We start from the raw sequence: 57671 nt of genomic DNA on the forward strand, positions 1-57671 counted from the left end.
CTGCCCTGATCGGGGCGAACAACTTGTTGAGCGCTTCTTTTTCCTCCACCGCCATTCGAAAGGGGTGGTAAGGGTCGATTCCGTTAAATTTCAACGCGGCTTCGTCCAGTTCGGAATTTTTAAACGGAATGATGTTGCAATGATGTTTTTCTGTAATCTGCAGCCAGCCTGCTTGATCTTGCTCCACGATCACGGCGGCAATTTCCAGTAGTGGGTTCTTTTTGGCGTTGAAGCCTGCGGTTTCGATATCGACGATAACGGGTAAGTATCCTCTAAAGCGGTTGCCAAGAGGTGTAAAACTGGTTTGCATGGTCTTTGGTGGTTAGAGAAGTCGTTTATATGGTATGTTACGTTAGATTGAATCCGCTATAAACAAGAATTCTGGTGATGAGATGAAATTTATGCAAGGCAGGGCAATTGCTTCCTTGGTTATTGTCGCTACGATGGTTTTGCTGAATGGTTGTGCGACGATCAAAACACCCAACCCCAGCGATCCCTGGGAAAGCTGGAATCGAAGCATGCAATCTTTCAACGATAATCTGGACGACTATCTGATGAAACCGGTCGCCAAGGGTTATCAATGGATAACTCCCGATTTCATTGATCAAGGGGTGACCAACTTTTTCAGCAATATCGATGATATCGGTGTGGTGACCAACGACTTTTTACAAGGTAAGTTTCTGCAATCCACCAAGGACGGCGCACGTTTACTGATCAATACGACCGCGGGTGTGGGGGGATTGGTCGACGTTGGTAGCATGATCGATCTGCCTAAACATAATGAAGATTTCGATCAGACCTTGGGTGTCTGGGGTGTGCCGACAGGGCCTTATCTGGTATTGCCATTTTTTGGTCCTAGCTCGCCGCGTGGCGTCGCGGGGCTGGTCGGCGATGCCGCGATGAATCCCTTTACCTATGTCGGTATTTATTTGAATCCCGAATGGTTAGGCGCCGCGGTATCGGTGGGAACGGGCGCTTTGAAAGTAATCGATGCGCGCGCCAATCTTTTGGGCATGGAAAAGGTGGCCAGCGAGGCGGCACTGGATCGTTATCAGTTTTTTAGGGATGCTTATCTTTCCAATCGCAATTATCTGGTCAACGATGGTAATGTCCCGGAGGACGATGTCCTGAAATTCGAAGAACTTAAGGATGAAGGGTTTGGTCCGCTGAATACCAATCCGTATTAATTCCGTCATTCGTATCAAGGCCGTAAAATTCAGGTTTTGCGGCCTTTTTTGTGCCTGTTGCTCGCCTTCGGGCAGAAAATAACGAGCACAACCATTCGAATCGATTTGAGAAGCTTGTGTTATCGTTAGAAAAATTTTCAACGCCCAATGGACTCGAGGAATATATGCAAATAGGTAATACAGCTAGAGTAGGTCATGTTTTTGCATTGGCCCTTGTTTTGACGGGGTGTGCGACAACCCAGGCGACCGATCCGCTAGATCCTTGGGAAGACTGGAATCGCGGCATGCAGTCGTTCAATGACGGTGTCGACGATTATGTGATGAAGCCGGTGGCCAGGGGCTATCGCTGGATAACTCCGGATTTCGTCGATACCGGAGTGAGCAATTTTTTCAGCAATATCGGCGACATTCGTGTGTTCATCAATGACGCTTTGCAAGGCAAGTTCGCGCAAGGCGCCTCAGACGGCGCGCGTTTGCTTGTCAATACAACCGCGGGAATAGGCGGCCTTTTCGATGTGGCCAGCAGCATCGATTTACCGAAACACAAAGAAGATTTTGATCAGACCTTGGGGGTTTGGGGCGTGCCAACCGGGCCCTATCTGGTGTTGCCATTATTGGGACCGAGTTCGCCGCGCGGCGTGCTCGGCGTGGTGGGAGATGCCGCCTTGAATCCTATCAGTTACACCGGCGTATATTTTGCCTCATCGGCGGTATCGACCGCTGTGTCGGCCGGACTGGGGGCCGTGAACGCCGCCGATTTGCGGGCCGACAATCTGGAAACCGAAAAAGTCGCCAGTGAAGCGGCGCTGGATCGCTATGCCTTTTTCCGTGGTGCTTATTTCTCGCAACGCAATTATTTGGTGCACGACGGTAATGTCCCGCACGAGGATGTGTTGGATTTGGAAGAATTGGATGAAAAATTATCGCCGGTCACGCCTTACTGAGGCGAGAGAAATAGATTTGCCCCATCGCAGGTTGGCGCTTAGGAACGAACATGAAAAAACCTATGCAAATATGCGGGGTAGGTGCGGATTTATCCGCACAGTGAGAATGAATTCGCACCTACCAACCCCGAGATCATTTCTCCCACATGCCTTAGCGTTTTTTCAGGATATTTTTGCTTTCACGAATCCCACTTCTGCTTGTAGCAAGCTTGCCGGCAGAATTCTATTTTCCAAAGCCGTGCCGCTATCCACGTCACACGCAACCCGCAAGTAATTGGGGGTGTAGCCGAAAAAACGGGTCAGGCCGTTTTCCAGTATTTCGCTTTGCCCTTCCCATAACACGGCCGCTTGCGTGCCGATGTTTTCGGCAATGAAAGTTTGTTTCAGGTTTTCCGCCAGTTCATGCAGTGCCCGGCTACGCTGACGCTTGATGTCGTTGCCGATCGGGTTCGGCAGGCCTGCGGCCTTGGTGCCCTCGCGCGGCGAGTAGCTGAAGATGTGAATATGGCCAAAACCTATGTTTTTGATGTAATCATAACTTTCTCGCCACTCTTCCTCGGTCTCGCCGGGAAAGCCTACGATGATGTCGGTCGTGATGTTGAAGTGCGGGATCGTCGCGCGGGCTTTTGCGACCAGTTCGGCGAATTCGGCCGTCTTGCAGCGCCGCGCCATGCGCCTCAGTACGCTGTCGCTGCCGCTTTGTAACGGCAGGTGCAGGTGCGGCATAAGGCGCGGATTTTCGAACAACACGAAGAAGCCTTCCGGCAATTCCCACGGCTCCAACGAACCCATGCGCAGGCGCGGAATTTCGGTCTGGTCCAAAATCGCTTGAATCAGTTCGACCAGGTTGCTGTCGATGTCGCTACCGTAACCGCCCAGGTGCACGCCGGTGATAATGGCTTCTTGTATGCCTTGCGCATGCAAGGCGTTGATTTCGTCGACGACTTCCTGAATCGAGCGGCTGCGTTCCTCGCCGCGCGCCACCGTGACGATGCAAAAGGTGCAGCGGTAACGGCAGCCGTCTTGTACTTTGACGAAGGCGCGCTGGCGGCCGCGGCTGAACAGCGAGACTTCGCCCGGTTCCGTCGACATCGCCGGCATGCTGTCCAGGTTCAACTCGCTCAGCACTTTTTCCACCAATTGGTTTTTATCCTGATTGCCGACGATCAAATCCACGCCCATCAGTTGTTCGGCCTCGGTTTGATTCAAGGTCGCATAGCAGCCGCTGACCACCAGTTTGGCGGCCGGATTGTCGCGATGCACACGGCGTATCAACTGCTTGGATTTTTTTACGGCGTCTTGGGTGACCGCGCAGGAATTCAGCACGACCAGATTGGCGTCGTGCAAGTTGCGCGTGACGGTGTGGCCTTTGGCCTGAAAGGCTTGCGCCCAGGTTTCCAGTTCCGCTTCGTTCAAGCGGCAGCCCAGGGTTTTCAAATGTATTTGCATGTATCTATTAAACCGTAGGGTGCATCAGCGTAGCGTCGTGCACCGTCCCCTAAAAAATTAACCAAAAAACCAATAAGTCATAAAAATTGCGGTAGAAATGCCGGCCAAATCGGCGATCAAGCCGCAGGCGGCGGCATGGCGTATCCGTTTGATGTTGACCGCGCCGAAATAGACCGCCAACACGTAAAACGTGGTTTCGGTGCTGCCTTGCACCACCGAAGCCATCCGGCCGACAAAGGAATCCGCGCCGTGCGTTTGCATCGTGTCTATCATCATGGCCCGTGCGCCGCTGCCGCTGAAAGGTTTCATCAACGCGGTCGGTACGGCGTCGATGAAACGCTTGTCCAAGCCCATTAAATCCGTCAGCAAGCCAATCACGTCCGTCAGTAACGCCAAAGCGCCGCTGGCGCGAAACACCCCAAAGGCCACCAGCATCGCCACCAAATAAGGGATGATGCTGATCGCGGTTTGAAAGCCCTGTTTGGCGCCGTCCACGAATAGTTCATAGGCGTTCAGTTCTTTATGCAGCGCGGCGACGATGAAGGCGACGACGAGCGCGAACAAAACCACATGACTGACCAGCGCCGATTGCCGCATCATTTCCGCTTGCTCCAGGCCGGCGAAATAAGCCAGCATGCCACCGATCAACGCGGTGATGCCACCCAAGTAAGCCAGCACCACCTTATCCCACAGGCGGATTTTTTGCACCCACGCCACCGCCAAAAGACCCGCCAGCGTAGAGGCATAGGTGGCGATCAGAATCGGGATGAATACGTCGGTCGGATTGGCCGCGCCCAATTGGGCCCGGTAAGCAAATATCGTCACCGGAAACAGCGTTACCGACGAGGTGTTCAGCACCAGAAACAAAATCTGCGCATTGCTGGCGCGGTCCGGATGCGGGTTCAGACTTTGCATTTCCTGCATGGCCTTGATGCCCATCGGCGTCGCCGCATTATCCAGGCCCAGCATGTTGGCGGCGATGTTCATCGTCATCGCGCCCAAGGCCGGATGGCTGTGCGGTATCTCCGGCATCAGGTGGCTGAATAACGGATTCAAGGCCCGTGTCAACAGTGCGACAAAGCCGCTGTGTTCGCCGATCTTCATGAGGCCCATCCATAATGCCAGTACTCCGCTCAAGCCCAACGAAATTTCGAACGCAGTCTTGGCCTGCCCGAACATCGCCTCGATGATCGCGGCGAACGCCGTCTGGTCGCCCAAAAACAGTAGTTTGCAGAGGGCGACGGCAAAAGCCGACAGGAAAAACAAAATCCAGACGAAATTTAGCAAGAATCCTGCTCAAGCCGCTTGGTGGGTGGTTTGCAATAAACCTTGCTGGCGCAATTTACGGTGGATATTGCCGGGGCTTAATTCAAGCCCGTTTTTCCAGCACAAGGCGCCTAGCTCCAGGAAAAACTGCCGGAAATAAGCCGCGTCACGCAGCGGCGCGACGAGTTCGCTGCCTCGGTCGAGTAAAGGCTGTAAATCGTAATCGCCGTAAGTCCGATCGGAAAACCACAGACGAATGACGTAGGCTTGAAGATATTCGGCTTTTACTATTTTAATCATTATCCGCTCCGGCAATGCGCTGCAAGGGTTTTAATTCGACCGCTAACTGCCAGTCTTCCTGCAGTTCCCCGCGATGATGTTCCGCCCAGTCTTGTACCAGTTTCAAGGCCTTTCCGGGCAAATGCCCTTCCAGCAGCTTTCCGTCTTCGATGGCGATCAGCGCTTCGTGGCCTTGATATTCGACATGAAAGTGCGGTGGATTGTGATCATCATGATACATCCGGATGTAGATGCCGAAAAAATAGGAGATGACGGGCATTGGCGAACTAGCGGTTTAATCAGGCGATGGCTTTCGCCAGCTGGGCCGCGTAACCGGTGTAGCTGTGCGGTGTCAGTTTCAGGAGTTCGGCCTTGGCTTCCGCCGGAATCTCCAGTTTTTCGACGAAAGCCTGCATGCCTTCGCCGGTGACGCGTTGGCCGCGGGTCAGCTCTTTCAATTTCTCGTAAGGCTTTTCGATGCCGTAGCGGCGCATCACGGTTTGGATGGGCTCGGCCAAGACTTCCCAGTTTTGATCCAGATCCTGATCCAACAGAGAGGGGTTCAACTCCAGTTTTGAGATACCTTTCAGAGTCGATTGAATCGCGATGCTGGTGTGGGCGATGCCGACGCCGATGTTGCGCAGCACGGTCGAGTCGGTCAGGTCGCGCTGCCAGCGTGATACCGGCAGTTTCTCGGCCAGGAAGCCGAAAATCGCATTGGCAAGACCTAAGTTGCCTTCCGAGTTTTCGAAGTCGATCGGATTGACCTTGTGCGGCATGGTCGACGAGCCGACTTCGCCGGCCACGGTTTTTTGCTTGAAGTAGCCCAGCGAGATGTAGCCCCAGACGTCGCGGTCGAAATCCAGCAATATGGTATTGAAGCGCGACAAGGCGTGGAAGAATTCGGCCATGTAGTCGTGAGGTTCGATCTGTATCGTGTAGGAGTTGAAGGTCAATCCGAGCGATTCGACGAAATTTTGCGCGAATTGCGGCCAATGGACGTCCGGGTAAGCGACGCTATGGGCGTTGTAATTGCCGACCGCGCCGTTGATCTTGCCCAAGAGTTCGACCTGGGCCAATTGAGCGCGCTGGCGCTGCAGGCGAGCGACGACATTGGCCATTTCCTTGCCGACCGTGGTTGGCGTGGCCGATTGGCCGTGAGTGCGCGACAGCATCGGCTGCTCGGCGCTGGCCAAAGCCAGTTGCTTGATCGCGGCTATCGTCGCGTCGATCTCGGCCAGGATCAGGCCACGGCCTTCCTTCAGCATCAAGGCGTAAGACAGGTTATTGATGTCTTCCGAGGTGCAGGCGAAATGAAAAAACTCGTTGATCGCCTGCAATTCGGCATTGCCTTTGATCTTTTCTTTCAGGAAATACTCGACCGCCTTGACGTCGTGATTGGTGGTTTTCTCGATGTCTTTGACGGCTTGCGCGTCGGCTGCGGAAAAATCAGAGACGATGCCGTTCAGCACGGCATTAGCCTCGGCTGACAAGGCCGGCACTTCGACGATTTTGGCTTCGGCGGCCAAGGCTTGCAGCCAGCGCACCTCGACTTCGACCCGGTAACGGATCAAGCCGTATTCGCTGAAAATAGGGCGCAAGGCGTCGACTTTATTGGCGTAACGGCCGTCGATGGGGGAGATGGAGGTGAGGGTCATGATGTGTTCCTATCTAAAAATGGTTCGATGGGGTTCATTGAACCCATCGTACTTGGGTTTTTAAGCGTTGTATTTCGATTCGATAATGCCGCCGCCTAGGCAAACTTCGCCCTGATAAAACACCACTGATTGTCCAGGGGTAATCGCGCGTTGCGCTTGGTCGAAGCAGACCTTGACGCGGGTGCCGCCGTCAATAGATTCGACGATGCAAATCTGGTCCGACTGGCGGTAGCGGGTCTTGGCGGCGCAGCGCAGGGTTTGGGTCAAAGGCTGGCTGCCGCACCAGTCGAGTTGCCCGGCTTCCAGGGTGTTGTGCAGCATCAACGGGTGTTCGTGGCCCTGGCCGACTACAAGTACGTTGTTTTCCAGGTCTTTGTCCAATACGAACCAGGGCTCGTCGGGTGCGTCCTTGACGCCGCCTATGCCCAGGCCTTGGCGCTGGCCCAAGGTGTAGTACATCAGGCCGTGGTGTTTGCCTATGTATTTGCCTTCCGGTGTGCGCATCTCGCCGGGTTGGTGGGGCAGGTAGCGTTCCAGGAATTCTCTGAATTTACGTTCGCCGATGAAGCAGATACCGGTGCTGTCCTTCTTGCGGCTGTTCGCAAAGCCGGCTTTGTCGGCCATGGCGCGGATTTCTGTCTTGTGCAGGTGGCCGATCGGGAACAGCGTCTTGGAAAGTGCCTTCTGGCCCATCGCGTATAAAAAGTAGCTTTGTTCCTTGCTCGGGTCCAGGCCTTTCAATAATTCGAATTCGCCGTCGCGTTCGCGCACGCGGGCGTAATGGCCTGTAGCGATGTATTCGGCGCCCAGGTCTTCCAATGCATAGTCCAAAAAGGCTTTGAACTTGACGTGTTTGTTGCACAGGATGTCAGGGTTGGGCGTGCGGCCGGCCTTGAATTCGGACAAAAATACCTCGAAGACTTCGTCCCAGTATTCGGCGGCGAAGTTGACGGTTTTCAGTTCTATGCCCAGCGTGTCGGCGACTTGTTGCGCGTCGGCCAAATCCTGCATCGCGGTGCAATATTCGGTGCCGTCGTCTTCCTCCCAGTTTTTCATGAACAGACCGGTGACCTTGTAGCCTTGTTCCAGCAAGGTCAGTGCGGTCACGGAAGAATCGACGCCGCCGGACATGCCGACGATGATGTGTTTGCTCATGCTAAATCGAGAAAAGACTGTAATAAATCGAGTGGGTAACGCTCTCCCGTCAAATAGGCGTCTACGCTTTTCAATACCAGGGGGCTGCGTAATTGCTCGGCACGGGCGGCTATTTCAGCGCGGCTGAGCCAGTGGGTGGCGATGATGTCGTTATCCAGTTGTCGAGTCATGTCGTGGCTATGTACGTTGCCGGTGAAGCAGAAACGCACAAAGCTGGGAAAATCGGGCCTTCGACGCCAAAGCTGGATAGCCACTAACGCTTCGGGTTCGAAGCACCAGGCCGTTTCTTCCGCCACTTCGCGTTTGATGGCGCTGATCAAATCTTCGCCAGGTTCCAAATGTCCCGCCGGTTGATTGAACGCAAGGCCTGTCTCCGTTGTCTCTTCAACCAGTAAAAAACGGCCTGCTTTTTCAATCACCGCGGCGACGGTTACATGTGGTTTCCAAACCATATCGTTAAAAATACCTTAAAGGTGGCGCATTTTACGCGAAATGTTTTTTGTTTGCGTAAAGATTGAAATTTAAGCATGAAGACGCTATGTTAAAAGGCAGTGATAAATAGGCACGCTTGGACCATGACTGATTTTGATCCCTTGAAAGATTCCGATGGCGATATTGCCGTTCAGCGCGCAAAACCCGAGCTGAAAAGGCCTCCATTGTATAAAGTGATCTTACTGAACGACGACTTTACCCCCATGGATTTTGTCGTTGAAATATTGACTGATTTTTTTAACATGAGCCAAGAACGAGCAACTCAAGTAATGTTGCAAGTGCATACCCAGGGTGTGGGTGTGTGCGGCACCTACACCAAGGATGTGGCCGAAACCAAGGTACATATTGTTAATGAATATTCCAGGGAGCATCATCATCCGTTGATGTGTACCATGGAGGAAGCGTGAGAGGTAAGCCATGCTAAGCAAAGAACTTGAAGTGACATTGAATGCGGCGTTCACCAATGCTCACGCCAAGCGGCACGAATTTATCACCGTCGAGCATTTGTTGTTGGCGTTATTGGATAACGTGACCACGATCCCGATCCTGATTGCCTGTGGCTGTAACGTCAATGCGTTGCGCGGCGAGTTGACGCGATTCATCGATGAAACCATTTCCCTGATTCCAGATGGCATTCAGCGCGAGACGCAGCCGACGCTGGGATTTCAACGGGTGTTGCAGCGCGCGGTGTTTCACGTGCAGGCCTCCGACAAAAAAGAAGTCACGGGGGCCAATCTATTCGTGGCCTTGTTTAGCGAACAGGATTCTCATGCGGTCTATCTGTTGAATAAGCAGGACATCACTCGACTTGACGTCGTCAACTACTTGGCGCATGGCGTCTCGAAAATTGAGCAACAGCAGAAGCATGACACCAACGAAGACAATGAGTCGGAGCGTGGCATGAGTGATGCCGGATCGAGCCCGTTGGAAAAATACGCCACGAATCTTAACGAAGAAGCTTTAAAGGGCAATATCGACCCTTTGATCGGACGCGAGCAAGAGGTGGAAAGAACCATACAGGTGTTGTGCCGCCGGCGTAAAAACAACCCCTTGTTGGTCGGCGAGGCTGGGGTTGGCAAGACGGCTATTGCGGAAGGATTGGCCAAGCGCATCGTCGAAGAGCAAGTGCCCGATGTGTTGTTGAATAGCACCATTTACTCGTTGGATATGGGAGCGCTGGTAGCGGGTACCAAATACCGCGGCGATTTCGAAAAACGCCTGAAAGCCCTGGTTTCTCAGCTCAAAAAAGAGCCCAATTCCATTTTGTTCATCGATGAAATTCATACCATCATCGGTGCGGGCTCGGCTTCCGGTGGTGTGATGGACGCGTCCAATCTGATCAAACCTGTGCTGGCGTCCGGCCAGTTGCGCTGCATTGGTTCCACGACTTATCAAGAATATCGCGGAATTTTCGAAAAAGATCATGCCTTGGCGCGCCGCTTTCAAAAAATCGACGTGGTGGAGCCATCAATCGAAGACACCGTGCAAATTTTGAAAGGCTTGAAAACCCGCTTCGAAGAGCATCATGGTCTGCAATACACCCAGGAAGCCTTGAGGGCCGCTGTGGAATTGTCCGCTCGCTATATTACCGACCGGCATTTGCCAGACAAAGCGATCGATGTGATCGATGAGGCAGGCGCGCGCCAGCGCTTGTTTGTGCTTGGCGAACGAAAAGAGATCATTGATGCGGCGGAAATCGAGGAAATTGTCGCCAAAATGGCCAGGGTGCCCGCGCAATCCGTGTCGGCCAACGACAAAGACAAGCTGGCCAATTTGGAAAAAAACCTGAAAATGCTGGTGTTCGGCCAAGATGAGGCTATTTCTGAACTTGCGGCCGCTATCAAGTTGTCGAGGGCAGGTTTGCGCGATACCAGCAAGACCATTGGTTCCTTCCTGTTTGCCGGGCCGACCGGGGTGGGTAAGACCGAGGTCACGCGGCAGTTGGCGAAAGTGCTGGGCATAGAGCTCATACGCTTTGATATGTCCGAGTACATGGAGCGGCATACCGTGTCGCGTCTGATCGGCGCGCCGCCAGGTTATGTTGGGTTTGATCAGGGGGGATTGCTAACCGAAGCGGTGACCAAGCATCCGCATGCCGTATTGTTGCTGGATGAGCTGGAAAAAGCGCATCCAGATGTGTTCAATTTATTGCTGCAGGTGATGGATCACGGTACCTTGACCGACAACAACGGGCGGAAGGCGGATTTTCGCAATATCATCTTGATCATGACCACCAATGCCGGCGCTGAAGAGGGCGCGCGCGCCTCGATCGGGTTCACTCAGCAAGATCATGCAACCGATAGTATGAAAGTCATCGAGCGTGGCTTTTCTCCGGAATTTAGAAACCGCCTGGATGCCATCGTGCAGTTCAAGTCGTTGGATATCAATGTGGTCGGTAGCGTGGTAGACAAGTTTATTTTCGAGCTGGAAGCTGTATTGGCCGACAAGAATGTGACCTTGGCGCTGGAGCCTGATGCCAGAAACTGGCTGGCCGAACATGGTTACGACGTAAAAATGGGGGCTAGGCCGATGGCGCGTTTGATCCAGGAAAAGGTCAAAAAGCCGTTGGCCGAAGACTTGTTATTTGGTCGCCTGGTGAATGGTGGTCATGTGCGCATCTTCGTCGAAAACGATCAACTCGCTTTTGGTATCGAGGGCAAGCAGTTGCTAGTGTCGGAGATGAATCAGGTGGTATAAACGAATAACGCAATCGCAATCCCGTGCAAGACGGGATTAGCGGTTGCGGAAGGTGATGCGGCCTTTGGTGAGATCATAGGGTGTCATTTCTACCCTGACTTTGTCACCCGTCAGGATACGGATGTAGTGTTTACGCATTTTGCCGGAAATATGGGCGGTCACAATGTGGCCATTTTCCAGTTCGACGCGAAACATCGTGTTGGGCAGGGTGTCGATGACCTTGCCATCCATTTCAATTTGATCTTCTTTTGCCATTGGGTTTACCTAGAAATTAAAACCGGCATGATAACATAAATGCGCTATCGTGACCGTGTCTTTTTTAGGTGATGGCATCAGTCTTATCGTTAGTGTGTTTGCTCAGGCCCGTGACGAAAACTTGCCGGTTTCGGTGTTGACCTTGATCATTTCGCCGGTTTCGATGTATTCGGGTACCTGAACTTCCAGGCCGGTAGTCAGCTTGGCGGGTTTGGTGCGGTTGGTGGCGCTGGCGCCTTTCATCGCAGGCGGGGTTTCCACGACTTGCAGCGTGATCGTGGTTGGCAGTTGTATGCCCAAGGCCGCATCGTCCATCAGCAGCATGATGATACCGTCCAGTCCGTCTGTTAAATAATCGGTTTGACCTTCCAGATCTTCGGCTGACAAACTGTATTGCTCGTAGGTTTCGGTGTTCATGAAGTAATAGGTGTCGCCGTCCTGATACGAATACTGCACGTTGCAGCGTGAGCAATCGGCGGCTTTCAGCATGTCGTCGCTTTTGAATGTTTCATCCAGCTTTTGCCGGGTTTTCATGTGAGTAAAACGGATTTTGTATAACGTGGTGGCGCCGCGCGAAGTCGGGTTGCGCACTTCTATGGTTTTTACCACATACGGTTCGCCGTTGATTTCGATGGCGGTTCCTTGCTTCAATTCATTGGCTTTTGGCACTGGATGATCCTCTTAAATTAAACGAGTGTTTCAAGAAATGGGTTGCCACTGCTGGTCTATCAAGCCTTCCAGCGGTTGGTATTGAATTTTATAACGCATTTTACGACAGTCCTTGATCCAAAATCCCAGATAAACGTAATCCAAGCCCAATTTTTGCGCGGCATCTATTTGCCATAGCACAGCGAACACGCCGGGGCTGAAAGCGTCAAACGCGGGGTCGAAAAAGGTGTAAACAGCCGACAGGGCATTTTCCAGCGCATCGACCACGGCGACCGCCGCCAGTTGTCCTTCGATCAAAAATTCCACGAACCAGGTATCGCTCCAGTTACTGCTCAAAAAATGCAGGTAATCCTCGCGGCTGATGTCGTTTGCTGAATTTTTGTCGTGGCGTGCCAGTTGGTATTGGCGGTATAAATCAAAGTGCCGCTCGTTGAATTCCGGAGGTTTGACGACGACTTCGGTATTCGCATTGCGACGCAGGCAGCGGCGTTGTTTGCGATCCGGTTTGAAGCTTTTTACCGGTACTCGCGTGGGTACGCAGGCCTGGCAGCCCTTGCAATGGGGCTTGTAAACTTGATCGCCGCTCCGGCGGAAGCCTTGCGCTATCAATTGGCTATAAATCACGTCATCTAACGTAAAATCGGGATGAACGACCGCCGATTGCGACAAGCGATCATCAAGGTAGCTGCAAGGGTGCTCAGCGGTGAGCCATAGCGGGACTGAAATCATGGCTGCCAAGCTGCGGGCGTGGGTGATTGTGGGCAAAGCTGGTTCAATAATTCGGCAAACTGCTGGCGCGGAATTTCCTCGGCACCCAGGCTAAACAAATGTTCGCTACTGACTTGGCAGTCTATCAATTGATAGCCCCAGGCGCTTAATTGTGCCACTAGCGCTACGAAGGCTACCTTGGAGGCATCGGTGACTCGATGAAACATGGATTCGCCGAAAAATACCCGACCGATGCCGATGCCATACAAACCGCCGACCAATTGTCCATGCTGCCAGGCCTCGAAGCTATGGGCGATACCGAGGGCGTGTAGTTGGCAATAAGCGTTTTTCATATCCTGGGTAATCCATGTGCCGCCTTGAGCATGGCGTGGCGTGGAACAGGCTTCAATGACGTCGGCGAAGGCGCTGTCGAAGCGAATCTCGAAACGCTGTTTGCGCAGGGTTTTGGTCAAACTGCGCGAGACATAGAGATGTTCGGGAAACAACACCGAGCGTGGGTCGGGTGACCACCACAAAATCGGTTCGCCGGGATTGAACCAGGGGAAGATGCCGGAGCGATAAGCATTGACAATGCGCCGGGGTGACAAACACCCGCCAACGGCGATCAGGCCATTGGGTTCGTCAAGGGCTTGTTCGAGAGGCGGGAAATCCTGATCGGCTCTGAGCGGATCGAGAACGGCGAGTTGCATCGGATGTTCGCGGAAATGGCGTTAGGCCATTTCCGCCATGACTCACGCGGTCAATTCATCCAGGAATTTTTCCGCGTCCAGCGCCGCCATGCAGCCGGCGCCGGCCGAGGTGATGGCTTGCTTGTAGTGAGAGTCCATCACGTCGCCGGCCGCGAAAACGCCCGGTATGCTGGTGGCGGTAGCGTTGCCTTGAATACCGCTTTTGACGACGATATAACCGTGCTGCATTTCCAGTTGACCGGCGAAAATGTCGGTGTTCGGCGTGTGGCCTATGGCAATGAAAACGCCATGTACGTCGATGTCTTTGCTGGAGCCGTCCTGAGTGTTTTTGATCCGAACGCCGGTGACGCCCATCTCGTCACCCAACACTTCGTCCAGGGTGTGATTCCATTCGATGCGGACGTTGCCGGATTTGGATTTTTCGATCAATTTGTCGGACAGAATCTTCTCCGAGCGGAATTTATCCCGTCTGTGTACGACGATCACTTCCGAGGCGATATTGGCCAGATACAGCGCTTCTTCGACTGCGGTATTGCCGCCGCCGATCACCGCCACCGGTTTGTTGCGATAGAAAAAACCGTCGCAGGTAGCGCAGGCCGATACACCTTTGCCTTTGAACGCTTCTTCCGACGGCAAGCCGAGATATTTGGCCGAAGCGCCCGTCGCGATGATCAACGCGTCGCAGGTGTAAACGCCGCTGTCGCCGGTCAGCGTGAAGGGGCGTTTCGACAAATCGGCGGTATGAATATGATCGAAAATTACCTCCGTATTGAAGCGCTCGGCATGGCGCAGCATTCTGTCCATTAGTTCCGGGCCTTGCACGCCGTCCACGTCGCCGGGCCAGTTATCGACCTCGGTTGTCGTGGTCAATTGGCCGCCTTGTTGCATGCCGGTAATCATGACCGGATTCAGGTTGGCGCGAGCAGCATACACGGCCGCGGTGTAACCGGCGGGGCCGGAGCCTAAAATCAAGAGTTTGCAATGTTTTGCGGCAGCCATCGTGGCGTTCTCCAGGTGTTGAATTGAGATTGCAAAATTATACGGGGAATCGACAACCGTTAAAACCGTACCGTTTTTAAGCTTGACGGCACGAGGCGGTTCGGGCGGGCGGTTACTGCTGATTGTAAAGTCTTGACATCTTTACAGGAGGAGCATGACCTCGAAACGTAAATGGTTGTGGCGAGCCTGGCGGGAGCGCTCAACGGTATGAGCCGGCTTCGCGGCGCAAATCTTGCAGTTGTCGTTCGTGATAGTAAAGATCATCGCGCAAGCGTTCCCGTTTTCTGTCCAATTCCCTGAGGTCTTGCCGAATTCTGGCTCGTTCTTTATCGGACAATTTTTTGTCGTAAAGATCGCGTTCCCTGCTGGCGAGTTCGCCATCGAGCCTTTCGAGGTCGGCGCGGTCTTGATGCACCGCAAGGGCGGCAGAATGGTAATGGGCGAATATCCCATCGATGGAGGGTGGACAGACATGCCGGTATTGTTCGCCGTTCAATCCAGTTTTGAACGCGTTATCGAACTGACAGTAATCCCGCAGCCCTTGTTCGCGGCCGGCGAAATAAGCGTCGTTATTGACTGCAATACCATATTCGAAACAGGCTTTATGGTGCTCATCGAGACGATCAATGGCTTGGCCTGTACGGCCGTCGTTCATGCCCAGGCCAAACCAGTCACCACGTAAGCATTCTTCTTGGCTCAGCGTGGCGCAACCCGTAAAGGCGAAAACGCCGAGCCATCCGAGTAAGCGTCGCAAGTCCATTCGCAATAGTTGAATTATGCCTTCAGCGCAACCGTCTCGACGCGATCGGATGAAGCAATGGTTATTTTGTCTTCCTGAGCCAGCCAGCCAATACTGCGTTGAACAATTTTTTCTTCTTCGGTCAGCGCAGCAACCAGTTTGCTGACGGGAGTTTCTCCATGTTCGGACAAGTAATGCCAGATACTGCCGGCAGTCAAACCCACGCGTTCGGCCATCGTCAATTCTGGTGTCGATGCAGCGTTCTTTTTCGCCGGCGTGGATTTGGAAGCGGTTTTTTGGGGGGCTGTTTCCGTAACCGCGCTTGCTTTCACTGGCTCTTGCTGCGCTTGGGGGGCTACTGTTTTCGCCTTTTTTTCAGCAGGCTGAGCCGTAGCGGTTTTTTTAGGCGTGGTCTTGGTGGCTTTGGGCGCGGCGGGCTGTTCGGTTTTGGTCGCCGACGTGGTTTTTTCAGTAGTGACTTGTGGTTTTTTCATAATTAGGCCATCGATAACAAGGGATATGAGGAGCAGTATAATATGTTCTTGGCTAAATCAGTCCACACACGTGACATTTTTCGTAGGCGCCGCCGCAAAATTCCATCCGGCAGGGCTTACGGGACTGGGGCGGCCACGTGAGGATGTCGGCGGCAAACTCCCTTGGCAGGGTTTATGACCTGCCTCGCCCGGGTGTATTCCAGTCCGCGCAAAAGCAAAACCGGAAGACGTTTTTGCTTGAATCCTAACAGATTGGATTATTCTTGTGGAGTTGTCGCGCCATGATTTTCCAAGTCGGCTTAAAAAGCCAGCGCAGCATTCAAGCCAATTCTAGCCCGCGATCAGTACCAGCCATTTTCTATAAGCCCAGCCAGACTGACAGGGGCCTTTATAGGATTGTCTTTTAGGTAAAGGCGAAGCGACGCCGCAATCCTGCTTCGGATCGCCATAAACAATCCCAATCCAGTCGCCACGTTTGTCGCAAAAGTACACGCGATTCCCGTTGTACAAGCGATCAATCATGGGGAACTTGCCGCCAGGGCCGGCGCGAACAGCCAGGAATCCGTCGCCGCGCGGGTTGAGGCCGCGTACCTCGCCGACCCCACCGCAGGCGTCCAGTTCGGCTTCGCCGCCAACCATTACGGGAACGGACTCATCCGCATGCACGGCTGCAGCTTCGAAACTCAAGGCGAGTGTCAGAAATAAGCCGCAAGCAATCCAGCGTAGCCTCGTCATGCCGTTATGCTCATTTCTGATGGAATTGACGGGCGCAAGGTGTTCGGAATGATCTCTGTCCACGCCGAAGTTCGAGGCATGGAACCCATCGTGGGAATACAGACGATGATTTCCTGATTTAAGCTTCATTCGTGGACAAGCCCTCGTTTCTTTTTTTGCTGACCGCGCTGCTTGTTAGTGAGGCGGCGGTGTTGGGCCAGCGCGCGCAGCGAAACCGATCCCTGCTTAGCCAGGTAAGGCATACCTGGTCGGATTGGTTTCCGCCGAGTATTTGGTACGCGCTTTGGTCTTCGCCGACGTAAAAACCAACATGACCTTTCCCGCTTGACAACGATTCCCGCCAGAATACCATCACCGCGCCAAGGCGAGGGTGGGTGTCGTGGCCAAATCGCTCCCATTGGCGGGCACCGAGGGGATTCCCGGGCAATACCTCGGCGGGTAGGGTAGAACCGACACAATGCGCGACGAACAATCCGCACCAGGGGACATCGTCGCCCCGGTAATGTATGTCGAGGTTCGCTGCCCAATCCAGGATGATGGGGTTGCTCCTTGGTCCTAAAATTTCCTTGGTGCCTATCAGATGCTTTGCCTCTTCAAACCAGGGTAGCAACGGGCCGGCGTCGGTGGGTGTCGACTGTGTCCCCGCGAACAGGGCTGCCGTGGTTTGGGGACCAACTATACCGTCGATTTCAAGACCTTGCTGCTGTTGGAATCGCTTGACGGCGGCGATTGTGTTACGCCCCCAGATACCATCGATTACACCAGGATCAAACCCTTTCTCCTTCAAGACTTGCTGGATGCGTTGGATTGCTTGAATACTCATGCTGACCTCCTCAAGAATGAAACGACGGCAACGTTTTCAATGTCGCCGACGGGATCGCAGCCACGACGCCGTGGCGATCTAACAAGGTTGATCGTCCTCGTGAACGGGCGATAAACCGAATTTCACAAACAAAATACTACAACGGTATTGGCTGGTAAGGCGACGCCGATGGAGTGATTGAAGCCATGCAGGGGGCCGCCGTCGGCGAAAACCGATCCGCCGTTGCCCTGGCGCCAGGGATTGACCCAGTGGTCGTAAACGTCGCTGTTGAATGCTTCAAACCAACGGCCGTAACGGGGAACGCCAAGTTGGTAATGGTGCCAGGTATATTCATTGAGATTGACAACGACCAATACATCGCGGCCTTCGCCGGGTATCCAGCGGTGAAACGCCAAAACCCGGTTGAGATCATGCACATGACTGACGCGAAAACCATCGGCCCGTAAAGCAGGTAAGTCGTTACGCAAGCGGATCAGGTCGCGCATGCAGCGGTGAAAGTCGATCATGTGCTTGTCGTTGCCTTCCACGCCAGCCCAGTAAAGTCGCAGGTTTGAGAGGTCGGAAACATTGTCCGACCAGGGTTTGTCTTCCAAGAACTCTTGCCCCATGAACAGAAGGGGAATGCCGGGGGCGGTCAACAAAATGCCGGCGGCGACCCGCGAGCGGCTGCGGGCATACCAGGAGCGGGCGTCGCTACGGTCCGCCAAACGGGCGATGCGCGGCTTGCGCCCTTCTAAAACTTCGTCATGGGTTTCCAGATTCTGCATGAATTTCCAGGATTGACCGAAACCTGCCGGCCACAGCGCGCAAGCGATAGCGCTCATGTCGACGTTGGCGGACGCTCCCGCGCTGGCTTGCTCCAAAGCGCGCCTGACGGCATCGCGCAAGGCATCGTGGTAGCAGGTGTCGAAACCGGCGCCGCCTTGGTGTTTGGCGTTGACGATGGGGGGATTGACGTTCCAATGCTCGGCGTTTTGCCAGCAACTCGGGTCGAGGGCGTGGCAGGTGTCGTTGAGATCCTGCAGAAAACGCCAGCCGGTGCCGTGATTGGCATCAAGCAGAACGCTGACCTGGTCGTGACGTAGGCCGTCGACATGGTATTCCTCTATCAGGAATTTGGCGTTGTCTATCAGGAATTGGCGAACCTCCTGTTTCCATAGCGCAAAGCACAAACCACCGGCATGGCCTATATCGCTGAAATACAAGCTATCGTTGTTGTTACCCTGGTTTTGGCGGTCGAAAAAATACAGGCTTTCGTCATGGAAGTCGCCGCCGGCATGGTTGTAGACCACGTCGAAAATCACGGCTAGTCCATGCAAATGGGCCAGGTCGACCAGGCAGCGCAGTTGGTTGGAGGCGCCATCGAGTGCCTCGGCGGTAAGTGGCGGCTTGCCTTTGGTTGCGAGCAAGGCATTGATCGCGGGCAGGCGTTGGGCGATTTCGTCGGCAGAGCATTCGTAGTCGTTTTCCGGCGAGAAGTAATCGGTGCCGTTGTAACCCAAGCTGAATTGCGTTTGAAATTCGACGATGGGCAGCAGTTGCAGGGCGGTCACGCCCAGATCGCTCAGATAGGGTAGGCGATCGATGACATCGAGGAACTTTCCCGCTTGCCGTCCGCTCTCGGGTGACCAGAAGGCGCCGATATGCAATTGATAAATGATCAGATTATGAAACATCGGTGTGCGGTAGTCATAATCGTGCCACGGGTAGCTATTGGGATCGCGCAAAAGGCAATTGGGATTGGGCCAGGCCGGCTGGTTGCTCAATTCGCGGGCGTAAGGGTCGCGTTTGGGGCCTTCGTTGCCGGTACCGACGACATAGAATTTGTAGCGGGAACCGTCCTGGAAGTTCGGCCAAAAGCCTGACCAGTAGCCTTGCTCCTCGCGGTTCAGCAGATTGCTGGCGGTTGGATTCCAGCCACTGTGCTCACTGATTAGATGGACTTTCAATGCCGACGGCGCCCAGGCGCGAAAGGTGGCACCGCTACCGTCGGGCACAAGGTTGGCGCCCATCGGGGTGTTCGGGGTGATATGGTTCATGGCGGCAGGCATGGTGTAGGCCCTCCATTTTTGCGTAAGCGTGACCCGGCTACGGGATGATTATTCGGCTGACAGGCAACCGCTTTCGGTTGTGGCTTCCCAGCACTTGGTTTCCCAAAATTTGAAGCGTCGGCCGACGTCGCCATGGCCTAGCGGATTGTCCGGTTCAACCGGATTGCCGGCGCTGAAAACCTTGACCGATATGCGATCGCGGATGTCGCTTGGCGCATTGTGCAACGCGGGGAGCAGATTATCGTAACGCCCCACCGTGCGGTCGGTGCCGGTCAGCGGTTTGCTCAAGAAATTGTCTATCCACACCAGTAGCGAACCGCGCGGCGGAATATCCCACGGCATGCCCAGGCTGATTTCGCCTTCCTCGGTCTGTGGATGCAGCATGAAATGATGCAAGCCGCGCGCGTCATTTTGCTGAAGATAAGGATGAATGACCTGCTGATAATGTTGTACGGTGTCGGCGGCGGCGAGGTAGAGGATGTTTTTGATCGGCAAACGGTCGCCGAATCGCTCGATGATCTTGTTCGCGGCGATAGTACCCATGCTGTGTCCGACCAATGTAATTTCCCAGTGGGCTGTCGGGTCGGCTTGAATCTTGGTCGCCAGCATCTCAAGAAATTGGGACAAGCCGCCGTGGGCGGGCAGCTCGGCCAAGTTATGCTGGGTCGTGGCGGCAGCGGTGAGGGGCGAGGATTTTAGTTCTTGCTCGGATTCAAACAACAGCTCGGTATGGCGCAGCATCACGTCCCAGGAGCTGGTGCCAAACGCGTCGATGACGGGCGCCGTCAACAGCTTGGTGGGCCAGGTTACCAGCCACATCGCAAAATGGCCCAACAGTTCCGGGCATTCTCGCGCATCATCGCCAACGCTAATGGAAAAGGTTTGTTGCCCTGCTTGCGGCGCCATAGCGGGGCGAAGGGGAGGAACTCCTTGCCAATCGAATGGACAAGGCCAGGGGGCCCGACCAAAGCGAACCTGATTGTCTATGCAGTTGGCCAAGTCGTCGGGCTGCTGGTAACGACAGATCAATTCCTTGCTGACTTGATCGGGCAGCTCGTTGCGAGCGAGCGGAATGGTTTCGATGTCGTTCATGACCAGACTGCCGAACACCAAGGGCCAACGTAACAAGGCGCGGCCAAGGTCAACCGTCAATACGACAGGCCAGGTTAGCACGCCCAAAGTGGCATTGGCTTCGCCTTGGCGCAGCCAGAACAGGTGTTCGGCGTAACTCGAGATCAAGGATGACTTCCAGTTGACGAACAGAGGGTAATAACCGGCATTTTTGATCAAATCGACGCGGGATCTGTGTTCGCCACCTGCATCGTCAAAAGGTTCAACCAGACGCTCCACGCTATCGAGCTGGGTATTAAGGCCGCCGTGGATGAACATCATGACTTTCCTGGTATCCTTGCCGGCATGAAAACGATCCATCGCGTCGCTTATTTTACGCAAATGTTGCTTATATTCCGCGTCACTCTCTTCGGGGTAAGGCAGGAACGTCGTATGCATGTGAGCCGGCGCATCCTGTTGCGTCGCATCGATCGGGGCAACAGGGCCGATATTGCCGGTCGGATTGACCGGCTGGCCGAGGCTGTCGAACATCACCACGTGTTCGGCAGGGACTTTTAGTGTGGTGCATCCCGTTAGCCATAACGCCAGCAGCAATCCCAAGCATAATTGTAATCGGCTGTTCATCTTGGCGCCCCCTCTAATAAACGATTTCAGGCGATCAATTTCGCCACCTTTTCGGCTATTGCGATGGCCTGGGCGCCACGATGAACCACTACGGCAATATTGGTCAGTTTTTTCTTTTCCGCTTTGAGGTCCAGGGTGATTTTTTCCAGGGCGGCTTTGGAGTTGTCCAGTTCCTGACTGCCGTGCTCGGCGCGTTCGTCGTCTATCGCGCGCCACCACTTGGTCAGTGCCTTGATTTGATTGTTGATAGCCGAGCGGTCGATGGCATCGGTGACTTTTTCCCGAATGGCGCCTAGATCGGCGATGATGGTGGCCAGGTCATCCAGTATGTTTTCTGGGGTGATGGTCATGGCGGAATCCTCCAGAGTAGATGTTTCGGTTCATTCAACCCAGCGATAAACTTGTGCGGAATTGGCGTGGCTCACGGCTCAACAGGCCCATGATTAACTGCCTGTAAGCCCCGTCTGCAAGCTCCTGTTGGCTGAATCAATGATTTGCCTGTTAGCGATTTGCGCTGAAGTCAGTAATTTACTTGAGCAAGCGTTTGGCGCTGGACAGCAAGGACCTCGCGTCGTTGACGAAATGTCTGACGCTGTCGACGTTGTCTTTTAATTCCGGATTTTGCATGGCCTTATGGGCCTTTAAACAACTCTCCGCGGTGCGATTCAGATTGGCCAAAAATTGTCGGTTGGGTAATTCTGCAACCAATTCCGACAATTCATCTTCAACCAGGTGGCCGGCGGCTATGGAAAGGGCGGCCTTGCTGGCGGGCGTGGTGGCGGCACTTTGGTAGTCGCTGCGGAAAGCATTGAACCATTCTTCCCGCGTGGCTTTGGCGCTGATTCTGGCTATTTCGATGCGTTTTTGCTGTTGTTTGATGTCTTTTTGCAAGATATTGACGATAGCCGCTACCGAATCCTGTGCTTGTTTGGCCTTGTTATGTAGGATGTCTCGGGTTTTCAAATCGACATAAATTTTGGCAACGCCGGAAATGGCTTGCGCCAATGCAGATTCATCGGTATCGGCCGCCAGTTCGAGGGTATTGGCGATCTGGCCCAGGTTGGTGCTGAGTTCCTTGGCGGTATTTTCGATATGTTCGTCATCGTCGAATGCTGCTATGTCATTCAGGCTTTGGGCATACTGAGCCAGGGCGTCTACCGCGGCACGGTTGCGACGGTTTTCGGCGAGCAGGTTTTTCCCGCGTGTCGCGCATTCGAAGGGTGGTAGCCGGCTATCATCCTGATTGCTGCATTCGGAGTTTTCGCCGGTTGCGTCAAGATCGACGTTGAGCATGGCCAGCTTGCGATCGGTTTCCAGCGACATGTCATAAAACTTGCCAGCCGCCTCCGACAACGCATGGGCGCCATGGGCGAATTGTCCCACGGCTTCCTGGTTGGCACAGCCCTGCAATAGGGTGCTGCAGCAAAAAATAACCGCTAGACGACTGCGTAAATATGTTCTCGGCATAGCTATCTCTATTCAAAGGATTAAGCGCAGACAACGAATCACTTTGAATGTAGGTTAATTTTGTGAGATGTCAAGCAAAAACAAAAATTTACGCTGAAAGTTATTGACTTCGCAGATTCCGTCAGTCCAAAAACATGGTGGAGCGGTGTGCGGATGGCAACAGCTAAAGCTTTTTCATTCCGGAACTGGTCAGGATTGAATCGCTTTAACTATTGCCAGGGCAATGCCAGCCGGGCGGCGTTTTTTTGAGTGGCATTGGCCGGATGCACAGTCCCGCGATCAAGCCAATAGCACCATCAATCCGCCCGCCATGCCGGCGAATTGAAACAGCAGGAACTTGATCTTTTGCAGCAAACTGAATCCGATCCAGGTGTCGACCGCCTTGTTTTTCAGGGTACAGCCCAATGAGTTTAGATAGGCTTTAAAGCGCTGGATCATATACGGCAAGCGCAGCCATAACAGATATAGCGCCAAAAAAGCCATTGCGGACAAGAAATAAAACACCGTCATTTGGGCATAAAATTTTTCCCATCCCAACGCGTGTACCACCATTTCTTCCAGCACAAACGACACACTTTCATAGAACGTGTGCAATACAAAGACTAATTTATGCCAAAGCAATTCGGGCATTATCAGCCAACTGATGATCAAACCGGTCAAGATGAGCTTCTTCGCCAATTTCATGGGATTAGCTGATGATTTTGGCAACGATTTTTTCATGGTTGTTTCCTCCTTAATCAGTCAGTAAATCTTTGGTTTCAATGGGCATGCCCAGCACGGCTTGGTAGTCGGCATGGGCCTTGAACAAGCTACTGGCAGCTTCCGCGGCCTGCAACGTGGCGTCGCCGGTTGCGATTTCGCGCAGATTGACGAATAACAACGTGGTTTCGCCCAGTTCAAACCGCGTTCTTTCGCCATCCTCCAGTTGTTGCGCGGCCTGTTTTTGCTGGCTGCTCAGCGCCACGCGCTGACGGGTCGCTTTTAGCGCGGACAGCGTGTCCTTGACTTCCGCCGCTACGCGATCTTCAGTGCCTCGCCGCTCCCATTTCAGGCGTTGCAGATTGGCGGCGGCGACTTGGGCGCGACCGCCGGCTACGCGCTGTTGCAGCGGCATATCGACATTCAAGCCCACATAAAGTTCGTCGCGATTGGGCTTGTTAGGGCTATAACCAAAGTCCTTGGCCCCCATCACTTGCAGGTCCACCGCCGGATTGCGCTGGTTCTCCTGCAAAGCCAACTCCGTTTCGGTTTGCTGGCTTTGTAGTTCCAGGCGTTTCAGTTCCGGCCGTTGCGAGCGTGCGGTGACAAAAGCATGGTCGAAATCGAGTTCTATGGGGGGTTCCTGTCCGGGAAAACCCTCGGGTAATAGTTCGGGGGTGGGCAGTTGCGGTTGTCCCTCTGCATCGCGCCAGTACAATGACAATTGAATCGCACTTTGTTCCAGCATGCGTTGCGCGGCGACCCGGCGTTCACGGCGCTCGATGATCGCGCGTTGGTTGTCGAGCGCTTCGAACTCCGGGATGTCGCCGGCCGCAACACGCTGCAAAATGCCGTCGTTGCGTTGTTCCGCCACCTGCAGCAAGTGTTCTGCGGTACGCAAACGCAGGCCGGCCAGCACCCAGTCCCAGTAACGATGACTGGCTTGTCGGCGCACTTCCAACAGGTTTTGATCGAACTCGTGACTGGCGATCAATTTGCCCAATTCCGCCTGTTGCAGGCTGGCACGGCGGCGGTCGATCTCGCGGTTGCGCCATAAGGGTATGTTGACGCCAATCCGCGCTTCGCCATCGTCCGCGGTGACACTCTTGCCTTCGTAAACCGGATAGTCTCCCGTACCACGCCGCCAGCCGCCGAAGAACGTGGTACCCCAAAAGGAGGTCGGCTGCTCGATCGAAACATCATAATTATTGTTTTCGTACAAGCCTGCCACCGACCAGCGGTTTTGCGATTTCAACAAGGTGTCGAAGCCGCCCTCGGCCGTTTGCAACTCGCCGGCGGCCACTTGTTTGCGCTGTTCGGCGGCCAGCAGGCCCGGAAAGGCGCGTAACGCGGCGTCGAGCACTTCGTTCAGCGCCAAGGGCGGCGGAGCGGGAGGCGCCTCGGCGCCCACCAAACCAGGCAACATTATTAGCACTATCACCAAGATCAGCTTGTTCATGAGTCCTTCTTCTCGCTGCTATCGGACTTTTTGCCATCGTCCTTGCCGCTGTCCTTGACTTCCGGTTCCGGCAATACCAGCGGCGGGAAGCCGTTGAAGATTCGCCATAGCTCGTAGCCCAATGTCACTTGACCCAACAGTACCCAGCCGTTGACGCGCACACCCTGGCGCAAGAAGCGGGTATCCGGCCAGGGAATGTCGTTCGGGTCGGGCACGATCAGGATGCGAAAATGCCCTTTACCATCATCGGTGGCGTCAATCAGCGAGACGCGGCCGCCAAACGAACCCACCGAAAACTCGGGCCAGCCGCCGAATTGAATCGCCGGATAACCTTCGAACTGCAGTCGGACGTGGCTGCCGGTAACGATCAACGGCAGGTCGTTGCCATCCATCCACAATTCCACCGCACGCTGGTCGGTGTCGGGCACCAAAATCGCCAAGGCTTGCCCCGATTTGACCTGTTCCGCGTTGGGGTTGGCCAGCAGCCTCAATACCGTGCCATCGCGCGGCGCGGTGATGGTTTGGGTTTGCTGGCGGGCCAGACGGGTTTCAACTTTCAATAAATCCGCACGCACATAATTTTGGTCTTCGATGGCCTTGTTCAAATCGGCGCGGGATTTTTCGATGCTGGCCGCGGTATCGGCGGTCAATTTTTGCAAGTCGGCACTCAGGGCGTCGACTTCGCTCTTGGCCGCTGCCAGGCTCGCCTGGGCCCGGTCGCTGTCGGCGCTGCGTTGCGCGATTTCCAATTGTGCCAGTTCCAAGGTGCGGCGGGATGCCAAGCCTTTTTCCTGCAGGGTTTGTTGCCGATTCAAGTTCAGCGACGACGTCATGCGGGCGGCGCGGGCGGCGTCCAAGGCCTGGGCGGCGGCTTTCTGCCGCTGCTTGCCCATTTCGACGCGCGATTCGGCCGCGGCCAGGGCTTGCGGCCTGGCCAGTTCCGCCATGCGTAACTGCTCGCGAAAGGTTTCAACCCGGCTATCGACCGCCGCTTGCCGGTCCAGCAAGGCCTGGCGCTCGTTGCGCAGGCGTTGCAGCAACAAGGGGTCGTTATCCAGCATTTCGGCTATGACTTCGCCGCTCTTGACCCGACTGCCCTCCCTGACCAGCCAGCGCGATACCCGGCCTTCCACCGGCGCGCCGATGATTTGCTGGCGGTCGCCGGGAATGTAAGCCACCACTCGGCCAATGCCGCGCACGTTTTGTTGCCAAGGCGTAAGCGCCAGAAAAATCAGCAGCAGCAAAAACAGTGTGATCAACGAGCGGGCAAGGCGGCGGGCAACAGGCGCGGTGATGGCGTCGCCAAGGCCATTCAACGAAGGCATGGTGAATAATTCGCCGTGTTCGTGCTTCATTCCAGATCTCCATTCTTGGTCAGTACCATGTCCAGGCGCCCTTGCCGAATGCGGGCTTGACGATTGCAACGGCTGATGACGCGCGGTTCATGGCTGACGATGATCAAGGTCCAGCTGTTATCGGCGGCAAACAATACATTGAGTAGGCGCGGTAACCAACGCTGGTCCATGCTGTCGAGCGAGCGGTCTATCAGCAACAAACGCGGGCGCGCGGCGATGGCGCGGGCCAAGGTCAAGCGCAGGCATTGCTCCGGACTCAAGGGTACGCCATGTGCGTAAAGGCGGGTATTGATGCCGTCCGCTAGCGAAGTGATGTCATCGAGCAGGCCGACTTTATCCAGGGCCGCGCGTATCTCACCCAACTCGATATTCCGGCCGGCCGCGACATTGTCGGCGATGGAGGCGTCCATGACTTCGGCATGGCGCACCAGGCTGATTTGTTCACGCAACGAGCCCAAACTCAGGTCGCGCAAATCCTGATCGTCCAGAAAAATTCGTCCACCGCTGGGTATGCGCAAACCGTACAAAGCCTCCAGCAAGGTACCGCGTTCGGCGCCGGCACTGATGGCGAGACTGTCGCCGGCAGTCAGTTGTAGATCGAGATTTTTCAACACGTCGAGCTGAAAACCTTCCGGCATGGTCAGTTGCTGGATCTCGACCTTGAAAGGGCGATGCCCTGGTTTGGTTTCACCGCCTTGCGTGGATTCTTGCGGCAGATCGATCAAGTAACCGATCTTGTCGATACTGGCGAGCAGTTCGTAAAAGTTGTCCAGCGTTTTGCCAAGCCTGGTCAGGCCGTACACCATCGCATTGACCACCAGTTCGGCGGCGATCAATTGGCCAAGACTCAACTGGCGCTCGATGACCATCCAGCCTCCCATGCCCAGCAAAGCGGTATTCGCCAGTGTATGCAATACCAAGGCCCCCAGGTTTTGTCTGGACAGAATGCGAAAATGCATCACGCAGGCATGTAGATAATCCTTGGCAATGCGTTCCGTTTGCGTGCTGATGAACGCAGCACTCATGTTGTTCTTGCCCAGTAACGGGTTGGCGGCGATGTTTTCCAGCCAGGCCGCGGCCACGTATTTGTTCCTGGACTGTTCTATTACCGTGGGGATCGCGCCCTTGCCCATCACGAACAGGATGACATACAAGGATGCGATCAAAAACAAGTCAAAGGCCAGCAGCATCGGATGATAAAAAGCCAGCAAGATCATGCCGATCAAGGTTTGCAGGACATAGCTCAAGGTTTCCAATAACAAGGTGGCCGCGCTTTTTTGCAGGGTGACCACGTCGAAGAAACGATTGGCCAATTCCGGCAGGTATTGCTGGTCGCGGCTGGCCAAGGTTGCCCGTTGCAAGCGATTGGCGGCTTCGCCGAAAAATCGCACGAACAAGCGGCGCTGCAGCATTTCGACGACATAAAATTGCAGCGCGACCAAGCCATTGCTGAATGACAGCAGTACCAGCAAAATCAAGGTTAAAACGACCAAAGGTTGCAGCAAGGCGCCGAAGGCTATGGTATTGACCAAGGCCTGAACCGCCACCGGCATGCCCAGCGACATCACACCAATGCCCATGCCATAGGCAATCAGCGTGCCGATATCTTCGCGTTCGATATGGATCAGTTGTTGTAGACGTTCCAAAGGGTGTCGTGCAGACATGTGCGTCTCCATTGCTTCTGACGAGTCAAGCTGTAAAGAGGGTAGGGTGCGACAGGCTAGAGCCCATTGCACCTCATCCAGTCGAGGTGCAATGCACCATGCTATCGCATCCTACACCATCAACCGGTATTTCTCATGCCCGCGGCGATGGCATTGATGGTGCGCAGCAGGGGTTTCATCCAGATGCTTTGACTGCTTTCGTTGTCGCTGTCTTGATTGAGCGCGCGCAGCAAGCCGGCCTGCATATAGTTCAACGGCCCGAGATAATCGTTACGGCGGCGTAAAGACGCGGCCAGTTGCGGATTTTCGGCCAACAGCCGGTCGGATTCGGCGATTTCCAGCACCCAGTCCACGCAACGCCTGTATTCTGCGGCGATCAGGCCGTGTATGCGTTTACCGACTTCCGGGTCGCTGCACAGCGCGCTGTATTCTTCGGCGATGCTCATGTCGGACTTGCTCAGGGCCATTTGCGCGTTGCTGAGCAAGTTACGGAAAAACGGCCAATCCTTATACAACTCGCGCAGCGTCCTCAGACGCTCCGGATTGCCGGCGCAATAATGCTCCAGGCTGGAACCTATGCCGTACCAAGCCGGAAAGGTTTGCCGCGACTGCGCCCAGGCAAATACCCAGGCGATGGCACGCACCGAATATTTGGAGCGGTCCTGCTTTTTGCGGTGCGACGGCCTTGAGCCGATATTGAGCTGACCGATTTCCTGCACCGGGGTGGCTTCGTAAAAATAATCCAGGAAGCCGGGCGTGTGCTCGGTCAATTGTCGGTAACTGCGTTCGCCGAGTTGCGCCAGTTCGCTCATGACTGCCAGGTTTTCGGTTCTGTCTGGTTCGACCGGTTGCACCACGCTCAGGCTGGCCTTCATCAAACCGGTGATGCCCATCGTCAGTTCGTAAATGGCGGTTTCCATGTTGTTGTAACGATAGAACAATACTTCGCCTTGCTCGGTGAACTTGATTTGGCCACGCACGGTCGCCGGTGGTTGCGCCAAAATCGCCTCGTGAGTCGGGCCGCCGCCGCGGCCGATGGTGCCGCCGCGGCCGTGGAACAAGCGGCAGGGTACGCCTTCGCTATCGGAAATCGCCATGACTTGCTGTTGCGCGGAGTACAAGCCCCAGGCCGAGGCCAGAATGCCACCGTCCTTGCAGGAATCGGAATAGCCCAGCATCACTTCCTGGCGCATGCCGGAGGCGTTTAACAAGGCCCGATAAACGGGTTGCGCCAGTAAGCCGCGCAAGACGCTGTCGATGTGGTTGAGGTCATCTATGGTTTCGAATAGCGGACTGACGCCGATGTGGCAATACCATTGCCCGCCTATGCGCCCGGCCAGGCCGTTTTGCGCGGCCAGCAGCAATACTTCCATCACGTGACTGGCGGAATGGGTCATCGAAATCACGTAACGGCTGAAGCAATCGTTGCCGATTTCGCGGCGCATTTGCGCCATGACCTGGAATACTTCCAGCGTTTCCAGCGTGGCGGCGGATAAATGGCTGGCGGCATATCCCAAGCCACCTGCGATGGCGATGGTTTCGCTCAAGACTTCCAGGCGCTTGTCTTCATCCAGCGCCAGGTAATCGATGCCCAGCGCCGAAGCCAGAATTTCCGCCACGGCCAGGCTGTGGCGGCCTGATTCCTGGCGCACGTCCAGTTGCATCAAATGAAAGCCAAACACTTCGGTCAGGCGGATCAAATCCAGCAAGTCACGGTCGGCAATGGCTCTATCGCCGTGGCTGATCAGCGATTCGCGAATGACGCACAAATCGGTATGAAAGCTTTGTATGTTGTTGTACGCCACCGCATCGGTTTGCGAGCTGTCGCCGGCGATGCGTTGATCGATCAACTCCAGGCGTTTGTGCATGCGGAATTTCATCAACGACAGCTTGTGCCGGTAAGGTTCCTGCATGCAGGTTCGCTCTATCGCAATCGCGCTTTCGCCGAGCAATTCGCGGTCGCGTTCCAGGCTTTGCAGGAAGGCGGCGGTGGGTTCACACAAGCCGTGAGAATAGGCGAGTTGTTCGCGCAAGTTGTCCAGGCGGCGCAAATATTCCTGGGCAATCGTGCGCGCTTGCAGGCGCAAGGCCAGCGCGGTGGTGTGCGGTTTTACGTTGGGGTTGCCGTCGCGGTCGCCACCAATCCAGGAGCCGAAATTCAAAAAACCGGGGATTTTGATCCGAGCCGCTGCCTCGTTGCCATAGACATCCACCAGTGCTCGGTGGAAATTGCGGTAAACCTGAGCCGTTGCCTCGAACAGCGACAACGGGAAATAAAACAAGCCGGCCTCGATTTCATCGACCACGCCCATGCTGCGCGCGCGCACTTCGTCCGTTTTCCAGAGCAATTGAATTTGGCCATGCAAGCGTTCCAGCGCTTCTTCGCGAAAATAACCCTTCACATCGGAATGGAGCAATTTTTCGTGGCTGATGAAAACGTTGCGTAATGCGCCGCGCACCGTGCGTCGCTTGGCTTCGGTCGGGTGTGCCGTCATCACCGGCAGGTAATTCAAGTCGTTCAACAAGACTTGTAATTGGACTGGCGTGACGCCGGAATCCTTGAACGCCAACAGTGTGTCGTGAAAAGATCCTCGCCAATAATGTTTGTTTTTTTCGATTTGATGACGGCGTTGTTGTAGTTGTGTCGATTCTTCGGCGATGTTGAGCAAACTGAAATACAGACTGAAAGCGCGGATGACTTCATTCATCATGTCGGCCGGCAGGCCTTGCAAGGTATTGAGCAATTGCTGGCGGCGCCCGGGACTGTGGTCGCGCTGCAATACCGTGAATTGATGCTGTAATTGCTCGACGATGGCGGCAACCTCCGGACTGGCCTGGCTTTTCAAAACCTTCCCCAGCATCAGTTTCAATAAACGAATTGCGGAGCGCAAGGCTTTGTCATCATAATCGGCGGTCGGTGACATGGTATCTCTCGGTAGTCAAAACAAGTTGTTTATAAATTACTCGTCTCTTTTAAAATAGTAAAATAGAATAAATAAACTTATTTTATCGGTTTTTACGATGTTTTGAGTCCATGGAACGTATCAATTATCAGCATTTGTATTATTTCTGGACGGTGGCCAAGCACGGCAGCATCAGCGCGGCCTGCGAGGTGCTGCATCTGGCTCAGCCCACCATCAGCGGACAATTGACGGTGTTCGAACAGTCCGTAGGTGCCAAGTTGCTGCGTAAGGAAGGACGCAAGCTTGTACTAACCGATACCGGGCGGGCGGTCTATCACTATGCCGATGAAATCTTCGCGTTGGGGCGGGAAATGACGCACATGTTGAAGGGACGCACCACCGAGCGCGGCTTGCGCTTGAATATCGGCGTCAGTGATGCGATGCCCAAGTTGATCGCATATCGCCTGATGGCGCCGTTATTGCGATTGTCCGATCCCAAGCAGATTCATTGCGTCGAGGACAAAACCGAGCGCTTGTTAACCGAGATCGGCTTGCACAGCATAGACATGATGTTGTCCGACGTGCCGGCCACGCCGGCCAGCGGCGCCAGGGTATTCAATCATTTTTTGGGTGAGTCCGCCGTGGCGATTTTTGCGGCGCCGGACTTGGCCGCGCGCTACCGACAGGATTTTCCGCGTTGCCTGAATGGCGCGCCGTTTTTGTTGCCCACTATCAATACCGCGCTGCGGCGCTCTCTGGACCAATGGTTTGATGACAAGCAGCTGAGTCCTACGATACAAGCCGAGGTGGAAGACAGTGGTTTATTGAAAACCTTCGGCGCGGCCGGGGTGGGGCTGTTCTTTTCGCCGCGAGCCGTTGCCAGTGAAATCCAGCGCCAATACGGCACTGAAATGTTGGGGCCGGCCGAGGGGGTGTTTGAGCGCTTTTATGCCATTACCGCGCAAAGGCGCTTGAAACATCCGCTAGTGACGGCGATTTTGGATAACGCACGGCAAGGTTTGCTGGATTTGTTGGATAGGCCGGGTTGAAGGCTTTCGGCGTGTATTGCTAAATCAAAAAAGGGCCTTTCGGCCCTTTCTTTTGCAAGATAGTGAATTAGTGCTTATTCGCTATCGGCGTCTTTCATGCTCAAACGCACGCGGCCTTGACGGTCTATTTCCAGGACCTTGACCCGGACCACGTCGCCTTCGGACAGTTTGTCGCTGACTTTCTCGACTCGTTCTTCCGAGATTTGAGAAATGTGCACCAAGCCGTCCTTGCCGGGCAGGATCGTGACGAACGCGCCAAAGTCCATTAACCGCACCACCTTGCCTTCGTAGGTTCTGCCCACTTCGACTTCGGCGGTGATTTCTTCGATCATGCGTTTGGCTTCTTCGCCGGCCGCCTTGTCGACGGAAGCGATATTGACCACGCCGTCGTCGCTCAGGTCGATGCTGGCGCCGGTTTGTTCGGTAATCGCGCGGATCGTCACGCCGCCTTTGCCGATCACTTCGCGGATCTTGGCAGGGTCTATTTTGAAGGAGATGATGCGTGGTGCGAAGTCGGACATCTGTTCACGCGAGCTGGACAGGGCCTTGTTCATTTCACCCAAGATATGCAGGCGACCGTGTTTGGCTTGCTCCAGCGCGACTTTCATGATTTCGGGCGTGATGCCGTCGATCTTGATGTCCATTTGCAATGCGGTGACGCCGTTTTCGGAGCCGGCGACCTTGAAATCCATGTCGCCCAGGTGATCTTCATCGCCCAGAATGTCGGACAACACCGCGAACTGATCGCCTTCCTTGATCAAGCCCATCGCGATACCGGCGACAGGGGCTTTCAACGGTACGCCGGCGTCCATCAAGGCCAAGCTGCTCCCGCAGACCGAAGCCATCGAGCTGGAGCCGTTGGATTCGGTGATTTCGGAAACCACGCGCAATACATATGGGAATTCGCCCATGTTGGGCAATACCGCTTGTACGCCGCGCTTAGCCAGACGGCCGTGGCCGATTTCACGGCGTTTCGGCGAGCCGGTGCGGCCGGTTTCGCCAACGCTGAACGGCGGGAAGTTGTAGTGAAACAGGAAGGTGTCTTTATATTCGCCCGCCAGTGCGTCGATGATTTGTGCATCGCGTTCGGTGCCCAACGTCGCGACGACCAGGGCCTGGGTTTCGCCGCGAGTGAACAGGGCGGAACCGTGGGTGCGAGGTAACACGCCGGTGCGAATGCTGATCGGGCGCACGGTGGTCAAATCGCGACCGTCGATACGTTTGCGGTCGTTCAGGATCGCGCCGCGGACGATGTTGTATTCGAGCAATTCGATGGCGTTGCGGACGTCGGCTTCGGCGAATTGATCTTCTGCGGTCAGTTTTTCAACCACCGAGGCGCGGATGGCACTCAGGGTATCCTGACGAACCAGTTTTTCGGCAATCTGGTAGGCCGCGGTGATGCTGGCTTGGGCTTCGGCGGCGACAGCGGCTTTCAAGGCTTCGTTGTCGGCGGGAGGCGTCCAGGCCATCGGCGGTGTGGCGACTTCGGCGGCAAATTCGTTGATCGCGTTAATCGCAACCTGCATTTGCTCGTGGCCGAACAATACCGCGCCCAGCATGACGTCTTCAGGCAGCAAATCGGCTTCCGATTCCACCATCAGTACGGCCTTGTGCGTGCCGGCAACCATCAGGCGCAAACGCGATTCCTTGATCTGCGGCAAGGTTGGGTTCAGCACATATTGGTCGTTGATGTAACCCACGCAAGCCGCGCCCAAGGGGCCCATGAACGGTAGACCGGAAACGGCCAGCGCGGCGGAGGCGCCGAGGATGGCCGGAACTTCGGTGTCGATTTCCGGATTCAACGAAATGACGGTCGCGATGATTTGGACTTCGTTGGTGAAGCCTTCGGGAAACAATGGGCGGATGGGGCGGTCGATCAGGCGCGAGATCAGGGTTTCGTTCTCACTGGGACGGCCTTCGCGTTTGAAAAAACCGCCGGGAATTTTGCCCGCGGCAAAGGCTTTTTCTTGATAGTCCACAGTCAATGGGAAAAAATCGCCGCCGCTGCCTTCTTTTTTGCCGACCACGGTGACCAGCAAGGTGGTGCCTTCAATGTCGATGATTACCGCGCCATTGGCTTGGCGGGCAATTTCACCGGTTTCTAACGTGACGAGACGATCGCCGTACTGAAATTGTTTCCTGATAGGATTCACTATGAGGTTCCTTTGTTTAAAGGTTGTGCTTAAAATCTTGCGATAAATAGAAACGGCACATGAAGTGCCGTTTCTTTGCATATATTACTTACGGATACCTAAGCGTTCGATTAAAGAACGATAGCGGGCTATGTCGGTATCTTTCAGATAATCCAGCAATTTGCGGCGTTGGTTGACCATGCGCAACAAACCACGACGAGAGTGATTGTCTTTTTTATGCGCGGCAAAATGCGGAGTCAGTTGGTTGATGTTGGCTGTCAATAAAGCAACTTGTACTTCAGTGGAACCGGTGTCGGATTCCGACAAACGGTATTCTTCGACGACTGCTTTTTTTTGTTCTGCGGTTAATGCCATTCTTAATCCCTATCGATTAATAAAAGTGAATAAAAACCATCCATCGATGGCGAGTAAACATCGCCCCCACAATAGGGTGCAGGAGCGGATGAATCTTTTCCTGAGCAATCAAGAGACTTGATTGCTCAGGTTGAATAATTTTTTGGGAGCTAGTCTATCATTCAAAAGGATTTCTCCCAACCCCAAAAAGGTTTGTTCGCGATATAGACGTACCGAGCCGGGCGCATATCCGCTGATGCGGATTTGTTGGCCGTGATTGATGCTAGCCGCCTGTTGTTCGGACAATGAAATAGCCGGTATCTCGGCGAGCGGCGCATCGACCGCAATCAAGCAAGCCAGCAATTCCGTCTCGGACATTTCCTTCAATTGATCAAAGGTATGGGCTTGTTCGATATGAAACATGCCGGCGGCGGTGCGGCGCAAGGCCGTCACGGTCGCGCAGCTGCCCAGCGCATGACCGATGTCTTCGGCCAGCGAGCGAATGTAAGTGCCTTTGGAGCAAGTCACATCCAGGGTAATGCTGTCGTGGTCGAAACCGAGCAAGGTCAAATCATGAATCGTAATGCGCCGGGCCTGTCTTTCGACTGTTTTGCCTTCCCGCGCCAGTTCATAGAGTTTTTTGCCCTGATGCTTCAAGGCCGAATACATCGGTGGCACTTGCTCGATTTCGCCTTTGAAACGATACAAGCAAGCCAACAAGTCGGCTTCGGAAAATGCCGGCACCGGCATTTCGCGTATGACCTGACCTTCGCTGTCGCCGGTATCGGTCATTACGCCGAGGCGAAACGTGACTTGATAACGTTTGTCGTCGTCCAGCATCAAGGCGGAAACCTTGGTCGCTTCGCCGAAACATAAGGGCAACAAGCCGGTGGCCAGGGGATCTAGACTACCGGTATGGCCGGCCTTGTTGGCATTCAGCAGATGCCTGACTTCCTGCAAAGCCTTGTTGGACGACACACCCAGACGTTTGTCGAGCAGCACGATGCCATGCACATCGCGCCCGGACTTGCGTTTTGCCATCAATCGTCCTGCTGCGGTTTTTCGCTAGCGTCGTGCTCGATCACTTCATGCAACAATTCGGAGACGCGCATGCCGGTATCAAAGGAGCTATCGTAGTAGAAGTGCAATTCCGAGATATGCCTTAAACGCATGCGTTTGGCCAACTCATGGCGGATGAAAGGCGCCATCTCGGTCAACGCTTCGATATTGGCTCGTTTGCCGGCTTCATCCGCATTCAGCACGGTGACGTAGATTTTTGCCATGGCCAGGTCCTTGGATAACACCACCTCGTTGACGGTGATGAAACCCAGGCGCGGATCGTGGACCTCCCTTTGCAATATCGTCGCCAGCTCTTTTTGCATTTCGGAGGCCACGCGCTGGCTACGGCCAAATTCTCTCGCCATGGCTTAAATTTCCCGTTTCACTTCGATGCGTTCGAAGACCTCGATCTGGTCGCCGGTTTTGACATCGTTGTAGTTCTTGACGCCGATACCGCACTCCATGCCCATTTTGACTTCATTGACATCGTCCTTGAAGCGGCGCAAGGATTCCAGCTGACCTTCGAAAATCACCACGTTGTCACGCAGGACGCGGATCGGTAGATTGCGCTTGACGAAGCCATCGATGACCATGCAACCCGCGATCGCGCCGAATTTCGGCGAGCGGAACACGTCGCGCACCTCGGCCAGGCCGACGATTTTTTCCTGTATCTCCGGTGCCAGCATGCCGCTGATCGCGCGTTTCACTTCGTCGATCGCTTCGTAAATGATGCTGTAGTAATGCAGATCGATGTCTTTTTCTTCGATCAGCTTACGCGCCACCGCATCGGCGCGGACATTGAAACCGATCAAAATCGCGCTGGAAGCCAAGGCCAAGTTGGCATCGCCTTCGTTGATACCGCCGACGCCGCCATAGATGCATTTGACTTGTACTTCGTCGGTCGACAAATTCACCAAGGATTCGCGCAGCGCTTCCAAGCTGCCTTGTACGTCGGTTTTGATGACGATATTCAACGTTGCGGTTTCGCCGGCGGTCATTCTGGAGAACACGTCGTCCAGTTTGGAAGCCTGAGCGGCGGCTTGACGAGTGGATTTCTTGCGTTCTTCGCGGTGGGCCGCCAATTCACGGGCGACGCGCTCGTTTTGCACTACCAGAAATTCGTCGCCCGCATCCGGCGTGCCGGACAAGCCCAGAATTTCTACCGGCGTACTCGGGCCGCCTGACTTGATGGCATGTGCGTTTTCGTCGAACATCGCGCGGATACGCCCATATTCATGGCCGCACAGCACGAACTCGCCTTTGTTCAACGTGCCTTTTTGAATCAGTATCGTGGCTACCGCGCCGCGGCCTTTGTCCAGGCGCGATTCGATACAAACACCGGATGCGGTGCCTTCCTTGGGTGCCTTCAGTTCCAATACCTCGGCCTGCACGATCAAGGATTCGATCAAGTCGTCGATGCCGACACCGGTTTTGGCCGATACTTTCAGGAACTGGACATCGCCGCCCCATTCCTCGGGCACCACGTTCAGGGTCGCCAATTCCTGCATCACGCGATCGGGGTTGGCTTCGGGTTTGTCGATTTTGTTCAACGCCACGATGATGGGCACGTTCGCGGCGCGAGCGTGTTCGATCGCTTCCTTGGTTTGCGGCATCACGCCGTCGTCTGCCGCCACCACGATGATGACGATGTCGGTGACTTCGGCGCCGCGGGCGCGCATCGCGGTAAACGCGGCGTGGCCGGGGGTGTCGAGGAAGGTGACCGAACCGTGATCGGTTTTGACCTGATAAGCGCCGATGTGCTGGGTAATGCCACCCGCTTCGCCGGCGGCGACGCGAGTTTTGCGGATGTAATCCAGCAACGAGGTCTTACCATGGTCGACGTGACCCATGATGGTGACGATGGGCGCCCGTGCGACCAGTTTGCGGTCGTCGGCTTCGCCGATGGCTTCGGCCAGCATTTCCTGTTCGAAATCGTCCTCGCTTTGCATGATCGCGGTATGCCCCAACTCTTCGACCAGAATCACGGCGGTTTCCTGGTCGATCGGTTGGTTGATCGTGGTCATGATGCCCAGTTTCATCAAATGCTTGATGACCTCGGCGGCCTTGACGTTCATCTTGGCGGCCAGATCCGAAACGATGATGGTTTCCGGGATGGTGACTTCCATTTTGGATGGCGCCACGGGTTTTTCGAACTTGTGCTTGCTGGTTTGCAGTTCGATCTCGAATTCCGGTTTTTCGCGACGCGCGCCCGGTTTGGCTTTTTTGCCTTTGCCACGGCGCGCGGCATCGCCACTATCGTGGCTGATTTCCGGGGTGGGCCCGCGACTTGGCTTGAATTCCTGTTTTTTCTTGTGCAAGGTCTGTTGCTTGGCTTCCGCGGCTTTACGGACTTTCTCCGCGTTTCTTTCCACGGCCGCTTCCAGGCGCTGTTTCTTTTCCAGTTCCAGGCGTTCTTCTTCGGTCAATTCCGGTTTTGCGGGTGGTTCCGCTGCGGCCACGACTTCAACCGGGGCAGGTTTGCTTTCTACCGCCGCCGCTTCCTCGACTGCTGGTGCAGAGATGGTTTCCGGTTTGTCTGGAGCTGCTTCCGCCTGAGCCTTCAATTGAGCTTCTTGCTGGCGGCGTTTTTCTTCTTCGGCTGCTTGCTGGCGTTTTTGTGCTTCCAGCGCGGCTAATGCTTGGCGAGCGCGCTCGGCTTCTTTTTGTTCGTCCGTGACGATGGCTTCGCTGCGCTTGATGTAGGTTTTTTGCTTGCGTACTTCGACGCTGACCGTTTTCGCACCGGTGCCGGGCGCAGTTGACTGCCTGAGTTCGGTTTTGGTGCTGCGCTTCAGGGTGATACGTTTGGGCGCGGCAGCTTCCTGATCTGTCTCGGCCTTGCCATGACGCTTGCGCAGATGCGCAAGCAATTTGACCTTTTCTTCCTCGGTGATGATGTCATCGGGAGCGGTTGCACTCAAGCCGGCTTCTTTCAACTGCTCCAAAAAACGCTCCAAAGGGATACCGACTACTTCCGCTAATGCCTGTACTGTTTTATCACTCATAGTATCCTCCTAGCTTAGCCCTTGTCCTCGGCGAACCATGATTCGCGGGCTTTCATAATTAGTTTGCCGGCGCGCTCTTCGTTCATGCCGGTAAATTCGATGATGTCGTCAATCGACTGTTCTGCCAAATCGTCCAGTGTGATGATGCCCTTGGCCGCCATTTCGTGCGCCAATTTGTCATCCATCCCCTCCAGCTCAAGAAGCTCGGCGCTAGGCTCGGACGTTTCGATTTTTTCTTCCGAAGCAATCGCCTTGATCAGCAGGGCATCCTTGGCGCGGCTGCGCAAGGCTTCGACCAGTTCTTCGTCGAAGCCTTCGATTTCCAGCATTTCATCCACCGGGATGTAGGCGATTTCCTCAATGTTGCTCAGGCCCACCTCAACCAGCACATCGGCGATTTCTTCATCGACATCCAGCAATTCCATGAATTCCTGTTTGGCTTTGGCCGCGGTTTCATCCAGGTTCTTGTCGACTTGCGACGCGTCCAGAATGTTGAGTTCCCAACCGGTCAGTTCCGATGCCAGTCGCACGTTTTGGCCGCCGCGGCCGATGGCTTGCGACAAGCTGTCGGGGGTGACGGCAACGTCCATGCTGTGTTTGTCTTCGTCGACCACGATGGACTGAATTTCCGCTGGCGACATTGCGTTGATGACGAACTGGGCTTCGTTGGGGTTCCATAAAATGATGTCGACGCGTTCGCCGGCCAGTTCGTTGGAAATGGCTTGCACGCGCGAGCCGCGCATGCCGACGCAGGCACCGACGGGGTCCAGGCGCGGGTCGTTGGCCTTCACGGCGATTTTGGCGCGTGAACCGGGATCGCGGGCGGCGGCGATGATGTCGATCAAACCTTCACCGACTTCCGGCACTTCCAGGCGGAAGAGGGCGATCAATAATTCCGGCGCGGTGCGGCTGACGAACAATTGCGGGCCGCGGGGTTCGGAGCGCACGGCTTTCAAATAGCCACGCACGCGGTCGCCCATGCGGATCGGTTCCTTGGGAATCATGTCCTCGCGGGCGATGTAGGCTTCCACGTGGCCGCCCAGGTCCAGGTAGATGCTGCCTTTTTCCACGCGTTTGACGACGCCGGTGATCAATTCACCGACGCGATCCTGATAGGCTTCGACGATTTTACGGCGTTCGGCTTCGCGGACTTTTTGAATGATGACCTGTTTGGCAGTTTGCGCGGCAATGCGGCAGAACTCGACCGACTCGATTTCTTCTTCGATGAAATCGCCGGCTTTGACATCCGGATTGTCGATTTGGGCTACTTCGAGCAAGATTTGCCAGCTCGGAAACTCCACGTCGCCGTTGATTTCCGGGTTGGGTTCCACGACCAGCCAGCGACGGTAGGTCTTGTAGTCGCCGGTCTGGCGATTGATCGCGACGCGAGCCTTGATCGGATTGTCGTAACGCTTGACTGTCGCTGCTTCCAGGGCGGACTCAATGGCCTGAAAAATGATTTCCTTGTCGATTTCTTTTTCGTTAGCAAAAACATCCGCTACCAATAGAATTTCTTTATTTGCCACTACGTCCTCCTTTTTTGAGTAAATATTCCGGCACTAAACGCGCCTTGCTCATTGCTTGAAAAGGCACTTTGATTGTCTGCTCGCCTTCTTGTAACACCACATTTTCGCCTTCTACCGCCTGGATCAGGCCGGTGACTTTTCGGCGTTTGTCGATGGGTTTAAACAAGTTGACCGTCACGGTGCTGCCAATATATCTTTCGAACTGGCTGAGTTTGAAAAATGGTCTGTCTTCGCCAGGCGAGGAGATTTCCAATTGATATTCGCCTTGAATCGGATCTTCCACATCGAGCATGCCGCTTAACTGATGGCTGACTTTGGTGCAGTCATCCAGCAAGATGCCGTTTTCGCTATCGATGTAAACGCGCAGCATGCCGTGCTGCGGGTGAGGGTTGTACTCAATCCCCACGCATTCGTAACCAAGACCTTCGACAATGGGTTCGATCAGTTCCACTAAATGCTCTGGAGCCTGTTTCATTTCCGCTTCGCCTTTTAAAACACAAAAAAAAAGAGCCTCAGGCTCTTCCATAAACATTCATTAACCCGAGGCTTGTCTAAGGCCCTAAAAATAAAAAACCCCATAAATGGGGCTCTTTGAAAAACCGGGTAAGCATGGTGCCCAAGGACAGAATCGAACTGTCGACACGAGGATTTTCAGTCCTCTGCTCTACCGACTGAGCTACCTGGGCAATTTACTGCTTTTGTTGTCGATGACTCTCAACAATTCAGGCATTATACCGGGCAATTTCTTTTTAGACAATGCAAATCTGTTTTTTCCTTCATTACTGGGGGGGAAACCGGAAAATCCGCGATCAATGCATCATGCCAGGCGCGCTTGGCATGGAAAGCCTTGTTCATACCGCGCGCCAGCTACATCGATCTGGTCTGCCGAATTTGCGTATAAGGACATGCGCTTTAACCTAGTACATTTCTGATGCATTGGCGCGCAAACATTCGGATGGGCATGCCAAGATGCAGGAAATTTTCAAACAGTTGATCTATGTCCAACGGGGAGAGGAAAACATAGATTCCGCATCCCGTCTTGTCGACAAACTCCCTGCTCAATGTTTCGATGAAAGCAAAACGTTCCACATACATATCATTGATTTCATTAAAGGTTTCCATGGCGATCACCCTGTGTTTGTTTCGGCTCAATCTTTCTACAGCATATGTTAAACCAAACGTTCAAATGACTTTTAAATCAATGATATAAAAACTCAACGTCATCGAATTGTCATGATTGGGGGATGAGGCTGGACTGAATTTGCCAAAGCTGACATTTGCATGACGGATTAGGGGAAGTCAGGTTTTTGGCGCGAATGCGCCGCAGTCGTCCGGAAACGGTCGGCAATGTCTGTCCAGCGCCAAAATGGACGCTTGCTTATTCGCATGAATCTGGCAGCAAAATGACGAATTCGTCACCTCGCTTCGTTTTTATCGCCGACAAGGTCGATCATTCGCATGGCCATTCGCCAGTTCAATGACCATGCTTTCTATTAAAACAAAGGCTCAATGAGTGATGTTGGTAATTTGAGCTTCTATTTCGTCGCTTCTCAATGCACCGCTTTTGCCTACCCGAGTATGGGCCGCGCTGTAAAAATAAGTTCTGGGCAATTCGCCATGCCAGCTCGGATCGATTTCATAGCGTAATTTTTGTGCATCGCCGGCGCCGAATATCCAATTGTCCAGGTCGCCGAGTCGATGTCTGGCCAAGATGCCCTTCACTTCGTTGGTGGCACTAGGTCCATCCGTCGAAAGCATCACGATTTTTAATTCAGGATGTTTTTGGTGAATGTTATACAGCACGTCCATATCCCTTAGGCAGGATGAGCAGTCGCTTGACCAAATCGTCAGTACGAGCGGCGTGGCGGAATGTTCACGCAGAATCTGCTGGAGGCTGCCGGGATTGAAGGTCCTAATAAATTTTTCGTCGGCCTGGCATGTCATCGTGCCAACGAAAAGTAAGGCCAAGATAAATGAGCTGAGTCTGAGCATGTTCGAGTGAGTGCGCAAGTTGATGATGACAGCATCATAACTGAGCCGAGCAGAGGCTACAAAACTGTTTCAAGGCAAAACAGGGCGTCGTAATCGACGTTGCCGTTCAATCGACGCTATTGTGTTCCGAATGGGTTTGGCGAGTTTTGTTTCTGCGAAAATAAAAGTAAGCCGCAATGCCAAGGGCGGCCACGAAAATCACGGCGTTGGTTTTCTGTATGGCGCCGATCACCTTGTCGCCATAGTTGTAATACAGCGTAAAAAACGTGGTCGTTGAGATTGTGCAGGCTAGCAGATCGGAAAGGGCGAATTTGATCAGGTTCATCTGCCCCAGTCCCGCGGTAAGAAACAAACCATTACGCACACCAAAGGGGACGAAGCGCCCGAAAATCAACGTGATGACACCATAGCGTTGGTAGTAATCGTGAATTTTATCGATGCGTTCCTGCGTGGCGATACTCGAAAAAAACCGGATATGCAGTAATTTCGGTCCGACGATGCGCCCCAAACCGTAGCAGATCAAATCCGAAAGGTAGGCCCCCATGAAAACGGCGATAAATAAGTGCGGTAAATATGCCGGATTATGGCTGGCGATTAACGCCGAGATGAACAGCATGCCATCCTCTGAGACCGGAATATTGAAACCTGCAAGCAATAACAGGCCAAAAATGATGTAAGGCGCATATTCGATATGATTCTGAACATAAATGACGAGTTCTGACATGAGAGGGAAATCCTGAATAAATTGAAGAATTTTATCTTATGCGCTCGAGGCCCGCTCACGCCAGGGCCAGGTTCCGCTGTCAATGATTTGAGAAAAATTTTCCAAATTCTCATCGGCGGAGAACCGATCAATAGCTGATCGACGCCCGCAGCGTCGAAGTTCGGCGCTACAACAAAAGGCTGGATTGCGTGGAAATCAAAGCCGGTATTACAGCGCCTCGCCAAGCCAGTGTTGCGTACGCTGGCGAAAACCGACCAGGGGCAGCATCAATGGCACTTCGATCAGTACCCCGGCCACGTTGGCCAGCGCGGCGCCGGACGACAGGCCGAACAGCATGACCGCCGTGGCGATGGCGACTTCGAAATGGTTGGAGGCGCCTATCATCGCCCCAGCCGATGAAAGTTAGCTCTGCCGGGGGCAAAACCAGCAAGCCGGGGAGAGTTCCAATCAGTGCGATAGCTATAGCTATCACGCTCACCCGCGTGGTTTTGGAGTGAAAAAGCTTTGGCTTTTTCCAAGTGTTCCGGTGCTTTGTCCACGATGGCTTTCAGAGTAACGTTCATGAAGGCTCGGCATCGCCCCGGCAAATGAAAATAGTTTTCAGGGTAAGGTTGCTTGCCGGACAGGCCGCCGTGAATGCATCCATGTAGGCTCGACGGCGGCATCCTTGCCGCCGACGCCTGTCCAACAAGCAACCGCACCCTCACATTTTGCTACTTTCAGAGTAATTTCGGCTCTTCCGTATTTTGCGGAGAAACCACTACATGTAGTGCTATAGTCTTTGCCTGCCACAGTGAGTTTTGCTAAGGTCGACAATTTAACGCTGGAGTATCGTGATGACACAGTCGCTACTTCAAATACCGCTGGATATACCTGATGTTTGTATCGAAAAAGTTGAAACCACCGCCAAAGGCGAGTTCATCATCACGGTCAGTAGTACGTTAACCAGTGCAACCTGCCATCAATGCGGCCAGAGGATCGATAAGTTTTATGGCTATGGCAGAGAAATCACCTTGCGTCATTTGTCGATTTTCGATCGGCCGGTTTGGATCAAGCTAACCCCCAAGCGCTATCGATGCCCTGACTGCCCCAAAGGTCCGACGACCACGCAACAATGTGGCTGGTATAACTGGAAAAGCCCCCATACCAAAGCGTATGAGCAGTGGATATTGCGTGAATTGATCAACAGCAGCGTGACCGACATGGACGTGAAGCACGGCATCAGCGCCGAAGCGGCGGAAGGGATTATCAATCGGCACGTGGCCCAACAAGTTGATTGGTCTGCCATCCAAGGCATTCGCTTGCTGGGACTGGATGAAATCGCTTTGAAAAAAGGGCATCAAGATTTTGTGGTCATCGTGTCGGCTATCGATACCGAGGACCATAAGCGGATTCTGGCGGTGCTGCCCGACCGCAAAAAAGAAACGGTTAAAGCCTTTTTGCAGAATATTCCCGAGGCACAGCAACACGCGTTACAACGCGTCTGCGTGGACATGTATGAAGGGTATCGCAACGCCGTCTATGAGACATTGCCCGGCGTCGAGGTGGTGGTTGATCGCTTCCATGTCGCCAAGCATTATCGAGACGGCGCCGACCAGGTCCGCAAGGCGGAAATGAAAAAACTCAAGAATACCCTGTCTGCCGAGGATTATGCCAAGCTGAAAGGCGCGATGTGGGCTTTTCGGAAGCGCTGGATGGAACTCTCTGCCGATCAGCAAACCGTTTTGCTTTTTCTATTCCAGCAAGCCCCCATTTTGCGAGAAGTCTATATCCAACGGGAGCTTTTGACGGGTATTTTTGAGCGCCGACTCAATAAGGCTGAGGCCGAAAAAGCCTTGGATCGCTGGATGGAGCATATCAAAGTCTTGAAGTTGAAGGGCTTTGATGCGTTTGTCAAAACCTATCAAAACTGGCGAAATGAAATCACCAACTATTTCATTCGCCGGGAAACCAGTGGCTTTGTTGAAGGGCTTAACAACAAAATCAAAAGCATCAAACGACGCTGCTTTGGCATTTACAATACCGTCCGCCTGTTTCAGCATATCTGGCTTGATATCGAAGGGAGACGGTTGTTCGGTTATGCATAACCCTATATGTCGGGGCTACTCCGCGAAATACGGAAGAGCCGTAATTTCCTTTACAGGTATATCTGTTAGCTACGTTTGATCACCAGAATCCCAGCTATTTTGTCCAGCGATTAACGCGGATTGTTGCATGTTCTCTATCAGCGTCGTGATTTGCTCGTCCAGTATGAAACGTAGTTCCCATTCCAACGCCCAATCCGCCGGCAGGCTGTCGATACGGTGATGTTCGATATAGCTTTGTTTGAGTTGCGCCTGAAATTCGGCGACTCGTTTGGCGCTATCCCGGCGGCTGCCTTGCAAAATCTCCGCCGTTTGTTCCAGCGCTAATGACAAGGCGGTGTCGAAGGCGCGGCTATGTTGTTGCAATTCAGCAGGAAACTGGCCGAAGCGCTGGCCGCTCAGCAGGCGGTAGCGTTTTCTGACCTGCAACAGCGCGGATAGATGATCGGCGTCGCGGATAATCGCCCGCAGTGCCGTTCGTTCGTGGGCCTTGGCCGGCACGCGGGCGTCCGGTTCCAGTACGGCGTGGGCCAAAAGGCCTTGCGCGGCTGCCAGTTCCTTTTCCGCTGCCAGCCTCAGGGGCAGGGTGTAACTCAAGAGATGACTGGGGTCGGGCAGGCGCACGCCGAATTTCGCCAGCGTGCGCAGGGCGGCGATGCAATGGTGGCGGGCCAGCACCGAGGAACGTCTTGGCCACAGTGCATAATCGAGTATGCCCATCACGACCAGACCGAGCAAGATGCCGATTACCCGGTCGCGCGGCAGATATAAATCGGTGACCGCGCCGAAATCGTGCAGCACGAACAAGGCAAAGGAAAAGCCGAGTTGCCGCCCCAGATAGGCGATACGGTCACTGCCTGCGGTGATCCAGGCTGCCAGGGCCCAGAACGGTATCGTCGCCAAGGCAAAACCGATGATGGTATCGAATTGCGATTGCAACAGCAGTACGTAAACATAGGCGCACAAGCCGCCGATCGCCGCGCCGGAGATGCGCAGCAACGACAGTCGGTAATCGGCGCCGAGACTGGTTTGCGCCGCGACCAGGCAGGTCGGGATTGCGGTGTTGATGTCCGGCCAGTTCAGGCCTTGCACAATCAGCATGCACAAGATTGCGCCCAACGAGAACTTGATGCCGAATTGCAGGCTATCGGCATGGGTGGCCCAAAACGCGTAGTCCAGCCAGGCTGGACGCCACTTGGCCATGGCTTCGTCGTCCGCTGCGGCGTTGGGTTCTTCATTGCGATGCTGCGCGTCGCGGTGCAATTCGCCAGTCAGTGCCGCAATCCTTTGCAGTGCGCGCCAGAATGCGGTCATCACCGAGGGATGGCTGGTTTGGGCATAGCCGAGCAAAGTCCGTTCATCGAGCAGTGTCTCGACTTGCCCGCTGATGTCGCGGTGTTCCGCGATACCTTGCCGCAATGCGGCACAGGCTTCTTGCAGCGCCAGGTAGACCGCCAGTTTTTCCGGACTCATCGGCTGCGCGCGATAATCCGCCGCCAGGCTTTGCTCCAGCCAGACCGCCATTTGGCGCAGGCCGTCGATTTCCTGCAACAAATCCAGATAGGTATCGTGCTGGCGGCGCATGGATGGGTGCAATAGTTCGGCGTGGCCTAGCAAGGCTTGCAATTTGCCGAACTGGCCGGCGCCCGCCGCCTTGTGTCCTGTTTTTGGTTGACCTTCTATGCCGGCATCGGCCAGGCGTCCGCTGAAAATCGCTGCCACCGCCGAAAGTTGCTCGGCAATGCCATCGGTCAACAATCGGCGCGGGTCTTGCGGTTTGATGCTCAGATGCACCAGCGTCCAGGTGCCCAGCCCCAGTACGCCGATAATAGGAATGTTCCATAAGGCCTGGTAGATGTTCTGATCCGGCGTCGTCGGACTGTACAAGACCGGAATCGAATACCATAGCGCAATCCCGGTCGGCCAGGCGATCAAGCGGGCGTGGAACAAGGCCAGGGCCATGATGACGAAGGACAGGCTCAGCAGCAGCCAGGGCTCGTTGCCGGCCAGCATCAACGTCAATACCGACACTAGCACGGTAATGAACAGGTAATATAACTGGCGCAAGCCGAACGCCAACGATTGCCCGGCATTGGCATAAGCGTCGTAGCTGAGGCAGACCAGGATCGACAGCGCGCCGAGCGGCGGCACGTGCAGGGTCTGGCTGACCAGGGCGATGATCAAGGTCACCGCGAACAAACGGGCGGCGGCGACCCGGCGGCCGGGAAAGTCCTTCAACTCTACCGTTAGAAATTGCCCCAGTCCGGTGCCGAACCAGAACCGGCCATGGCCCGAATGGCCGTCACGTTGGCTCATTGCGGCGCTTGGCTAGTCGTGCGGGTAGTTTCGGCGTTGGTCGGCGCCGGGCGGTCGAGCACGGTGACGAACGCGGTCATCCCCATCCGCAACGGACGTTCGGGATCGCGTTCCAGAATTTCTATCCTGACCGGAAAGCGCGACGCCAGCACCACCCAATTCAAGGTGCGGTCGACTTCCGGCAACACGCCTTGCTGTTTGACATTGTCGGGGGAATTGGCCCAGCCGATGCCGGTGACCACGCCGCGAAAGCGCTTGCCGGGGTAGCCGACCAGAAACACCTCGGCCGCCTGGCCGGGCTGGATGGATTGCAAATAGGTTTCCCTGTAGTCGGCGATCGCGTACCAGTGGCGATCGTCGACCAGCGCGAACAATTGGCTGCCGGCCTTGACGTATTCACCTTCGCGGGTGTTCAGGTTGGTGACGTAGGCGTCGAACGGCGCGCGCACGAAGCAGTATTCCAGATCCAGCTCGGCGGCGGCGACTTGCGCCTTGGCCGCCTCGACGCGGGCGTTGACGTCGCCGACCTGGGCGATCAAGGATTGCGCCCGGCTGCTTTCGCTCTTGGCTTCCTCGATTGCGCTGGCCATCGAGCGCTCCTTGGCTTGGGCGTCGGCCAGGGCGGCGCGGGAGGCATCCAGCCGCGAGTGCGCCTGTCTGAGCTGGTCACCGGTCACGTATTGCTTTTCGGCCAGCGGTTCGAGTTCCTGCAAGCGGTGATGCAGATAGTCGTCTTCGGCTTCGATGCGCCTGACCTCGGCCGCGGCCGAGGCACGTTGATGCTGCAAACGTTCGATCGCGCTTTCCGCCGAACTGCTGGAAGCGCGGCGGGATTCGACCTCTTTTTCCGCCAGCATGAGCTCGGCCTTGGCCCGGTCCAGCTTGGCCTGATAGGGGCGGGGATCGATCACATAAAGTAGTTGGCCCTTGCGCACGAACTGGTTGTCCTCGACATGCAATTCCACGACACGGCCGTTCACTTCGGCGCTGATGCCAACGATATTGGCCCGGATCATCGCGTCGTTGGTGCGGGGATGCTGGTAATTGATGCGCCAGACGCGGGTGCCGGTTAAGATGGCGCCCAGGACGATCAGGATGCCGAGTGTGCGGCCAATCAATACGCGGCGTTGATGGTCGGAGGTTTGCTGAATAGCCATAAGAAGTTCCGCGGACGGTTAGCGAGCGTAAAACAACAGCCAGATCGTAAAACTACACAAGGCCCAAAGACTCGGCGCGATCAGCAAGGGCGGACCCAGATGGGGCGCCAGGCGCAAGCGGATCAATTGCCACATCAGCAACATGCTGGTCGCCAGGCCGGTCATGATGCAGATGATCCAGGCAGGCCAAAACGAACCCTGCAGGCTCAACATCGGGTCGCAAGCGGTTAGCGTCAGCGCCAAAAAGCAGGCCGTCGCCGTTTTGCGCAGGGTTGGAAGCGGCTTCATAACGTTTCTCCACACAGGAAAGCGGGTGAATTCCATCATGACCCGCTGCCATGATGGATATACGGGTTATTGAATGGAACGGATCGGGTCGATGTCGGGACAGGGCGCCGATTCGCTACTATTCTAATGCGAGCCGAAGCTTGATGGGTGGGCTTATTGTTTGCTGCTTGTTGTCAATTTGTTGCCTCCCTGTGGCCGGCTTCTTTCGTTACTATATCAGCATTTTCTACTGGAGTGGACCAGCTTCGATGACGCAATTTTTCCGCCTTGAGCGGTTCCCGCGCGAAGGGTGTAGGCATGAATCACCGTGCCAGACAAGACGCTTGCGCTCGATTTATCTGGCCTTGGCCAGCTTTTTTCTGGCGGTGGCTTGCTCATCGCCGTCAAGACATCGCATCGACACTGTTCAATTTAATCGGCCAGCCACGCAGAGTGTGCTTTGGTCCGAATACCGCAAATCCGATTCCGCGCCTGGCCCATCCAAGCCGGATAAGCAAGCGGCCGCGCCCGAAGCCGGACAAGCCTATGATTTGCCGGGCCTGGTCGATCTGGCCTTGCAAATTCACCCGGAAACCCGGCAGAGCTGGGAAGAAGCCAAAGCCGCCGCGGCGCGCGTGGACAGACAGCGCAGTGCCTGGTATCCGACCCTGACGGCGCTGGCTTTCGGGCAATATTTCAAAACCAGCATTCCGATTCCGGAAAGCGCGCTGGTCAGCCATGGTTTTGGTGCCTTCGGCGGTTTGGAATTGGCCTGGACGCTGTTCGATTTCGGTCGCCGCGAAGCATTGGTCGATGCCAGTCTGGAACGTCTGGGGGCCGCGCAATTCGCCTTTACCCGCAAGCATCAGGAAATCGCTTACCGGGTGGCCACCAGTTTTTTCGCCTATCAGGCGGCGCTGGCCAAAGTGACGGCGGCGCAGCAAACCCTGGAGTCGGCCAAAACCAATGCCGAGTCGGTGCGGGCCAAACTCGCGCAAGGCTTCGCCACCCGTCCCGATTTATTATTGGCGATTCAGGAGCAAGCAAAGGCCAATTATGACTTGCAGGACGCGCGCGGGTCGGTGACGCAGCTTCGCGCCGAATTGACCACCAACGTCGGTGTTTCGCCGGCGCAAACCCTGCAAATGGTGGATTTGAGTCAAGTACCACTGCCGGACAAGCTGGAACCGTCGGTCGAGCGCATCGTCGATGAAGCGCTGGCCCAGCGCCCGGACCTGATGGCGCAGCTGGCCGAATTGCGCGCCCGCGAGGCGGAGGTCAAAAAAGCCAGGGCGGAGTTTTGGCCCAAGCTGTCGTTGAAAGGCAATGTCGGCAACCAATATTGGGGCGACGTGCATACCAACCCGCCAAGCCGGCAAAACTACTCGTCCGACGAACTGGTCGGCACCGCGATGCTGAATCTGGAATGGAAGTTGTTCGACGGCTTCGAGCGCAGCAGCGCCGTCAATGAAGCCGAGGCTAAGCAGCAGGCCAGTCAGGCCCAAGTCGAAGCTGCGCGCCTGCAAATCATGCGCGATATCTGGCAAGCCTATGCCGACACCAAAACCGCGCTGGAAAAACGCGACTTCGCGCAGGCCTTGCTGCGGGCCGCCGAAGCGTCCTACGCCGCCACGCAGGAATCCTATAACCACGGTTTTTCCACCATCATCGAGCTGTTGTCGGCGCAAAAGGATCTGGCCCGCGCCCGTTATACCGAAATCGACAGCCGGGCCGGCTTGCTGAAATCAGCCGCTACGCTGGTTTACGCGGCGGGCGGGATGACGGCGGGCGATTGAGCGAACCCACGCCGCAAATCCTGCCCACTGTGCAAGGCGCGGCACATATCAAGCGCGCAGCATTCAGTCTGTAAATTACAACAAAGTGTCCGGGATGAGAGATAATTGCGACTTGATCTATCACATCGACCTTACTTCAGTTTCCTGGTACCCAATAAATACAGCATGAAAGGTAGAAACGCGGCCTCCGGTTTGCCGAATATTTTGAAAAAACTGGGTGCGATGACCGCCATTCGCGACACCTATATGGTCGAACAAAGCCTGCTGCGCACGCTTGGTCCTTTGCTGGGCGTTTTGGAGACATCGTTTTATCGGGTGGAAGATAACGGTGACGTCATTCGCGCCCTCTACCACTCACGCAAAGTGGTGGAGAAACAGGGCGCCAAACGGGTGGTCGACAACATCGAGGAGGTCAGCAACGAACAAGAGATTCCGGATATCCTGCGCAACTTGTTTGAAAGCGTCAGGTTGTTGAGAAAGTGCTGTAGTCGGCGCTCGGAAAACAATTTGCTGATTTGTTATCCGATTTATGGCAAGAACGAATTGGTGGGTTATTTCGTATTTCAGCGCGACCGCGAGGTAACGCCGGTCGAGGATGCCATCGTGCAAGGCGTGCTGGAAGTTTTTACCAACTACTTCGATTTACTGGATACCAGTCAGCGCGATCAATTGACCGGCCTGCTCAATCGCTATTCCCTGGAATCCAATCTCGACCGGCTCTGGAGCATATTGGCGGCGCGCCAGAACGACAGCAAGGGAGAACAGGACAAGCGCATCGTCAAGCCCGAGTGTTACTGGATTTGCGTGCTGGATATCGATCATTTCAAGAAAATCAACGACGAATTTGGGCATGTCATCGGTGATGAGGTATTGATCATCATTACCCGTTTGCTGGAGTCGTCGTTTCGGCAATCGGATTTGCTGTACCGTTATGGCGGCGAGGAATTTGTCGCCATCATCGCGGCTAACGATCTTGACGCGGCGACTCAAGCCTTGGAGCGCGCGCGGCATAAAATCGAGAAATTCGAATTTCCTCAGGTCGGACACATCACGATCAGCGGCGGCTTCAGTTGCGCCGATCTTTCCGTATTGCCGCAAGAAATTTTCAATCGCGCCGATAGTTCACTGTATGCCGCCAAGAAAGCCGGTCGTAACCGTATTTGTTTTTATGACAATCTGGTTGCCGAAGGTGTATTGAAAGAGGTCGCGGCGGGCAGCATCGACCTGTTTTAGCCTATCCATGGCCATGAACACAGCAATCCCGCGTTTCCAGCGCAGCGAATGGCGGACGCGCGCTATTTTGGCGTTTGGGCTTGATCCGTAAATCGCTCCCGGTTTTGCAGGGTCATGGCGGCCAAATAATGCCGCGCCATGTCCGGGGTCAGCAATTCAAACAAGATTCGGTTTTCTATCCAAAACTCCACAACCCGAAACAAACCGCCGCGGTCGCAAGTGACCGCGCGCCAGCCTTCGCGCGCCGCAATCGCTTTGATCATGGTCTCGTCGATGGCGACCGAGATGGCGGCATGATTGGGGACGAAGCCTTGCGGCGATGTCGATTTGGTGAACCGGGCGCCTTGATCGTCGGTGCCGGGTATCATCACGGTATCGATTGGATAAACCTCGACCAGCGTGGCATGGCCATCGTCGCAGACGGCGACGAAGCCGCCCGGTGCGGGCGAAAATGGAAACACCTCGCCGTCCAATAATTCGGCCAGTACGCCGGCAACCTGCCGTGGATTGTGCGCGGCTATCGAAATATGATGAATCATGGTTTCTTCTCTAAAAAGGCAAAAGCCGACATTATCCTAAAAACCTCAATCGTCCACGAAAATCACGAAATATATAAATTAATCAATAACATACCTTCGCCGTGAAAAAGCCACCTTCACCACAACACCACAGTCCATTCGACGACTGGCGCTCGATTTTTATTGCGCTTTACATGACCTTGGTCGGCTATGGCGTGTTGGTGGCGATACCGGTGATCAGTTCGGCGCGTGTCGAGCTACTGGGGTTTTCCGCGGAACAGGTCGGCAGGCTTGCCAGTGCAGACTTGGGCGGCTTGGCGGTTGGGGCCGCATTGGCTTCGTGGTTCATGGCGAAGGCAAACCGGCGGATACTGGTAGCGGGCGGTGCGTTTCTGGCCATATTGGCCAATGCCTCGTGTACTCTGTATAGCCAATACGAACCGACTTTATCTCTAAGAATCCTGGCGGGAATCGGCAGCGGCCTTTACACCGCGGTCGCGGTGGCCAACTTGGGCGCGACGTCCAGGCCGGCGCGGGCATACAACCTGATGCTGTTCGCGTTTGCCTTTTCCCAGGCCTTGGAATTGAAAATCCTGCCGCAGTTGACGATGAATGGTATTTACGGGGTGTTCATGGGAGGCTATGCCCTGGGTTTACTGGCTTTGGCCTGGATTCCATCGCATGACCCTGTCCGGCTTCTGGATGTCGAAATGGAGGTGGAAAACGGCGACGGCCGGCATCATCGCGAGCATCGCTACGTGCCTGCTTACGTGGCCTGGTTGTGCTTGGCCGCGATATTTCTGACTTACGTCAATATCGGCGGCTACTGGACCTATATCGAACTGGCCGCCCGCGATGCCAAAGTACCCGGCGAATTCGTCAGTCAATTGCTGGTGTGGGGTTCGCTGGCCAGCGTGTTGGGGTGCCTGCTCGCGACCTTGGTCAGCAATCGCTTCGGTCTGGCTCGCCCCTTGCTGCTGGCGCTGCTGTTGATGGCGATCGCGGTCGGCATGCTCGGCGTGGGTATGGATAGCGCAAGAATCGTCATCAGCATCCTGTCGTTCAATCTGCTGTGGATTTTCATCGATGTGTATCAGATGGCCTTCATTGCCAACGCCGACCCTTCCGGCACTTTTTCGTCGCTGATTCCGACCGCGCAAGGCTTGGGGCAGATCGTCGGTCCCAACCTCGCTGCCTCGATGCTCGCCGAGGCTTCGGGTTACGACAAGGTGTATTTGATGTGCGCGTTGTTTGCGCTGCTGGGTTTGCTCATTTATCTGGCTGTATATCTGAGGTTGCGGGTGCTGATTCCGGCCTTGGCGGACGCGTCTTGAGCAAGCGCGCCTATCGGGGACATATCCGCAATAGAATGATCGGCTTGGTCGGCTTAGGCTTCCAGCACCCGAAACAGCATCTCCTTGACGGTTTGCGGGTCGAAGGGTTTGTCGCAAATCGCGGAAACGCCGGCTTTGTGCACGTTACTGAGGCGGGTTTGATTGTCTTCGCTGGTGACCATCAGAATCGGGATGATGCTATTGCCGAGATCGTGCCGAATGAATTGGATCAATTCCTGGCCGTCCATGATGGGCATGTTCAAATCGGTGATGATCAAATCAAACTGATCTTGCGCCTCCGTGAACAACTCGGCGGCCTGTTTGCCGTCGACGGCTTGCGTGATGCGCACGATGCCCATGTTGTTCAAGACCCGACAAATGTGTTTTCTGGCTAAACTACTGTCGTCGACCACCAGCACGCGGACGTTTTCGATGTCGTAATGTTCCAGATCGATTTCCTGCGGGTCTATGAATTCTATGGTCGTCCTCAGCGCATTTTTCAAATCCCGAGGAGCAAAGGGTTTGGGCAGAATGGCCACCACGCCGGCCTGACGAATCGCATCCAGTACCTTGTGGCTGGACTCGCTGGAAATCAGCATGAACGGTATCTCGCTCAAGGCATCGTCGTGTTTGATGCGCTCCAATAAGTCGGTCGCAGTCATGTCGGGTAGATACAGGCTGCTGATGATCAAATCCGGTCTATGATTCTGCAACATGGCCAAGGCCTCGCCGGCGTTATGCACGCCTTCGATATTGCTGATGCCTTCTTGCCGCAGGTGCTGCATGATGACTTTCAATTGCGTGCTGGAAGGTTCGATCAGCAAAATAGCCAAATCGCAGATGTTGACGGAGTGCATGTAGTGGTATTCTGGTTGCTATTGGTTGATGACAATAATTTTAGATTTACCGATTTTAGATGATACAGGAAACGATAGTAAGCACCATCAGCGCGGCAGGTATAGCACATATCGCGCCGATGGGGGTACATGTGCGGGGCGATGAATTTGTCATTTTGCCGTTCAAGCCATCCACCACGTTGAATAATGTGCTGGAAACGAAAACGGCCGTGATCAATTGTTGCGACGATGTGCGGGTATTCGCGGGCTGCCTGACCGGCCGGCGCGATTGGCCCTTATTGCCGGCGCAGCAGGTAATGGGCAATTATCTGGCCGATACTTTGGCTCATACCGAATTGCAGTTGATACGCATCGAGGACGATGCCGTTCGCCCCAAACTGTTTTGCCAGGCGGTCCATGCGGTCAACCATAAACCCTTTCAGGGCTTCAATCGCGCCCAGTTCGCGGTGTTGGAGGCGGCGATATTGGTCAGTCGGCTCGATAGATTGCCGTGGGACAAGATTCAAACCGAGCTGGATTATCTCGGTATCGGTTTGGAAAAATGCGCCGGCGACCGGGAGCGGGAGGCCTGGGGCTGGTTGATGGAAGTCGTCGAACGGCATCGACTGATGGCGGTGGCGTCATGAGCGCTATGTTGGCCAGCGTCAACAGTTTGCAGGAGGCATTGTTCGTCGAGACATTCGCTGTCGACGTGATCGATTTGAAACAACCGGCGCAGGGCGCCCTGGGCGCCTTGGACGTCGATTCGGTCAAAGAAATCGTCGCCAGGCTGAATCCGGATACGCTCGTCAGCGCCACGGTGGGCGATTTGCCGATGCAGCCGGAAGTGTTGTTCGACGCGGTCGATGCAATGGCGGCGACCGGCGTCGATTACGTCAAGATAGGCTTTTTTCCCGGCGGTGACTGGTCGGCCTGCATCGAACGCCTGTCCGCCTTGGCGGCTCGGGGCTACGCCCTGATTGCGGTGCTGTTTGCCGATACCCGGCCCGATCTTGCGCTTGTCCCGGCGCTGCGGCAGGCGGGTTTCCGAGGCGTGATGCTGGATACCATGGACAAGCAACGAGGCTCCTTGACCGACCTCATGACTATCGAACAGTTGCAAGAATTTGTCGTGCTGGCCAAGATTCAGGGGCTGTTGACCGGGCTTGCGGGCTCGCTCAGGCGGCAGGATGTTTCGGCTTTGTTGCCGTTGCAGGCCGATTATCTGGGATTTAGGGGCGGCTTATGCCAACGGCATTGCCGGACCGCGGCATTGGATGGCGAACGGATTGCCGGCATCCGCCGATTGCTCGAATACAAGACAGACCCTTCGTCTGTGCGGCCTGAAACCCTGCGGCAACAGGCCGGTATTGCATAGACCGATAAAGGATAGAACATGCTGATTTGCGGCACACCCTATCACCAGCGCTTGAGACCAGTATTGTACCTGCTGGGTTTGTTGCTATTGATTCAAATCGGCAGCGCGGTGTATGCCCCCCTGTCTTTCTTGCTGGCGATGGACAATTACGTGCCCTTGCATACGGTATTGGAAATGCTGTCCATCGTGATTTCCGCGCTGGTGTTCGCGGCGGGGTGGATAGTCTACGAAAAGGAAGATGCCGGTAATTTGATGTTGCTGGCTTGCGGTTTTCTCGGTGTCGCCTTGCTGGATGTGATGCATACCATGTCCTATCCGGGCATGCCGGACTGGGTTTCGCAAAATAGCCCGGAAAAGGCCATACAATTCTGGTTGGCCGCGCGGAGTTTGGCGGCCATTGCCCTGTTCGCAGTGGCCTTTTTGCCGGACTGGCCGTTGAACAATCTGCGAACACGCTGGCTGATGCTGACAGGCGTATTGTCGTTGGTTGGGCTGATCACGGTCGTCGTGTTATCGCAACCCCTTTGGGTGCCCCGCACCTTTCTGCCCGGCCAGGGATTGACCCCATTCAAGAAAAACTTCGAATATCTGCTGGTGTTGATCTATGCGACGATGGCGTGGCGCTTTTTCCGTAAAAGCCATAGCCCGCATGTATTGAATGTAACCGGCTTATTTGCCGCCGCCGCGATCATGGCGATGAGCGAGATGTTTTTCACCTTGTATGCCGATGTGACCGACAGTTTTTCATTGTTGGGTCATATTTATAAATTCATTGCCTACACCCTGATTTATTGTTCGGTATTCACCAACAGCATAGAGTTGCCATATCAGCGACTTCATCAAAGCAAACGGGCATTCCAGGATAGCGAAGCCAAGTTTCACGCCATCATCAAGGAATCGCCCGTTGCTTACATGCTAAAAGCTCCGGATCGGCGGATCCGCTATTTGAATCCGGCTTTTATCGAGACCTTCGGCTACTGCGAAGCTGATTTGCCCGATTGGCAAAGCTGGTGGCGGCAAGCGTTTCCCGATGCGGATTATCGGCAGAAGTGCATGGACGCCTGGCAATTGCATGTCGAGGTGGCGCATGCCCAGCAACGAGCCGTGCTCCCGATGGAGTTCGACATCTGCTGCAAGAACGGCGGCAAGCGTACCGTGCTGATCAACGTGGCCTTTCTCGACAATGAACTGGCCGGCCATCGTGTCGTCATCTTGCAGGATATTACCGAACGCGTCGAAGCGATGAACGTGATTTGGCGGCAGGCCCATCTCGATCCGCTGACCGAGTTGCCCAACCGCAATCAGTTTCTGGACAATCTGACGCAGGAAATGGTCAAGGCGCGGCGGTCTGGTTTGCGCATGGCCCTGTTATTCATCGATCTGGATCGTTTCAAGGACGTCAACGATACGCTCGGCCATTTCATGGGGGATGTCTTGTTGCGTGAGGCCGCCCAGCGCTTGCGCGAGGCGATCGAGCGGCCGCTGACCTTGGCGCGGCTGGGGGGCGATGAGTTCACCGTGATCGTTACCGATTTGCAGGCACGCGCGGACGTCAACCCCATTGCGCAGCAGATTTTGCATTGCCTGGCCGAGCCATTCGTGCTGGATGAAGAAATGGTTTATTTGTCGGCCAGTATCGGGGTCGCGTTTTATCCCGACGATGCCGATAATGCCGAGGTTCTGCTGAAAAACGCCGATCAAGCCATGTATGAAGCCAAGAAGCTCGGGCGCGACCGCTATAGTTTGTTTACCGACCAGATGCAACGCCAGGCGCAAAACCGCATGCGATTGCTCGGCGAATTGCATGGCGCGTTGTCCAAGCAACAGTTGCAAGTGGTTTACCAGCCCATCGTGGAACTGGCGACGCAAACCGTCTGCAAGGCCGAAGCCTTGTTACGCTGGCAGCATCCGACGCTGGGCATGGTCAGTCCGGTCGAGTTCATTCCGCTGGCCGAAGAAACCGGCGTCATCGTCGAAATCGGAGAATGGGTGTTTCGCACCGCCGCCGAGCAAGTCAAGCATTGGCGTCAGAGCTATCTTCCGGAGTTTCAGGTCAGCATCAACAAATCGCCGGTTCAGTTTTGCAACGAACGTTATGACCAGACACACTGGTTGAATCAATTGGAACAACTGGGTTTACCTGGGCAAAGCATAGTGGTTGAAATTACCGAAGGCTTGTTGCTGGATGCCCGCGAACTGGTGAGCCGGCAATTGCTGATTTTTCGCGATGCCGGCATTCAGGTGGCGCTGGACGACTTTGGCACCGGTTATTCGTCGCTGGCCTATTTAAAAAAATTCGACATCGATTACTTAAAAATCGATCGTTCTTTCGTCAGTCATCTGCAAGCCGATTCCAGCG

54 protein-coding genes and 1 tRNA gene (2 of these 55 running past the window's edge) are annotated in these 57671 nt (G+C 54.8%); 12 read left to right on the forward strand and 43 right to left on the reverse strand.

Annotated features, from left to right (window positions below; genetic code table 11):
• Positions 1 to 310, reverse strand: partial view of a ribonuclease T gene (rnt, locus tag NM686_RS09450; protein WP_255187631.1) — the 5' end (the start) only. 317 nt of this gene lie to the left of the window's left edge; the window shows 310 of its 627 coding nt (coding positions 1–310); its start codon is at positions 308 to 310; its stop codon lies beyond the left edge, outside the window.
• Positions 311 to 392: 82 nt separating this feature from the next.
• Here rnt and NM686_RS09455 point away from each other — a divergent pair, with 82 nt between their 5' ends.
• The gene (locus NM686_RS09455) at positions 393 to 1187 is read left to right on the forward strand and encodes an MlaA family lipoprotein (RefSeq protein WP_255187632.1); all 795 of its coding nucleotides are present in this window, start codon (positions 393 to 395) and stop codon (positions 1185 to 1187) included.
• Between the two features lie 164 nt (positions 1188 to 1351).
• The gene (locus NM686_RS09460) at positions 1352 to 2131 is read left to right on the forward strand and encodes an MlaA family lipoprotein (RefSeq protein ID WP_255187633.1); all 780 of its coding nucleotides are present in this window, start codon (positions 1352 to 1354) and stop codon (positions 2129 to 2131) included.
• Between the two features lie 162 nt (positions 2132 to 2293).
• Here NM686_RS09460 and mtaB read toward each other — a convergent pair whose 3' ends face one another.
• Genes mtaB through NM686_RS09495 form a run of 7 tightly spaced genes read right to left on the reverse strand, consistent with a single transcriptional unit; the run spans position 2294 to position 8390 of the window.
• Complete coding sequence (gene mtaB, locus NM686_RS09465; RefSeq protein WP_255187634.1) at positions 2294 to 3580, reverse strand: tRNA (N(6)-L-threonylcarbamoyladenosine(37)-C(2))-methylthiotransferase MtaB; 1287 nt, start codon at positions 3578 to 3580, stop codon at positions 2294 to 2296.
• Between the two features lie 57 nt (positions 3581 to 3637).
• Complete coding sequence (locus NM686_RS09470; RefSeq protein WP_255187635.1) at positions 3638 to 4867, reverse strand: nucleoside recognition domain-containing protein; 1230 nt, start codon at positions 4865 to 4867, stop codon at positions 3638 to 3640.
• Positions 4868 to 4876: 9 nt separating this feature from the next.
• Positions 4877 to 5146 (reverse strand): DUF2442 domain-containing protein, encoded by a 270-nt coding sequence (locus tag NM686_RS09475; RefSeq protein ID WP_255187636.1) that lies wholly within the window; start codon positions 5144 to 5146, stop codon positions 4877 to 4879.
• Complete coding sequence (locus NM686_RS09480; RefSeq protein ID WP_255187637.1) at positions 5139 to 5405, reverse strand: DUF4160 domain-containing protein; 267 nt, start codon at positions 5403 to 5405, stop codon at positions 5139 to 5141. Before NM686_RS09480 ends, NM686_RS09475 begins: the two co-directional genes overlap by 8 nt.
• A 19-nt stretch (positions 5406 to 5424) precedes the next feature.
• On the reverse strand, positions 5425 to 6783 hold the full coding sequence (gene purB, locus NM686_RS09485) for an adenylosuccinate lyase (RefSeq protein ID WP_255187638.1): 1359 nt from the start codon (positions 6781 to 6783) through the stop codon (positions 5425 to 5427).
• 60 nt (positions 6784 to 6843) lie between these two features.
• Positions 6844 to 7938, reverse strand: a complete 1095-nt coding sequence (gene mnmA, locus NM686_RS09490; protein WP_255187639.1) for a tRNA 2-thiouridine(34) synthase MnmA — start codon at positions 7936 to 7938, stop codon at positions 6844 to 6846.
• Positions 7935 to 8390 (reverse strand): NUDIX hydrolase, encoded by a 456-nt coding sequence (locus NM686_RS09495; RefSeq protein ID WP_255187640.1) that lies wholly within the window; start codon positions 8388 to 8390, stop codon positions 7935 to 7937. The genes mnmA and NM686_RS09495 overlap by 4 nt, the downstream gene beginning before the upstream one ends.
• 123 nt (positions 8391 to 8513) lie before the next feature.
• Here NM686_RS09495 and clpS point away from each other — a divergent pair, with 123 nt between their 5' ends.
• Both clpS and clpA read left to right on the forward strand, forming a co-directional pair.
• Positions 8514 to 8837: an ATP-dependent Clp protease adapter ClpS gene (gene clpS / locus NM686_RS09500; RefSeq protein WP_255187641.1), complete on the forward strand. Its 324-nt coding sequence runs from the start codon at positions 8514 to 8516 to the stop codon at positions 8835 to 8837.
• A gap of 10 nt (positions 8838 to 8847) precedes the next feature.
• Entirely contained in the window at positions 8848 to 11127 is a 2280-nt protein-coding gene (gene clpA / locus NM686_RS09505; protein ID WP_255187642.1) for an ATP-dependent Clp protease ATP-binding subunit ClpA, read from the forward strand.
• Between the two features lie 36 nt (positions 11128 to 11163).
• On the opposite strand, the gene infA is transcribed toward clpA, so the two are convergent.
• The 18 genes from infA to ppc form a co-directional block, all read right to left on the reverse strand.
• Positions 11164 to 11382, reverse strand: coding sequence for a translation initiation factor IF-1 (gene infA, locus NM686_RS09510; RefSeq protein WP_013819653.1), 219 nt, complete (start codon positions 11380 to 11382; stop codon positions 11164 to 11166).
• 102 nt (positions 11383 to 11484) lie between these two features.
• Positions 11485 to 12051, reverse strand: coding sequence for an elongation factor P-like protein EfpL (gene efpL, locus NM686_RS09515; protein ID WP_255187643.1), 567 nt, complete (start codon positions 12049 to 12051; stop codon positions 11485 to 11487).
• 30 nt (positions 12052 to 12081) lie between these two features.
• Positions 12082 to 12780, reverse strand: a complete 699-nt coding sequence (locus NM686_RS09520; RefSeq protein ID WP_255187644.1) for an arginyltransferase — start codon at positions 12778 to 12780, stop codon at positions 12082 to 12084.
• Positions 12777 to 13469, reverse strand: coding sequence for a leucyl/phenylalanyl-tRNA--protein transferase (aat, locus tag NM686_RS09525; protein ID WP_255187645.1), 693 nt, complete (start codon positions 13467 to 13469; stop codon positions 12777 to 12779). The genes NM686_RS09520 and aat overlap by 4 nt, the downstream gene beginning before the upstream one ends.
• A gap of 42 nt (positions 13470 to 13511) precedes the next feature.
• Positions 13512 to 14468, reverse strand: coding sequence for a thioredoxin-disulfide reductase (gene trxB, locus NM686_RS09530; RefSeq protein ID WP_255187646.1), 957 nt, complete (start codon positions 14466 to 14468; stop codon positions 13512 to 13514).
• A 199-nt stretch (positions 14469 to 14667) separates the two neighbouring features.
• The gene (locus NM686_RS09535; protein ID WP_269022788.1) at positions 14668 to 15222 is read right to left on the reverse strand and encodes a DUF2799 domain-containing protein; all 555 of its coding nucleotides are present in this window, start codon (positions 15220 to 15222) and stop codon (positions 14668 to 14670) included.
• Positions 15223 to 15242: 20 nt separating this feature from the next.
• Positions 15243 to 15701, reverse strand: a complete 459-nt coding sequence (locus NM686_RS09540) for a winged helix-turn-helix domain-containing protein (RefSeq protein WP_255187648.1) — start codon at positions 15699 to 15701, stop codon at positions 15243 to 15245.
• A gap of 330 nt (positions 15702 to 16031) precedes the next feature.
• A complete protein-coding gene (locus NM686_RS09545) occupies positions 16032 to 16565 on the reverse strand; it encodes an SH3 domain-containing protein (RefSeq protein WP_255187649.1) in 534 nt (177 codons plus the stop codon).
• A complete protein-coding gene (locus tag NM686_RS09550; protein WP_255187650.1) occupies positions 16555 to 17259 on the reverse strand; it encodes an NlpC/P60 family protein in 705 nt (234 codons plus the stop codon). The genes NM686_RS09545 and NM686_RS09550 overlap by 11 nt, the downstream gene beginning before the upstream one ends.
• Before the next feature lie 122 nt (positions 17260 to 17381).
• The gene (locus NM686_RS09555) at positions 17382 to 19310 is read right to left on the reverse strand and encodes an alpha amylase C-terminal domain-containing protein (protein ID WP_255187651.1); all 1929 of its coding nucleotides are present in this window, start codon (positions 19308 to 19310) and stop codon (positions 17382 to 17384) included.
• A 48-nt stretch (positions 19311 to 19358) separates the two neighbouring features.
• Positions 19359 to 21005 (reverse strand): hypothetical protein, encoded by a 1647-nt coding sequence (locus tag NM686_RS09560; RefSeq protein ID WP_255187652.1) that lies wholly within the window; start codon positions 21003 to 21005, stop codon positions 19359 to 19361.
• Positions 21006 to 21031: 26 nt separating this feature from the next.
• On the reverse strand, positions 21032 to 21355 hold the full coding sequence (locus NM686_RS09565) for a hypothetical protein (protein WP_255187653.1): 324 nt from the start codon (positions 21353 to 21355) through the stop codon (positions 21032 to 21034).
• A 178-nt stretch (positions 21356 to 21533) separates the two neighbouring features.
• Positions 21534 to 22472 carry a hypothetical protein gene (locus NM686_RS09570; protein ID WP_269022791.1) on the reverse strand — a complete coding sequence of 313 codons (939 nt, stop codon included), beginning with the start codon at positions 22470 to 22472 and terminating at the stop codon, positions 21534 to 21536.
• A 279-nt stretch (positions 22473 to 22751) separates the two neighbouring features.
• On the reverse strand, positions 22752 to 23192 hold the full coding sequence (locus NM686_RS09575; protein ID WP_255187655.1) for a hypothetical protein: 441 nt from the start codon (positions 23190 to 23192) through the stop codon (positions 22752 to 22754).
• Positions 23193 to 23205: 13 nt separating this feature from the next.
• Positions 23206 to 24630, reverse strand: coding sequence for a TolC family protein (locus NM686_RS09580; protein WP_255187656.1), 1425 nt, complete (start codon positions 24628 to 24630; stop codon positions 23206 to 23208).
• Positions 24627 to 25985: an HlyD family secretion protein gene (locus NM686_RS09585; RefSeq protein ID WP_255187657.1), complete on the reverse strand. Its 1359-nt coding sequence runs from the start codon at positions 25983 to 25985 to the stop codon at positions 24627 to 24629. Before NM686_RS09585 ends, NM686_RS09580 begins: the two co-directional genes overlap by 4 nt.
• Positions 25982 to 27649 (reverse strand): ATP-binding cassette domain-containing protein, encoded by a 1668-nt coding sequence (locus tag NM686_RS09590; protein ID WP_255187658.1) that lies wholly within the window; start codon positions 27647 to 27649, stop codon positions 25982 to 25984. Before NM686_RS09590 ends, NM686_RS09585 begins: the two co-directional genes overlap by 4 nt.
• Before the next feature lie 119 nt (positions 27650 to 27768).
• Positions 27769 to 30573: a phosphoenolpyruvate carboxylase gene (ppc, locus tag NM686_RS09595; protein WP_255187659.1), complete on the reverse strand. Its 2805-nt coding sequence runs from the start codon at positions 30571 to 30573 to the stop codon at positions 27769 to 27771.
• Between the two features lie 110 nt (positions 30574 to 30683).
• Between ppc and nhaR the strand changes: the two genes are divergently transcribed.
• A complete protein-coding gene (gene nhaR / locus NM686_RS09600; protein ID WP_255187660.1) occupies positions 30684 to 31601 on the forward strand; it encodes a transcriptional activator NhaR in 918 nt (305 codons plus the stop codon).
• A gap of 74 nt (positions 31602 to 31675) precedes the next feature.
• Here nhaR and pnp read toward each other — a convergent pair whose 3' ends face one another.
• The 12 genes from pnp to NM686_RS09660 all read right to left on the reverse strand — a co-directional run bounded on the left by pnp (position 31676) and on the right by NM686_RS09660 (position 42777).
• Entirely contained in the window at positions 31676 to 33754 is a 2079-nt protein-coding gene (pnp, locus tag NM686_RS09605; protein ID WP_269022797.1) for a polyribonucleotide nucleotidyltransferase, read from the reverse strand.
• Between the two features lie 84 nt (positions 33755 to 33838).
• Positions 33839 to 34108: a 30S ribosomal protein S15 gene (rpsO, locus tag NM686_RS09610; RefSeq protein WP_255187661.1), complete on the reverse strand. Its 270-nt coding sequence runs from the start codon at positions 34106 to 34108 to the stop codon at positions 33839 to 33841.
• Between the two features lie 108 nt (positions 34109 to 34216).
• Positions 34217 to 35128, reverse strand: coding sequence for a tRNA pseudouridine(55) synthase TruB (gene truB, locus NM686_RS09615; RefSeq protein WP_255187662.1), 912 nt, complete (start codon positions 35126 to 35128; stop codon positions 34217 to 34219).
• Entirely contained in the window at positions 35128 to 35511 is a 384-nt protein-coding gene (gene rbfA / locus NM686_RS09620; protein WP_255187663.1) for a 30S ribosome-binding factor RbfA, read from the reverse strand. The genes truB and rbfA overlap by 1 nt, the downstream gene beginning before the upstream one ends.
• Before the next feature lie 3 nt (positions 35512 to 35514).
• Entirely contained in the window at positions 35515 to 38151 is a 2637-nt protein-coding gene (infB, locus tag NM686_RS09625; RefSeq protein ID WP_255187664.1) for a translation initiation factor IF-2, read from the reverse strand.
• Positions 38152 to 38165: 14 nt separating this feature from the next.
• Positions 38166 to 39677, reverse strand: a complete 1512-nt coding sequence (nusA, locus tag NM686_RS09630; protein WP_255187665.1) for a transcription termination factor NusA — start codon at positions 39675 to 39677, stop codon at positions 38166 to 38168.
• Positions 39667 to 40152, reverse strand: a complete 486-nt coding sequence (rimP, locus tag NM686_RS09635; RefSeq protein WP_255188590.1) for a ribosome maturation factor RimP — start codon at positions 40150 to 40152, stop codon at positions 39667 to 39669. The genes nusA and rimP overlap by 11 nt, the downstream gene beginning before the upstream one ends.
• Positions 40153 to 40287: 135 nt before the next feature.
• Positions 40288 to 40363 (reverse strand) — tRNA-Phe (locus tag NM686_RS09640).
• 226 nt (positions 40364 to 40589) lie between these two features.
• Complete coding sequence (locus NM686_RS09645; protein WP_255187666.1) at positions 40590 to 40799, reverse strand: hypothetical protein; 210 nt, start codon at positions 40797 to 40799, stop codon at positions 40590 to 40592.
• Between the two features lie 384 nt (positions 40800 to 41183).
• A complete protein-coding gene (locus tag NM686_RS09650; RefSeq protein ID WP_269022801.1) occupies positions 41184 to 41480 on the reverse strand; it encodes a hypothetical protein in 297 nt (98 codons plus the stop codon).
• A gap of 295 nt (positions 41481 to 41775) precedes the next feature.
• Entirely contained in the window at positions 41776 to 42393 is a 618-nt protein-coding gene (locus NM686_RS09655; RefSeq protein WP_255187668.1) for a DedA family protein, read from the reverse strand.
• Between the two features lie 207 nt (positions 42394 to 42600).
• A complete protein-coding gene (locus tag NM686_RS09660; RefSeq protein ID WP_407942375.1) occupies positions 42601 to 42777 on the reverse strand; it encodes a hypothetical protein in 177 nt (58 codons plus the stop codon).
• Positions 42778 to 43229: 452 nt separating this feature from the next.
• On the opposite strand from NM686_RS09660, the gene NM686_RS09665 reads away from it, so the two are divergent.
• Positions 43230 to 44480, forward strand: coding sequence for an ISL3 family transposase (locus NM686_RS09665; protein ID WP_255187011.1), 1251 nt, complete (start codon positions 43230 to 43232; stop codon positions 44478 to 44480).
• Between the two features lie 69 nt (positions 44481 to 44549).
• Here NM686_RS09665 and NM686_RS09670 read toward each other — a convergent pair whose 3' ends face one another.
• The 3 genes from NM686_RS09670 to NM686_RS09680 are packed head-to-tail and all read right to left on the reverse strand — an operon-like array spanning position 44550 to position 48238.
• Positions 44550 to 46793 (reverse strand): FUSC family protein, encoded by a 2244-nt coding sequence (locus NM686_RS09670; protein WP_255187670.1) that lies wholly within the window; start codon positions 46791 to 46793, stop codon positions 44550 to 44552.
• Complete coding sequence (locus NM686_RS09675) at positions 46790 to 47950, reverse strand: HlyD family secretion protein (RefSeq protein ID WP_255187671.1); 1161 nt, start codon at positions 47948 to 47950, stop codon at positions 46790 to 46792. The genes NM686_RS09670 and NM686_RS09675 overlap by 4 nt, the downstream gene beginning before the upstream one ends.
• Positions 47951 to 47968: 18 nt before the next feature.
• Complete coding sequence (locus tag NM686_RS09680) at positions 47969 to 48238, reverse strand: YtcA family lipoprotein (protein WP_255187672.1); 270 nt, start codon at positions 48236 to 48238, stop codon at positions 47969 to 47971.
• A gap of 323 nt (positions 48239 to 48561) precedes the next feature.
• On the opposite strand from NM686_RS09680, the gene NM686_RS09685 reads away from it, so the two are divergent.
• On the forward strand, positions 48562 to 50013 hold the full coding sequence (locus tag NM686_RS09685) for a TolC family protein (protein ID WP_269022803.1): 1452 nt from the start codon (positions 48562 to 48564) through the stop codon (positions 50011 to 50013).
• Between the two features lie 165 nt (positions 50014 to 50178).
• Positions 50179 to 51246 carry a GGDEF domain-containing protein gene (locus NM686_RS09690; RefSeq protein ID WP_255187674.1) on the forward strand — a complete coding sequence of 356 codons (1068 nt, stop codon included), beginning with the start codon at positions 50179 to 50181 and terminating at the stop codon, positions 51244 to 51246.
• Between the two features lie 62 nt (positions 51247 to 51308).
• On the opposite strand, the gene NM686_RS09695 is transcribed toward NM686_RS09690, so the two are convergent.
• Positions 51309 to 51785: a hypothetical protein gene (locus NM686_RS09695; protein WP_255187675.1), complete on the reverse strand. Its 477-nt coding sequence runs from the start codon at positions 51783 to 51785 to the stop codon at positions 51309 to 51311.
• Between the two features lie 101 nt (positions 51786 to 51886).
• Between NM686_RS09695 and NM686_RS09700 the strand changes: the two genes are divergently transcribed.
• On the forward strand, positions 51887 to 53098 hold the full coding sequence (locus tag NM686_RS09700) for an MFS transporter (protein ID WP_255187676.1): 1212 nt from the start codon (positions 51887 to 51889) through the stop codon (positions 53096 to 53098).
• A 53-nt stretch (positions 53099 to 53151) separates the two neighbouring features.
• Here the strand turns inward: NM686_RS09700 and NM686_RS09705 are convergent, their stop codons facing one another.
• On the reverse strand, positions 53152 to 53955 hold the full coding sequence (locus NM686_RS09705) for a response regulator (protein WP_255187677.1): 804 nt from the start codon (positions 53953 to 53955) through the stop codon (positions 53152 to 53154).
• Positions 53956 to 54014: 59 nt separating this feature from the next.
• Here NM686_RS09705 and NM686_RS09710 point away from each other — a divergent pair, with 59 nt between their 5' ends.
• The 3 genes in view from NM686_RS09710 to NM686_RS09720 are tightly spaced (at most 18 nt apart) and all read left to right on the forward strand, a layout consistent with a single transcriptional unit that may run on beyond the window.
• Entirely contained in the window at positions 54015 to 54581 is a 567-nt protein-coding gene (locus tag NM686_RS09710; protein ID WP_255187678.1) for a DUF447 domain-containing protein, read from the forward strand.
• On the forward strand, positions 54578 to 55312 hold the full coding sequence (locus NM686_RS09715; RefSeq protein WP_255187679.1) for a (5-formylfuran-3-yl)methyl phosphate synthase: 735 nt from the start codon (positions 54578 to 54580) through the stop codon (positions 55310 to 55312). Before NM686_RS09710 ends, NM686_RS09715 begins: the two co-directional genes overlap by 4 nt.
• An 18-nt stretch (positions 55313 to 55330) precedes the next feature.
• Positions 55331 to 57671, forward strand: partial view of a bifunctional diguanylate cyclase/phosphodiesterase gene (locus NM686_RS09720; protein ID WP_255187680.1) — the 5' portion only. The gene runs 209 nt beyond the window's last position; only the first 2341 of its 2550 coding nucleotides appear in the window; its start codon is at positions 55331 to 55333; the stop codon falls past the right edge of the window.

This window comes from Methylomonas rapida (assembly GCF_024360925.2).
Lineage (GTDB): Bacteria > Pseudomonadota > Gammaproteobacteria > Methylococcales > Methylomonadaceae > Methylomonas > Methylomonas rapida.

What these genes read in the sequence shown, in the direction of transcription:
- ppc (WP_255187659.1), bottom strand. Translation starts at nt 30,573, where the DNA reads ATGTCACCGACCGCCGATTATGATGACAAAGCCTTGCGCTCCGCAATT.
- NM686_RS09715 (WP_255187679.1), top strand. Translation starts at nt 54,578, where the DNA reads ATGAGCGCTATGTTGGCCAGCGTCAACAGTTTGCAGGAGGCATTGTTC.
- NM686_RS09665 (WP_255187011.1), top strand. Translation starts at nt 43,230, where the DNA reads ATGACACAGTCGCTACTTCAAATACCGCTGGATATACCTGATGTTTGT.
- NM686_RS09660 (WP_407942375.1), bottom strand. Translation starts at nt 42,777, where the DNA reads ATGATAGGCGCCTCCAACCATTTCGAAGTCGCCATCGCCACGGCGGTC.
- NM686_RS09565 (WP_255187653.1), bottom strand. Translation starts at nt 21,355, where the DNA reads ATGACCATCACCCCAGAAAACATACTGGATGACCTGGCCACCATCATC.
- clpA (WP_255187642.1), top strand. Translation starts at nt 8,848, where the DNA reads ATGCTAAGCAAAGAACTTGAAGTGACATTGAATGCGGCGTTCACCAAT.
- NM686_RS09585 (WP_255187657.1), bottom strand. Translation starts at nt 25,985, where the DNA reads ATGAAGCACGAACACGGCGAATTATTCACCATGCCTTCGTTGAATGGC.
- purB (WP_255187638.1), bottom strand. Translation starts at nt 6,783, where the DNA reads ATGACCCTCACCTCCATCTCCCCCATCGACGGCCGTTACGCCAATAAA.
- nhaR (WP_255187660.1), top strand. Translation starts at nt 30,684, where the DNA reads ATGGAACGTATCAATTATCAGCATTTGTATTATTTCTGGACGGTGGCC.
- truB (WP_255187662.1), bottom strand. Translation starts at nt 35,128, where the DNA reads ATGGCAAAACGCAAGTCCGGGCGCGATGTGCATGGCATCGTGCTGCTC.
- NM686_RS09570 (WP_269022791.1), bottom strand. Translation starts at nt 22,472, where the DNA reads ATGCCGAGAACATATTTACGCAGTCGTCTAGCGGTTATTTTTTGCTGC.
- aat (WP_255187645.1), bottom strand. Translation starts at nt 13,469, where the DNA reads ATGCAACTCGCCGTTCTCGATCCGCTCAGAGCCGATCAGGATTTCCCG.
- NM686_RS09690 (WP_255187674.1), top strand. Translation starts at nt 50,179, where the DNA reads ATGAAAGGTAGAAACGCGGCCTCCGGTTTGCCGAATATTTTGAAAAAA.
- mtaB (WP_255187634.1), bottom strand. Translation starts at nt 3,580, where the DNA reads ATGCAAATACATTTGAAAACCCTGGGCTGCCGCTTGAACGAAGCGGAA.
- NM686_RS09680 (WP_255187672.1), bottom strand. Translation starts at nt 48,238, where the DNA reads ATGAAGCCGCTTCCAACCCTGCGCAAAACGGCGACGGCCTGCTTTTTG.
- NM686_RS09475 (WP_255187636.1), bottom strand. Translation starts at nt 5,146, where the DNA reads ATGATTAAAATAGTAAAAGCCGAATATCTTCAAGCCTACGTCATTCGT.
- rimP (WP_255188590.1), bottom strand. Translation starts at nt 40,152, where the DNA reads ATGAAACAGGCTCCAGAGCATTTAGTGGAACTGATCGAACCCATTGTC.
- NM686_RS09555 (WP_255187651.1), bottom strand. Translation starts at nt 19,310, where the DNA reads ATGCCTGCCGCCATGAACCATATCACCCCGAACACCCCGATGGGCGCC.
- NM686_RS09575 (WP_255187655.1), bottom strand. Translation starts at nt 23,192, where the DNA reads ATGAAAAAATCGTTGCCAAAATCATCAGCTAATCCCATGAAATTGGCG.
- NM686_RS09580 (WP_255187656.1), bottom strand. Translation starts at nt 24,630, where the DNA reads ATGAACAAGCTGATCTTGGTGATAGTGCTAATAATGTTGCCTGGTTTG.
- clpS (WP_255187641.1), top strand. Translation starts at nt 8,514, where the DNA reads ATGACTGATTTTGATCCCTTGAAAGATTCCGATGGCGATATTGCCGTT.
- NM686_RS09645 (WP_255187666.1), bottom strand. Translation starts at nt 40,799, where the DNA reads ATGGAAACCTTTAATGAAATCAATGATATGTATGTGGAACGTTTTGCT.
- NM686_RS09455 (WP_255187632.1), top strand. Translation starts at nt 393, where the DNA reads ATGAAATTTATGCAAGGCAGGGCAATTGCTTCCTTGGTTATTGTCGCT.
- NM686_RS09540 (WP_255187648.1), bottom strand. Translation starts at nt 15,701, where the DNA reads ATGAAAAAACCACAAGTCACTACTGAAAAAACCACGTCGGCGACCAAA.
- NM686_RS09545 (WP_255187649.1), bottom strand. Translation starts at nt 16,565, where the DNA reads ATGAAGCTTAAATCAGGAAATCATCGTCTGTATTCCCACGATGGGTTC.
- NM686_RS09495 (WP_255187640.1), bottom strand. Translation starts at nt 8,390, where the DNA reads ATGGTTTGGAAACCACATGTAACCGTCGCCGCGGTGATTGAAAAAGCA.
- NM686_RS09675 (WP_255187671.1), bottom strand. Translation starts at nt 47,950, where the DNA reads ATGGCTATTCAGCAAACCTCCGACCATCAACGCCGCGTATTGATTGGC.
- NM686_RS09520 (WP_255187644.1), bottom strand. Translation starts at nt 12,780, where the DNA reads ATGATTTCAGTCCCGCTATGGCTCACCGCTGAGCACCCTTGCAGCTAC.
- NM686_RS09550 (WP_255187650.1), bottom strand. Translation starts at nt 17,259, where the DNA reads ATGAGTATTCAAGCAATCCAACGCATCCAGCAAGTCTTGAAGGAGAAA.
- NM686_RS09710 (WP_255187678.1), top strand. Translation starts at nt 54,015, where the DNA reads ATGATACAGGAAACGATAGTAAGCACCATCAGCGCGGCAGGTATAGCA.
- NM686_RS09560 (WP_255187652.1), bottom strand. Translation starts at nt 21,005, where the DNA reads ATGAACAGCCGATTACAATTATGCTTGGGATTGCTGCTGGCGTTATGG.
- NM686_RS09480 (WP_255187637.1), bottom strand. Translation starts at nt 5,405, where the DNA reads ATGCCCGTCATCTCCTATTTTTTCGGCATCTACATCCGGATGTATCAT.
- mnmA (WP_255187639.1), bottom strand. Translation starts at nt 7,938, where the DNA reads ATGAGCAAACACATCATCGTCGGCATGTCCGGCGGCGTCGATTCTTCC.
- rbfA (WP_255187663.1), bottom strand. Translation starts at nt 35,511, where the DNA reads ATGGCGAGAGAATTTGGCCGTAGCCAGCGCGTGGCCTCCGAAATGCAA.
- infB (WP_255187664.1), bottom strand. Translation starts at nt 38,151, where the DNA reads ATGAGTGATAAAACAGTACAGGCATTAGCGGAAGTAGTCGGTATCCCT.
- NM686_RS09460 (WP_255187633.1), top strand. Translation starts at nt 1,352, where the DNA reads ATGCAAATAGGTAATACAGCTAGAGTAGGTCATGTTTTTGCATTGGCC.
- NM686_RS09590 (WP_255187658.1), bottom strand. Translation starts at nt 27,649, where the DNA reads ATGTCTGCACGACACCCTTTGGAACGTCTACAACAACTGATCCATATC.
- NM686_RS09705 (WP_255187677.1), bottom strand. Translation starts at nt 53,955, where the DNA reads ATGCACTCCGTCAACATCTGCGATTTGGCTATTTTGCTGATCGAACCT.
- rpsO (WP_255187661.1), bottom strand. Translation starts at nt 34,108, where the DNA reads ATGGCATTAACCGCAGAACAAAAAAAAGCAGTCGTCGAAGAATACCGT.
- NM686_RS09670 (WP_255187670.1), bottom strand. Translation starts at nt 46,793, where the DNA reads ATGAGCCAACGTGACGGCCATTCGGGCCATGGCCGGTTCTGGTTCGGC.
- trxB (WP_255187646.1), bottom strand. Translation starts at nt 14,468, where the DNA reads ATGGCTGCCGCAAAACATTGCAAACTCTTGATTTTAGGCTCCGGCCCC.
- NM686_RS09695 (WP_255187675.1), bottom strand. Translation starts at nt 51,785, where the DNA reads ATGATTCATCATATTTCGATAGCCGCGCACAATCCACGGCAGGTTGCC.
- NM686_RS09655 (WP_255187668.1), bottom strand. Translation starts at nt 42,393, where the DNA reads ATGTCAGAACTCGTCATTTATGTTCAGAATCATATCGAATATGCGCCT.
- infA (WP_013819653.1), bottom strand. Translation starts at nt 11,382, where the DNA reads ATGGCAAAAGAAGATCAAATTGAAATGGATGGCAAGGTCATCGACACC.